Annotated in this window: 68 protein-coding genes and 1 tRNA gene (1 of these 69 running past the window's edge); 9 read left to right on the forward strand and 60 right to left on the reverse strand. The window is 42.9% G+C overall.

All coding sequences use genetic code 11. The features are described from left to right. Positions 1-66: 66 nt before the first annotated feature. Complete coding sequence (gene rmuC, locus J3U75_RS04995; RefSeq protein WP_267390843.1) at positions 67-1536, forward strand: DNA recombination protein RmuC; 1470 nt, start codon at positions 67-69, stop codon at positions 1534-1536. Positions 1537-1753: 217 nt separating this feature from the next. Continuing rightward, the gene (locus J3U75_RS05000; RefSeq protein WP_267390844.1) at positions 1754-3040 is read left to right on the forward strand and encodes an AmpG family muropeptide MFS transporter; all 1287 of its coding nucleotides are present in this window, start codon (positions 1754-1756) and stop codon (positions 3038-3040) included. 151 nt (positions 3041-3191) lie between these two features. Here the strand turns inward: J3U75_RS05000 and J3U75_RS05005 are convergent, their stop codons facing one another. From J3U75_RS05005 to J3U75_RS05215, 43 genes are all read right to left on the reverse strand, one after another. Continuing rightward, complete coding sequence (locus tag J3U75_RS05005; protein ID WP_100141145.1) at positions 3192-3827, reverse strand: MBL fold metallo-hydrolase; 636 nt, start codon at positions 3825-3827, stop codon at positions 3192-3194. A gap of 19 nt (positions 3828-3846) precedes the next feature. Further along, positions 3847-4653, reverse strand: coding sequence for a sulfite exporter TauE/SafE family protein (locus J3U75_RS05010; RefSeq protein WP_267390845.1), 807 nt, complete (start codon positions 4651-4653; stop codon positions 3847-3849). Positions 4654-4728: 75 nt separating this feature from the next. Further along, positions 4729-6303: a bifunctional phosphoribosylaminoimidazolecarboxamide formyltransferase/IMP cyclohydrolase gene (gene purH, locus J3U75_RS05015; protein ID WP_267390846.1), complete on the reverse strand. Its 1575-nt coding sequence runs from the start codon at positions 6301-6303 to the stop codon at positions 4729-4731. Positions 6304-6335: 32 nt separating this feature from the next. Then, a complete protein-coding gene (locus J3U75_RS05020) occupies positions 6336-6581 on the reverse strand; it encodes a helix-turn-helix domain-containing protein (RefSeq protein WP_100141142.1) in 246 nt (81 codons plus the stop codon). Positions 6582-6612: 31 nt separating this feature from the next. Then, positions 6613-7617 carry a tRNA dihydrouridine synthase DusB gene (dusB, locus tag J3U75_RS05025; RefSeq protein ID WP_267390847.1) on the reverse strand — a complete coding sequence of 335 codons (1005 nt, stop codon included), beginning with the start codon at positions 7615-7617 and terminating at the stop codon, positions 6613-6615. A 490-nt stretch (positions 7618-8107) separates the two neighbouring features. Beyond that, positions 8108-9988, reverse strand: coding sequence for a 1-deoxy-D-xylulose-5-phosphate synthase (gene dxs / locus J3U75_RS05030; protein WP_267390848.1), 1881 nt, complete (start codon positions 9986-9988; stop codon positions 8108-8110). 210 nt (positions 9989-10198) lie between these two features. After that, a complete protein-coding gene (rlmH, locus tag J3U75_RS05035) occupies positions 10199-10669 on the reverse strand; it encodes a 23S rRNA (pseudouridine(1915)-N(3))-methyltransferase RlmH (RefSeq protein WP_100141139.1) in 471 nt (156 codons plus the stop codon). Positions 10670-10695: 26 nt separating this feature from the next. After that, positions 10696-11085 carry a ribosome silencing factor gene (gene rsfS, locus J3U75_RS05040; protein ID WP_100141138.1) on the reverse strand — a complete coding sequence of 130 codons (390 nt, stop codon included), beginning with the start codon at positions 11083-11085 and terminating at the stop codon, positions 10696-10698. Positions 11086-11147: 62 nt separating this feature from the next. Further along, entirely contained in the window at positions 11148-11783 is a 636-nt protein-coding gene (gene nadD, locus J3U75_RS05045) for a nicotinate-nucleotide adenylyltransferase (RefSeq protein WP_267390849.1), read from the reverse strand. Then, positions 11780-12343 carry a beta-class carbonic anhydrase gene (locus J3U75_RS05050; protein WP_100141136.1) on the reverse strand — a complete coding sequence of 188 codons (564 nt, stop codon included), beginning with the start codon at positions 12341-12343 and terminating at the stop codon, positions 11780-11782. The genes nadD and J3U75_RS05050 overlap by 4 nt, the downstream gene beginning before the upstream one ends. Positions 12344-12468: 125 nt before the next feature. After that, positions 12469-13782, reverse strand: coding sequence for an NCS2 family permease (locus tag J3U75_RS05055; protein ID WP_100141135.1), 1314 nt, complete (start codon positions 13780-13782; stop codon positions 12469-12471). A gap of 202 nt (positions 13783-13984) precedes the next feature. Then, positions 13985-15313, reverse strand: a complete 1329-nt coding sequence (gene miaB, locus J3U75_RS05060) for a tRNA (N6-isopentenyl adenosine(37)-C2)-methylthiotransferase MiaB (RefSeq protein WP_267390851.1) — start codon at positions 15311-15313, stop codon at positions 13985-13987. A gap of 14 nt (positions 15314-15327) precedes the next feature. Continuing rightward, on the reverse strand, positions 15328-15714 hold the full coding sequence (locus J3U75_RS05065; RefSeq protein WP_143558400.1) for a hypothetical protein: 387 nt from the start codon (positions 15712-15714) through the stop codon (positions 15328-15330). Positions 15715-16239: 525 nt separating this feature from the next. Further along, positions 16240-16623 (reverse strand): 50S ribosomal protein L17, encoded by a 384-nt coding sequence (gene rplQ / locus J3U75_RS05070; RefSeq protein WP_100141132.1) that lies wholly within the window; start codon positions 16621-16623, stop codon positions 16240-16242. Between the two features lie 18 nt (positions 16624-16641). Then, a complete protein-coding gene (locus J3U75_RS05075; RefSeq protein WP_100141131.1) occupies positions 16642-17628 on the reverse strand; it encodes a DNA-directed RNA polymerase subunit alpha in 987 nt (328 codons plus the stop codon). Between the two features lie 24 nt (positions 17629-17652). Beyond that, entirely contained in the window at positions 17653-18273 is a 621-nt protein-coding gene (rpsD, locus tag J3U75_RS05080; RefSeq protein WP_025331687.1) for a 30S ribosomal protein S4, read from the reverse strand. Positions 18274-18288: 15 nt separating this feature from the next. Beyond that, positions 18289-18681, reverse strand: coding sequence for a 30S ribosomal protein S11 (rpsK, locus tag J3U75_RS05085; protein WP_025331688.1), 393 nt, complete (start codon positions 18679-18681; stop codon positions 18289-18291). A gap of 16 nt (positions 18682-18697) precedes the next feature. After that, a complete protein-coding gene (gene rpsM / locus J3U75_RS05090) occupies positions 18698-19060 on the reverse strand; it encodes a 30S ribosomal protein S13 (RefSeq protein WP_037406984.1) in 363 nt (120 codons plus the stop codon). Positions 19061-19118: 58 nt separating this feature from the next. After that, a complete protein-coding gene (rpmJ, locus tag J3U75_RS05095; protein WP_003697674.1) occupies positions 19119-19232 on the reverse strand; it encodes a 50S ribosomal protein L36 in 114 nt (37 codons plus the stop codon). An 18-nt stretch (positions 19233-19250) separates the two neighbouring features. Next, positions 19251-19469 (reverse strand): translation initiation factor IF-1, encoded by a 219-nt coding sequence (gene infA, locus J3U75_RS05100; RefSeq protein WP_003684714.1) that lies wholly within the window; start codon positions 19467-19469, stop codon positions 19251-19253. A 5-nt stretch (positions 19470-19474) separates the two neighbouring features. Continuing rightward, positions 19475-20791 (reverse strand): preprotein translocase subunit SecY, encoded by a 1317-nt coding sequence (secY, locus tag J3U75_RS05105; protein WP_100151547.1) that lies wholly within the window; start codon positions 20789-20791, stop codon positions 19475-19477. Positions 20792-20804: 13 nt separating this feature from the next. Then, the gene (rplO, locus tag J3U75_RS05110; protein ID WP_267390862.1) at positions 20805-21239 is read right to left on the reverse strand and encodes a 50S ribosomal protein L15; all 435 of its coding nucleotides are present in this window, start codon (positions 21237-21239) and stop codon (positions 20805-20807) included. Between the two features lies 1 nt (position 21240). Then, positions 21241-21426: a 50S ribosomal protein L30 gene (gene rpmD / locus J3U75_RS05115; protein WP_100100557.1), complete on the reverse strand. Its 186-nt coding sequence runs from the start codon at positions 21424-21426 to the stop codon at positions 21241-21243. Continuing rightward, positions 21419-21937 carry a 30S ribosomal protein S5 gene (gene rpsE / locus J3U75_RS05120; protein ID WP_100100558.1) on the reverse strand — a complete coding sequence of 173 codons (519 nt, stop codon included), beginning with the start codon at positions 21935-21937 and terminating at the stop codon, positions 21419-21421. The genes rpmD and rpsE overlap by 8 nt, the downstream gene beginning before the upstream one ends. Before the next feature lie 19 nt (positions 21938-21956). Continuing rightward, positions 21957-22310, reverse strand: a complete 354-nt coding sequence (rplR, locus tag J3U75_RS05125) for a 50S ribosomal protein L18 (protein ID WP_100141128.1) — start codon at positions 22308-22310, stop codon at positions 21957-21959. A 13-nt stretch (positions 22311-22323) separates the two neighbouring features. Then, positions 22324-22857: a 50S ribosomal protein L6 gene (rplF, locus tag J3U75_RS05130; protein WP_100151546.1), complete on the reverse strand. Its 534-nt coding sequence runs from the start codon at positions 22855-22857 to the stop codon at positions 22324-22326. Positions 22858-22866: 9 nt separating this feature from the next. Then, positions 22867-23259: a 30S ribosomal protein S8 gene (gene rpsH, locus J3U75_RS05135; RefSeq protein WP_267390867.1), complete on the reverse strand. Its 393-nt coding sequence runs from the start codon at positions 23257-23259 to the stop codon at positions 22867-22869. A gap of 14 nt (positions 23260-23273) precedes the next feature. Continuing rightward, on the reverse strand, positions 23274-23579 hold the full coding sequence (gene rpsN / locus J3U75_RS05140; protein WP_025331697.1) for a 30S ribosomal protein S14: 306 nt from the start codon (positions 23577-23579) through the stop codon (positions 23274-23276). Between the two features lie 2 nt (positions 23580-23581). After that, positions 23582-24121 (reverse strand): 50S ribosomal protein L5, encoded by a 540-nt coding sequence (gene rplE / locus J3U75_RS05145; RefSeq protein ID WP_025331698.1) that lies wholly within the window; start codon positions 24119-24121, stop codon positions 23582-23584. A gap of 10 nt (positions 24122-24131) precedes the next feature. Beyond that, positions 24132-24455: a 50S ribosomal protein L24 gene (gene rplX, locus J3U75_RS05150; protein WP_100141125.1), complete on the reverse strand. Its 324-nt coding sequence runs from the start codon at positions 24453-24455 to the stop codon at positions 24132-24134. Positions 24456-24466: 11 nt separating this feature from the next. Continuing rightward, the gene (gene rplN / locus J3U75_RS05155; RefSeq protein ID WP_025331700.1) at positions 24467-24835 is read right to left on the reverse strand and encodes a 50S ribosomal protein L14; all 369 of its coding nucleotides are present in this window, start codon (positions 24833-24835) and stop codon (positions 24467-24469) included. A gap of 232 nt (positions 24836-25067) precedes the next feature. Continuing rightward, positions 25068-25331, reverse strand: a complete 264-nt coding sequence (gene rpsQ / locus J3U75_RS05160) for a 30S ribosomal protein S17 (RefSeq protein ID WP_100141124.1) — start codon at positions 25329-25331, stop codon at positions 25068-25070. Continuing rightward, positions 25331-25522 carry a 50S ribosomal protein L29 gene (gene rpmC, locus J3U75_RS05165; RefSeq protein ID WP_025331702.1) on the reverse strand — a complete coding sequence of 64 codons (192 nt, stop codon included), beginning with the start codon at positions 25520-25522 and terminating at the stop codon, positions 25331-25333. Before rpmC ends, rpsQ begins: the two co-directional genes overlap by 1 nt. Further along, positions 25522-25938, reverse strand: a complete 417-nt coding sequence (rplP, locus tag J3U75_RS05170) for a 50S ribosomal protein L16 (RefSeq protein ID WP_037394618.1) — start codon at positions 25936-25938, stop codon at positions 25522-25524. Before rplP ends, rpmC begins: the two co-directional genes overlap by 1 nt. Then, positions 25922-26626: a 30S ribosomal protein S3 gene (rpsC, locus tag J3U75_RS05175; protein WP_100141123.1), complete on the reverse strand. Its 705-nt coding sequence runs from the start codon at positions 26624-26626 to the stop codon at positions 25922-25924. The genes rplP and rpsC overlap by 17 nt, the downstream gene beginning before the upstream one ends. Before the next feature lie 9 nt (positions 26627-26635). Beyond that, a complete protein-coding gene (rplV, locus tag J3U75_RS05180) occupies positions 26636-26965 on the reverse strand; it encodes a 50S ribosomal protein L22 (protein WP_037406961.1) in 330 nt (109 codons plus the stop codon). A gap of 10 nt (positions 26966-26975) precedes the next feature. Further along, entirely contained in the window at positions 26976-27251 is a 276-nt protein-coding gene (rpsS, locus tag J3U75_RS05185) for a 30S ribosomal protein S19 (protein WP_025331704.1), read from the reverse strand. A 5-nt stretch (positions 27252-27256) separates the two neighbouring features. Then, positions 27257-28093: a 50S ribosomal protein L2 gene (rplB, locus tag J3U75_RS05190; protein ID WP_100141122.1), complete on the reverse strand. Its 837-nt coding sequence runs from the start codon at positions 28091-28093 to the stop codon at positions 27257-27259. A 5-nt stretch (positions 28094-28098) separates the two neighbouring features. After that, positions 28099-28413, reverse strand: a complete 315-nt coding sequence (gene rplW / locus J3U75_RS05195; protein WP_180295814.1) for a 50S ribosomal protein L23 — start codon at positions 28411-28413, stop codon at positions 28099-28101. Further along, the gene (gene rplD, locus J3U75_RS05200) at positions 28410-29030 is read right to left on the reverse strand and encodes a 50S ribosomal protein L4 (RefSeq protein ID WP_267390873.1); all 621 of its coding nucleotides are present in this window, start codon (positions 29028-29030) and stop codon (positions 28410-28412) included. Before rplD ends, rplW begins: the two co-directional genes overlap by 4 nt. Beyond that, the gene (gene rplC, locus J3U75_RS05205) at positions 29030-29674 is read right to left on the reverse strand and encodes a 50S ribosomal protein L3 (protein WP_100141120.1); all 645 of its coding nucleotides are present in this window, start codon (positions 29672-29674) and stop codon (positions 29030-29032) included. The genes rplD and rplC overlap by 1 nt, the downstream gene beginning before the upstream one ends. A gap of 257 nt (positions 29675-29931) precedes the next feature. Next, positions 29932-30816: a ribosome small subunit-dependent GTPase A gene (rsgA, locus tag J3U75_RS05210; RefSeq protein ID WP_267390875.1), complete on the reverse strand. Its 885-nt coding sequence runs from the start codon at positions 30814-30816 to the stop codon at positions 29932-29934. 10 nt (positions 30817-30826) lie between these two features. Beyond that, positions 30827-32113, reverse strand: coding sequence for a M48 family metallopeptidase (locus J3U75_RS05215; RefSeq protein WP_267390876.1), 1287 nt, complete (start codon positions 32111-32113; stop codon positions 30827-30829). 265 nt (positions 32114-32378) lie between these two features. Here J3U75_RS05215 and orn point away from each other — a divergent pair, with 265 nt between their 5' ends. From orn to J3U75_RS05230, 3 genes are read left to right on the forward strand one after another with little or no spacing between them, the layout of a single operon-like run. Next, positions 32379-32927, forward strand: coding sequence for an oligoribonuclease (gene orn / locus J3U75_RS05220; protein WP_100141117.1), 549 nt, complete (start codon positions 32379-32381; stop codon positions 32925-32927). Between the two features lie 48 nt (positions 32928-32975). After that, the gene (gene pgi, locus J3U75_RS05225; RefSeq protein ID WP_267391032.1) at positions 32976-34634 is read left to right on the forward strand and encodes a glucose-6-phosphate isomerase; all 1659 of its coding nucleotides are present in this window, start codon (positions 32976-32978) and stop codon (positions 34632-34634) included. Continuing rightward, positions 34615-35088, forward strand: a complete 474-nt coding sequence (locus tag J3U75_RS05230; RefSeq protein WP_267390880.1) for a CinA family protein — start codon at positions 34615-34617, stop codon at positions 35086-35088. Before pgi ends, J3U75_RS05230 begins: the two co-directional genes overlap by 20 nt. Before the next feature lie 83 nt (positions 35089-35171). Here J3U75_RS05230 and J3U75_RS05235 read toward each other — a convergent pair whose 3' ends face one another. After that, positions 35172-36488, reverse strand: a complete 1317-nt coding sequence (locus J3U75_RS05235) for an ammonium transporter (protein ID WP_267391033.1) — start codon at positions 36486-36488, stop codon at positions 35172-35174. A gap of 40 nt (positions 36489-36528) precedes the next feature. Next, a complete protein-coding gene (locus tag J3U75_RS05240) occupies positions 36529-36867 on the reverse strand; it encodes a P-II family nitrogen regulator (protein WP_267390881.1) in 339 nt (112 codons plus the stop codon). Between the two features lie 539 nt (positions 36868-37406). Here J3U75_RS05240 and J3U75_RS05245 point away from each other — a divergent pair. Next, a complete protein-coding gene (locus tag J3U75_RS05245; RefSeq protein WP_267390882.1) occupies positions 37407-38249 on the forward strand; it encodes a GNAT family N-acetyltransferase in 843 nt (280 codons plus the stop codon). 92 nt (positions 38250-38341) lie between these two features. Here the strand turns inward: J3U75_RS05245 and rpoH are convergent, their stop codons facing one another. The 10 genes from rpoH to J3U75_RS05295 all read right to left on the reverse strand — a co-directional run bounded on the left by rpoH (position 38342) and on the right by J3U75_RS05295 (position 48791). Then, a complete protein-coding gene (gene rpoH / locus J3U75_RS05250) occupies positions 38342-39190 on the reverse strand; it encodes an RNA polymerase sigma factor RpoH (protein WP_100141113.1) in 849 nt (282 codons plus the stop codon). A gap of 223 nt (positions 39191-39413) precedes the next feature. Continuing rightward, on the reverse strand, positions 39414-40943 hold the full coding sequence (gene lnt / locus J3U75_RS05255) for an apolipoprotein N-acyltransferase (protein ID WP_267391034.1): 1530 nt from the start codon (positions 40941-40943) through the stop codon (positions 39414-39416). Positions 40944-41206: 263 nt separating this feature from the next. Beyond that, positions 41207-42046 (reverse strand): HlyC/CorC family transporter, encoded by an 840-nt coding sequence (locus tag J3U75_RS05260; protein WP_267390884.1) that lies wholly within the window; start codon positions 42044-42046, stop codon positions 41207-41209. A 2-nt stretch (positions 42047-42048) separates the two neighbouring features. Beyond that, positions 42049-42564 carry an rRNA maturation RNase YbeY gene (gene ybeY, locus J3U75_RS05265; RefSeq protein ID WP_100141111.1) on the reverse strand — a complete coding sequence of 172 codons (516 nt, stop codon included), beginning with the start codon at positions 42562-42564 and terminating at the stop codon, positions 42049-42051. A 558-nt stretch (positions 42565-43122) separates the two neighbouring features. Further along, positions 43123-43488, reverse strand: coding sequence for a roadblock/LC7 domain-containing protein (locus tag J3U75_RS05270; protein WP_100091176.1), 366 nt, complete (start codon positions 43486-43488; stop codon positions 43123-43125). A 21-nt stretch (positions 43489-43509) separates the two neighbouring features. Further along, positions 43510-44169: a peptidase M23 gene (locus J3U75_RS05275; RefSeq protein ID WP_100141110.1), complete on the reverse strand. Its 660-nt coding sequence runs from the start codon at positions 44167-44169 to the stop codon at positions 43510-43512. Between the two features lie 5 nt (positions 44170-44174). After that, positions 44175-44711: a GTP-binding protein gene (locus J3U75_RS05280; protein ID WP_100141109.1), complete on the reverse strand. Its 537-nt coding sequence runs from the start codon at positions 44709-44711 to the stop codon at positions 44175-44177. 20 nt (positions 44712-44731) lie between these two features. Continuing rightward, positions 44732-45880: a hypothetical protein gene (locus tag J3U75_RS05285; RefSeq protein ID WP_267390888.1), complete on the reverse strand. Its 1149-nt coding sequence runs from the start codon at positions 45878-45880 to the stop codon at positions 44732-44734. Beyond that, positions 45877-47328, reverse strand: a complete 1452-nt coding sequence (locus J3U75_RS05290) for a hypothetical protein (RefSeq protein ID WP_100141107.1) — start codon at positions 47326-47328, stop codon at positions 45877-45879. The genes J3U75_RS05285 and J3U75_RS05290 overlap by 4 nt, the downstream gene beginning before the upstream one ends. Before the next feature lie 140 nt (positions 47329-47468). Continuing rightward, the gene (locus J3U75_RS05295; RefSeq protein ID WP_267390889.1) at positions 47469-48791 is read right to left on the reverse strand and encodes a murein transglycosylase A; all 1323 of its coding nucleotides are present in this window, start codon (positions 48789-48791) and stop codon (positions 47469-47471) included. A gap of 191 nt (positions 48792-48982) precedes the next feature. On the opposite strand from J3U75_RS05295, the gene mutS reads away from it, so the two are divergent. Then, the gene (gene mutS / locus J3U75_RS05300; RefSeq protein WP_267390890.1) at positions 48983-51607 is read left to right on the forward strand and encodes a DNA mismatch repair protein MutS; all 2625 of its coding nucleotides are present in this window, start codon (positions 48983-48985) and stop codon (positions 51605-51607) included. A gap of 70 nt (positions 51608-51677) precedes the next feature. After that, positions 51678-51754, forward strand: a tRNA-Met gene (locus tag J3U75_RS05305). A gap of 382 nt (positions 51755-52136) precedes the next feature. Here the strand turns inward: J3U75_RS05305 and J3U75_RS05310 are convergent. After that, complete coding sequence (locus J3U75_RS05310; protein ID WP_267390891.1) at positions 52137-52484, reverse strand: winged helix-turn-helix transcriptional regulator; 348 nt, start codon at positions 52482-52484, stop codon at positions 52137-52139. 108 nt (positions 52485-52592) lie between these two features. Here J3U75_RS05310 and J3U75_RS05315 point away from each other — a divergent pair, with 108 nt between their 5' ends. Further along, complete coding sequence (locus J3U75_RS05315) at positions 52593-53153, forward strand: NAD(P)H-dependent oxidoreductase (protein WP_267390893.1); 561 nt, start codon at positions 52593-52595, stop codon at positions 53151-53153. Between the two features lie 65 nt (positions 53154-53218). Here J3U75_RS05315 and J3U75_RS05320 read toward each other — a convergent pair whose 3' ends face one another. The 4 genes from J3U75_RS05320 to J3U75_RS05335 all read right to left on the reverse strand — a co-directional run. Then, positions 53219-53854: a DUF421 domain-containing protein gene (locus tag J3U75_RS05320; protein ID WP_100141102.1), complete on the reverse strand. Its 636-nt coding sequence runs from the start codon at positions 53852-53854 to the stop codon at positions 53219-53221. Between the two features lie 280 nt (positions 53855-54134). After that, positions 54135-54536: a GFA family protein gene (locus J3U75_RS05325; protein WP_267390894.1), complete on the reverse strand. Its 402-nt coding sequence runs from the start codon at positions 54534-54536 to the stop codon at positions 54135-54137. Between the two features lie 530 nt (positions 54537-55066). After that, positions 55067-55675 carry a peptide chain release factor H gene (gene prfH / locus J3U75_RS05330; protein ID WP_267390895.1) on the reverse strand — a complete coding sequence of 203 codons (609 nt, stop codon included), beginning with the start codon at positions 55673-55675 and terminating at the stop codon, positions 55067-55069. Next, positions 55675-56263, reverse strand: partial view of an RNA ligase RtcB family protein gene (locus J3U75_RS05335; RefSeq protein WP_267390896.1) — the 3' portion only. Its footprint extends 548 nt past the window's final position; only the last 589 of its 1137 coding nucleotides appear in the window; its start codon lies beyond the right edge, outside the window; the stop codon is at positions 55675-55677. The genes prfH and J3U75_RS05335 overlap by 1 nt, the downstream gene beginning before the upstream one ends.

Here is a 56263-nt window from a genome sequence, read left to right on the forward strand (position 1 = left end):
TATTTAACATATCGACACAAATCATTACAAGAACATCAGTCCGTAAAGAAGCAGTTATCAGAAGCCTTGAATGAGTTGATTCGTGTACAAACAGAAGTTAATTATCTTAAGCAAAATAAACAGATCAATGATGAAGAATTGATTCGGTGTCGTCAAGAATTACAAGTTGTATACAAACGCTTGAGTGCTGCAGAAGCAGTAAATGTCCAGTTAACTACTGCTCAGGAAGCATTTCAATCAGAATGTGAACAACTGCGGTCTGCCACCATCGATCTGGCTGCAGCAGAACAGCAGTTACAGGACTGGCAACTGCGTTCTGAGGACTGGCATATTCGTGAACAAAAGTATATAAATGCTGCGGAAAAATTAAATCATATACAAATTGAAAACAGTCGTCTTAACACGCAACTTAAGCTTGAACGCGAAGCCTTTGAGGAGAAGCTGGCTTTATTAAACGAAGCGCGTAATAGCCTCAGCAATCAATTTAAGTCATTAGCTAATGATATTCTGGAAGAAAAAAGTAAACGTTTTAGTGAGCAGAATCAGGCTAGTCTTAGTCAGTTGCTGAATCCTTTACATGAGCGTATGCAGGGATTTAGTCAACTGGTTCAGCATACTTATGAAAAAGAGGCAAAAGAACGTACAACGCTAGAAAATGAACTAAAACACCTGCAGCAGCTTAATGCTCAACTGCATTGTGATGCTAAAGCGCTTACCGATGCTTTAGCCGGTACTCAGAATAAAAATCAGGGTAACTGGGGCGAGATGATTCTGGAAAAGGTATTGGAAAATTCTGGTCTTCAAAAAGGACGTGAGTACGTTCTACAGGCGTCTAATACGATTATTGATGAGTTTGGTCGTCAGCGTCGTTTGCAGCCGGATGTGTTGGTAAATTTACCTGAGAATAAACAGATTGTTATTGATGCTAAAACTTCACTGACAGCTTATGTCCGTTATACTCAGGCAACAGATGCAGCCAGTGCGGAGAAAGCGCTAGCTGCACATATTCAGTCTGTGCGCCATCATATTAAGGAACTCTCGTCTAAATGTTATGATGAAATTGATGGGCTAAATACACTCGATTTTGTGTTTATGTTTATTCCGGTTGAGCCGGCATATCTACTCGCGCTACAACAGGATAATCAATTGTTCGATGATTGTTTCCAAAAGCGGATTATGCTGGTTGGGCCCAGCACTTTACTGGCAACACTACGTACTATTGCTCATATCTGGCGTAGTGAACAGCAAAATCAGAACGCGCTGACTATTGCAAAAGAAGGCGGTAAGTTGTATGACAAATTTGTTGGCTTTGTGAACACTCTCGAAGGTGTCGGAAAAAATCTGGATCAGGCTCAAGGACAATTTCAGAAAGCCATGGGGCAATTGGTTAACGGGCGTGGTAACCTAGTGAACAGAGCGCAAAAGCTGCGTCAGCTGGGGATACAAAGCAGTAAAAATTTGCCTGAATATTATCAAAAAGGAGAGGAAGATGAAGATGAGCTACTTCTTGCTACTTCAGACTCTCCCTCTGAATGATCTTGTGTTGCCTAATTTCATGAATTTTTCTATACATGAATAATGTTGGCTTACAGCTAAATTAAGCTTTTACTGCAACCTTTGTCTTGTTTAAATCTGGCGTACAATAGCGTTTAATTGTCAGCTTGCTGGCTAGGTAAACTTATACTTCTGCATAAATAATTCGGATTTATCCATTCTCTTAGACATATGTAATTTGCTGTTGGATTATTGCTGTATGACTCAGAACGCTCATCAATCGCCTCCATCTATCTGGCAGCGAATTTTTAGTCAGCATATGCTGATTTGTGTGTTTACAGGTTTCAGTTCAGGTTTGCCACTGTACTTTCTGATAAATCTTGTTCCTGCCTGGCTGCGTAATGAAGGTGTGGATTTAAAGACTATAGGATTGTTTTCTATTATTGGTCTGCCATTCACATGGAAATTTTTATGGTCCCCTCTAATGGATGCTGTGCAATTTCCATGGTTAGGAAGGCGGCGTGGATGGATGTTTGTCACACAGTCAGCTTTATTGTTGTCTATTCTCGGTTATATGCTGCTCAGTCCCCAGCAAAATATGAATCTCATTAAAATTTTATCTCTGTTTGTGGCTTTTTTTGCGGCCAGTCAGGATATTGTATTGGATGCATTCCGGCGAGAAATATTACCTGATAGTGAACTAGGACTGGGCAATGCAATTCATGTAAATGCTTATCGTATTGCGGCTCTTGTACCCGGCTCTGTATCTCTTATTCTGGCCGATATCTATCCTTGGCCGACAGTATTTGCTATTACTGCGTTATTTATGTTGCCGGGTATATTTATGACTTTATTTTTAGCTCACGAACCCACTTTACCGATTACTGTACCCAAAACTTTTAAAGAAACTGTGGTTGAGCCTTTTAAAGAATTTTTTGCACGAAAAGGTGTTAAAAGTGCATTACTGGTACTGTTTTTTATCTTTTTATACAAGCTTGGTGACAGTATGGCTACCGCTCTGGCCACACCATTTTATATGGATATGGGCTTTAGTAAGATGGATATTGGTCTGATAGCCAAAAATGCTGGCTTATGGCCAACAATTATCGCCGGAATTCTTGGCGGTATATGGATGATTAAGCTGGGTATAAATCGGGCGCTATGGTTATTCGGTCTAGTTCAGGTTTTTTCTATCCTAGGATTTGCCTGGCTGGCCAGTCAGGGGCCTTTTATCCATATTGGTTCTAAAGAGCTTTTTACTTTGGCTTTGGTTATAGGATTTGAAGCTATTGGTGTTGGTTTGGGTACGGCAGCATTTGTGGCCTACATGGCCAAAGAAACTAATCCTGCTTATACTGCTACTCAACTAGCACTGTTTACTAGTCTGGCAGCTGTGCCTAGAACATTGATTAATGCTGCTACTGGATATTTGATAAACTGGCTAGGTTATGTGAGCTTTTTCTGGTTATGCTTTTTTCTGGCCATTCCAGGAATGTTGCTATTGTTGAAGGTCGCACCATGGAATAAAAAAGTAACAGGCGTTTGAGCATAACTAAGATTCATTTTGATAAAAAGTTCATTCGGCGGCAATTTAATATCATATAGATAGTATTTTTTCACCTGAACTTCTATATATTATTCGCGAAAAAACTTTGTCTATATTATAAATTCATTAGAAAATACGGCAGCTGGTTAGATTAATGCAAAAATGGATTATGCTGCTTTTCGTGACCTATGGTAGTCATGGGGCCATGGCCTGGTAATACGCGGGTATCATCAGGCAAAGATAATAGCTTTTCCTGAATACCGCGGATTAGATCAGAATGATTACCACCAGGGAAATCTGTACGGCCGATAGATTCTCGAAATAACACATCACCTGCTATCAGCAATTTATTAGCCTGACTGTAAAATACAACATGGCCTGGAGTGTGGCCTGGTATGTGAAAAACGATAAATGTATGCTCACCTACTTTTAATGCTTCTCCTTCCTTCAACCAGCGTGTTGGTATAAATGGCTGACTAATGGGAAAACCATAACTGGCAGTCACATCTGGCAACGCCTGCAACCAGTAGTTGTCAGCTTGATGCGGCCCCAAAACGGGTACCGGCTGCAAGGTAGTTAATTCTTCTACGCCGCTTGCATGGTCAAGGTGCCCATGTGTTAACCAAATAGCTTTTAAGTTCAGCTGATGTGTTTCTACTGCCTCCAGTAAGCGTTCAGCTTCACCACCTACATCTGTTAATACGGCTTCTTTGCTGACATCATCCCATAATAATGCAGCATTCTGTTGAAATGGTGTTACGGGTAAGATCTGCACGTTTAAAGCCATTTTTTACCTCGTTTATCAGTTATAACAATACAGCTTTGCTTAAAAAATACATGCTCATGAAGAGCAGCAGACAAGCAAAACATTTTTTCAGCTTTCTAGGTGAAAGATAATGCGCCACTTTAGCACCCTGTCTGGCTGTGATAAAACTCATGAAACTGATGCCAATAAACGCATAAATATGAACATATCCTATGGTATGTTCAATATGAATTTGTTCATGGGCACCAAAAAACATAAAGCCTATGGCACCAGCAAGCGCAATTGGCAGACCACATGCGGCAGAAGTACCTACAGCTTGCTGCATAGCTAATCCGCTTCGATTTAGATAAGGTACAGTTAGACTGCCTCCGCCAATACCAAACAAAGCTGACGCAATACCGATGATTACACCTGCCAACCAGTGCCAGCGAGAATTAACTAACTGAGTTTGCTGTAAATTTTGTTGACTGCAGGCGGTGCGAAACATATTGATACCAACCATAAGGGTAAAAATACCAATAACCAGTTGAAGTTTTTCTCCTGATAATGCATCTGCGATGGCTGCACCGCCAAACGACCCCAATACAAGACCAGGTGTTAAACGCCCAACAACTGGCCAGATTACTGCATGATTTTTGTTATGCGCCAGCATGGAACTAATAGAAGTAACCATAATGGTTGCTAGAGAAGTACCCAGCGCCAGATGCATCGTGACCGCTTCACCATAACCTGCATGCATAAAGACGATATACAGAATAGGTACAACAATCAAACCACCACCAACGCCAAACAGTCCAGCAGCGAAGCCTGCTACAGCACCTATTAATAAATAAGTAAGCAGTTCCATAAATTAGCTTAATTACAATTTTTGGTCAGAAGATAAACAAAAATAGTAGCTTTTGTATCAAAGCCATGGAAAAAATTAATGACGGAAGTGGCGCACACCTGTGACCACCATAGCAATTCCATGTTCATTGGCAGCAGCTATTACTTCTTCATCCCGAACAGAACCGCCGGGCTGGATAATGGCTTTGATACCTTGTGCAGCAATCACATCCACACCGTCTCTAAATGGAAAAAAAGCATCTGAAGCGGCACAGGCACCGTTTAATTCGAAGCCAGCATCCTGTGCTTTTCGCGCAGCAATTCGCGTGGAATCGACACGGCTCATTTGTCCTGCTCCGATACCATACGTCTGCCCGTTTTTACCAAATACAATAGCATTAGATTTCACATACTTAGCTACATTCCATACAAATAGTAAGTCTTTAATTTCCTGTTCGCTGGGTACTCTTGCTGTTACGACCTTTAAATCACTTGCATCGATATAATGCCTGTCTGGTGTCTGCACCAGCAAACCACCACCCACACGTTTTAATTCAAACTGATTTGCTCCGGCAGACAAAGGAATTTCCAGTACTCGGACATTCTTTTTGGCCGCTATGATGACCTTGGCCTCGTCCGTGAAAGCAGGAGCCAATAAAACTTCGAGGAACTGACCAGTTACGGCTTCTACAGTGGCCGCATCTACTTCACGATTGAAGGCAATAATTCCTCCAAATGCACTGGTTGTATCGGTCGCCAGCGCTAATTGGTAAGCGGTTAAAGTGTCATTGGCTATGGCAACACCACAAGGATTAGCATGTTTGACAATAACACAGGCCGGCTGAGTAAAAGACTTGACTGTTTCCCATGCTGCATCGGCGTCCGCAATATTGTTGTAAGATAATTCTTTTCCCTGCAGTTGCTGATATTTAGCGAGACTGCCTTCAGCAGGCTGCAACTCTCGGTAAAATGCAGCCTGCTGATGTGGATTTTCGCCATAGCGTAAATCCTGAATTTTCAGCCAGCTTTGGTTATATTGCTGGGAAAAGGTTTGTAAATCTGGTATTCCAGATAAATTCTTATCGTCAATGCGTGTCAGATAATTGGCAATCATGCCATCATATTGAGCTGTATGCGCAAAAGCTTTGCGTGCTAGATTAAATCGGGTTTGCTCAGACAGGTCACTTTGCTTTCTGATTTCATCGATTATAGCAGCATAATCATTACTATCAGTTACAATAGCCACATCACGCCAGTTTTTGGCGGCAGAGCGAACCATTGCAGGACCGCCGATATCGATATTTTCGATGGCGTCTTCCAATGTACAATCCTGTTTCGCAACAGTTGCAGCAAAAGGGTACAGGTTTACACATACAAGATCTATGGTTCCGATAGCTTGTGCTGCAAGCTGATTCATGTGTTTAGCATTATCACGTCGTGCCAGAATACCACCATGGATTTTAGGGTGTAGTGTCTTTACTCGCCCATCCAGCATTTCCGGAAATCCAGTATGGTCTGCTACTTCAGTCACCGCTATATTTTCTTTGGCCAATAGACTGGCAGTTCCTCCGGTTGACAGTAATTCAACGCCCAGTTGTACTAACTGACGCGCAAAATCAACCACACCAGTTTTATCAGACACACTTATCAGTGCCCGTTTGATTCCCACCATGACATCTCCCTTAGTATTCAATTAAAACTGCCTCAGTCCAGCAAATGATACTGCATTAATTTTTTTCGCAAAGTATTGCGATTGAGACCTAGAATTTGTGCAGCGCGAGTCTGGTTGTGTTCACAAACATCCATCACACAACGCAACAATGGTAATTCCATCTGCTGCAACACCATATCATAAACAGCACAAGGTGTTTCTCCATCCAGATCTGCAAAATATTGCCTTACATTGACCTCTATACATTGAGCGATACTTACTTTGGGTGCTTCACTCATTTATATTATCCTCGTATGACAAGGCAAACAGTTACTGCTGCCGATAGGAGCAAGGCCATACCGATAGTTGTGCTACCTGCCTGTCTAAAAAATCATTAATCAGCTGTAACTGAATCTTCGCATCGTTCACGCTATTGACCTGCTTGCGAAAATGCTCGCCCTGCGGTAAGGCAGCGACGTACCAGCCAATATGCTTACGGGCAATACGGACACCCGTTATATCACCATAGAATTGATGCATAGCCACAATATGTTCTACTATAACCTGTGCATGCTCCGCTACCGTTAAAGAGGGTGGCAAACATCCATGCTGATGATAATGCACAAGATCTCGAAACAGCCACGGTTGCCCCTGAGCTGCGCGCCCCACCATCACGCCATCAGCCTCAGTCTGCTGCCATACTTTTAAGGCTTTTTGTGGACTGGTTATATCTCCATTAACCCACAATGGCAGGTTTATTTGCTGACGTATCTGAGCAATCAGATCATAACTCGCTTCACCACGATACATTTGTGTACGTGTACGGCCATGTACCGCCAGAGCGGCAATTCCTGCCTCCTGCGCCAGATGGGCAATGGTTAGTATATTGCGATGCTCATCATCCCACCCAAGCCTTGTTTTCAAAGTTACAGGCACATCTACTGCATTAACTACAGCCTGTAAAATTGCTTCAACCAATGATTCATTCTGTAATAAAGCACTGCCTGACAGTACATTACATACCTTTTTGGCTGGACAACCCATATTGATATCAATGACGTCTGCACCACGGGCAACATTATAGCGTGCAGCTTCTGCCAGTTGCTGCGGTTCACTTCCAGCTATCTGAACTACCTTGATACCGCTTTCACCCTTATAATCCGCACGCTGCAAAGTTTTACGAGTATATTGCAAGCTTGGATCACTGGTAATCATTTCACTGACTGCCCAGCCGGCTCCGAACTCACGGCACAGCTGGCGAAAGGGTTTATCAGTTATACCAGCCATGGGAGCCAACGCAACAGGGGCTGTCAGCTGATAACAACCTATTTGCATATTCAGTAAACTAATTATGGGAAATCAATATTCAGAGGTGAATTATTGTACATTTTTTAGGCAATCACTCCAAATATAAATACCAATATTTAACCAAAGAGAGGTTATGCTGCATCCTTTCTACTACTCGTAAAATGGAAATTTCGTTCTAAGCAGAAGCCATTACAGCAAAGTTTTTATGTAGGATATTAAATTAAATTTTCAACCAACTAAAGACACCAGCAATAACCAAAAAGCTGCTAATGAAGAAATATTAAAACAGACGAACAACAGATTTAATTATTGAATTGATTCGCATATAACTAAAATTAGCTACTGAAAACTGACTAAAATCAATATAATGTTGAAAAAAAGCATAACACCTAATTTTTTCTGGCTATTAGATTAGTTGCTATTTAATATGTAACTGCAACCATAAGAATTTATGTCAAATATGCTTAGAAGATTTAGAACATTGAAACCAAGCCTAAACCAGGATTTTAGCTAAAAACTAAACGACCCAATCAAGAATGTGTTGCTGAATTTTGGCAGCACTCAGTCCCATCTGGTCTAATAGCTGTGCTGAATCACCATGCTCAGTTACAATATCAGGTATGCCCAGTGTGAGAACCGGTTTGACTAAATTATGCTGTGTCAGCACTTCAAGCACTGCACTGCCAGCTCCACCAATCCTACTATTTTCTTCAACGGTCACCAAATAATCATGTTCAGCAGCCAGATGAAGTAAAAGTTCGGTATCCAGTGGTTTAACAAACCGCATATCAGCCACTGTAGCATCGATAGCATCCGCTACACACATAGCAGCTGATACCATACTTCCAAATGCAATTAAAGCAATCCTTTGCCCCTGACGACGTACTACCCCCTTACCAATTGCTACAGTTGCCAAATTCGTACCAGCTGGTACACCTGTACCTGCCCCTCTAGGATAGCGTACAGCAGCTGGCTGATTGAGCTGGTAACAGCTAGATAGCAGTAAACGACATTCATGTTCATCGCTTGGTACGGCAATAACCAAATTAGGCACACAACGAAGGTAGCTTAAATCATAAACACCTGCATGTGTCGGACCATCAGCACCTACAATTCCGCCACGGTCAATGGCAAACAAAACTGGTAAATTTTGCAAAGCAACATCGTGAATGAGCTGATCATACGCTCGTTGCAGAAAAGTGGAATAAATAGCTACTACCGGCTTCATTTGCTCACAAGCCAGACCTGCCGCAAACGTGACTGCATGCTGCTCCGCAATTCCGACATCAAAATAACGTTCCGGATAACGACGAGCAAACTCCACCAGTCCACTGCCTTCTCGCATAGCAGGGGTAATAGCCAGCAGTTTTTTATCTGCCGCTGCCTGATCAATTATCCATTGGCTAAATATCTGGGTATAAGTCGGATTAGAAGCATTTGCACCAGATGAATACAGGCCCTGAGCCGGATCAAAAGCACTGACTGCGTGAAAAGTTACAGGATCATTTTCTGCCAGTTTGTAACCTTGGCCTTTTTTGGTAATGATATGCAATAATTGCGGCCCTTTCCGGTTGCGCATATCCTGAAGCACATCTACAAGCTGAATAACATCATGTCCATCAACTGGTCCGGAATAAGTAAAGCCAAAATTATCGAATAAGGACAGCGTTTCCGAAGTGGTACTTTCTTCAATTAGGCCTTTGATTTTGTTTTCTACCCGCTGCGCTACATCCAGAGCCCCGGGTACCATACCCAAAACCTTTTCTGATTTTTGCTTGATTGATTTCACCAGTCCTTTAACATCATGCAAAGGATTTCTGGCCAGATATTTCGGAAGAGCACCAACATTAGGAGAAATAGACATCTCATTGTCATTTAAAATAACAAGTAAATCCACGTCCATATCACCAGCATTATTCAACGCTTCAAACGCCTGCCCTGCTGTCATAGCACCATCACCAATAATCGCCACACTTCGATTGTTTCTGTGCTGCAATTTATCGGCCACCGCCATACCCAATGCCGCACCGATAGAGGTAGAAGAATGGCCTACACCAAATACGTCGTATTCAGATTCACTGCGTTTCGGAAATCCAGCCAGACCGCCAAACTGGCGCATCGTAGCCATTTTTCCTTTACGTCCGGTCAAAATTTTATGCGGATAACTCTGATGACCCACATCCCATACCAAATGATCCTGTGGCGTCTGGTACACATAGTGTAGGGCTACAGTTAACTCAACTGCACCCAAATTACTCGCAAAGTGCCCCCCTGTCTTGCTTACTGATTCCAGCAAATACGCACGCAATTCATCTGCCAGTTGGGGTAACTGGCTTTTTTGCAAACGACGCAAATCCTGTGGTAGATCAATTGTATCAAGGAGAGGGGTAGGATTCATGATCAGACTTTACTTATTATGAATAAATTCAGACAATATAGGCTATTAGCACTACCAATCTGATTGCAGCGCAATTATATACTAGCCTACCCCCTGTTCGGGGCTATTCATTCTATGTCAGGACATTATTTCTATCTAGATTAATTATAAATAATTAGCACCTCCAGTCACACAAGTTCTGCGACCAGAGGCAGTAACTACCTTAAGAAATTATTCACGATGGTAGGGATGATTATGCAGAATAGACTGAGCACGATATAGCTGCTCAGTCAGCAACACCCTTACCATTCCGTGTGGTAAAGTCAGGCTCGACAATCGCATCAACATATTTGCCCGCTGCTTCAAATTGGTCGTCATGCCATCAGCTCCACCAATAATAAAACACAGATTGTCGCCCTGCTGTTGCCATTTCTTTAAACTATCGGCCAGTTCCATTGAAGTGGGTGCCTTACCACGCTCATCCAATACAATCAGATAACTATGTGCGGGTATGGCTGCAACAATGCGCTGTTCTTCAGCTGCCATAGCCTGCGCGGCATTAACACCGGCACCTCGTTTTTCAGGTTTGATTTCTTTAAGCTGAAACTGAATTTCTCGGCCAAATCTTTTGCTGTAATCACGCACCGCATGATCCACCCATTGCGGCATCTTCGTTCCTACAGCCAATACGGTAATATTCATTCAATCACAAAAAACATCAGAATCCGTCAATCAGCAGCCTGCCATGGTTTAGCTGCGCCAGCATGAAAAGAAGGCTTTTCACCACCCCATAATGCTTCTATATCATAATAATCACGCACCGCTGGCTGCATTACATGTACGACAAGATCACCTGCATCAACCAGAGCCCATTCACCACTATCCAGCCCCTCAGTACTGATTATTTCATAACCAGCTTCTTTTAATTCTACAGCCACATTGTTAGCCAGCGCTTTTACCTGACGCGTACTGTCACCACTGGCAATAATCATTCGCGAAAACAGCGAAGTTTGTGCTGAAGTATCCAACACAGTAATATCTTTACCTTTAATATCTTCAAGTGCATCCACGCAAATGGCAACCATATTGTCCCATTGAGCGATAAGATTTTCATCCATACTGTTTATTTCCTAATGTGTAAAAAGCATTTCCTGCTCGAAAATGCATTAAAACAGGCAAATTATGCCCGATAAAGGTTTTCTTGGTCGATATATTGGGCTACCGCAGCCGGTACATCATCATGCTTCCCTTTTGACCATTCTGCACGAATTTCATGGGAACTTACCGGTAAAAATGATGCCTGTAATAATTTAGCCCGACCGCCATCCGCACCGTCTGGTGCAATCAAATTTTTAGCCAAAGCTTCTGGTAGCCAACCCTGTAAATCATTCGGCAACTCAGTTAAACCTTGTTCGCCACGCTGAGCAATAGCTAGATTCACACTTTGCAATAAAGCCTGATAACGATACCATTTAGGCAATTGTAATAATGAATCCATACCCAGCAACCACCATAACTGTGTCTGTGTAAACACCTGTCGAAATAAAGAAACCGTATCAATCGTATAGGTAGGCCCTTTACGCCGCACATCACAATCAGAAACACTGAAACGTTTATCCATAGCAATTACCTGCTCTACCATGCACAACCGTTGTTCTGCGGTTGAATTAGACTGTCTCAGTTTATGATATGGATCACCAGCCGGAATAAATATCACATTATCCAGCTTTAATTCATCTGCAAAAGCCTGCGCAATATGAATATGGCCATTGTGTGGTGGATCGAACGTACCACCAAACAAACCAACTCGTTTCATACTTTATTTCCATTCACCACAATATTCAGTTTTCCCGTAATGGGATGGATCACCAGACCATGTACCTTTATTTCACTCGGCATCAACGGATGCTTACGTATCATATTAACAGAATGCATAATCGCGTCTTCCACACTATCAAAATCTGTCAACCACTTATGAAAATCCACACCAGCATTCTCCAGTATCTCCAAACGTTCATCACTGATACCACGTGCCCGCATACGATCCAACATATCTGGTACATGTAATTCCTGCATACCACAGTCATAATGCCCAATTACCATGATTTCGTGTACGTTCATTTCAAAGACTGCCACCAGCAACGAGCGCATCACTGAACCCCACGGATGAGTAACCAAAGCACCGGCATTGCGAATCACTTTGGCATCCCCATTTTTCAATCCTAGCGCCCGAGGCAGCAAATCCAGAATTCTTGCGTCCATACAAGACACAATGGCCAGATTTTTTTCAGGATATTTGTCAGTAAAAAACTGCTCGTATTCTTCAGCATCCACAAACTTCTGATTAAAGTCCATAATCTCATCAATTAAAGACATCATTTCTCCATTATCATTTATATAAATCAGTGATTACGAATCATATCGGGTACAATCAGCATTCAAGCCTGCGGCTAAAAATATTCAGGCAGCCATAGCGGCTGCCTGTTATCAACCAAACTACATTATGCTCCAAGCCATAGCAGTTTAAATGCCCATAAAACCGCAATTATCCATACCATGTAAGATACATCTTTAACCCTACCACAGAACAATTTAATCAGTGCATAACTGATAAAGCCCATGGCAATACCATCCGCAATAGAATAAGCGAAAGGCATAAAAATCAGAGTAAAAAATGCTGGCGCTGCTTCAGAAACATCTTTCCAGTCAATCTCAGTCATACTGCGCATCATCAGCACGCCAACATACATCAATGCAGGTGCAGTCGCATAGGGAGGAACACTCGCAGCCAGTTTAGAAAACCATAAACTTGCCAGCATCAAAATACCTACAACAACCGCCGTTAAACCTGTGCGCCCGCCAGCAGCCGCACCCGCTGCTGATTCCACATAAGCCGTAGTAGAAGAAGTACCTAGTCCAGCTCCCACCACAATGGCCGTAGAATCAGCCAACAATGCCTTTTTTACCCGTGGCAACTTGCCGTCTACTAGCAACCCTGCGCGACCAGCCACACCAATCAGTACCCCTGTACTGTCGAATAAATCAACAAAGAAAAAAACAAAAATAACACTTACCAGACTCATGGTAAATAAATCATGAAAATCCAGCTGTAAGAAAGTAGGAGCTAATGAAGGCACTGGTGCAAACACGCCCTGAAACTGATTGATACCCATCAACGAAGCTACAGCCGTAATGGTTAAAATACCAATAATTATCCCGCCGCGTACCCGAAAATGCTCCAATGTGACGATAAAGCAGAACCCAACAATTGTCATCAATACCTGAGGTGAATGAATATCGCCCAAACTAACCAAAGTCGCCGGATTAGAAACCACAACACCGGCACTTTTTAATGCTACTAGAGCAAGAAACAGCCCTATACCCCCACCAATGGAAAACTTAAGCGAATTCGGTAAAGAATTCACTATTGCCTCGCGTACCTTAAATAAGCTCAGGATAATAAAAATAATACCTGAAACAAAAACCGCGCCCAACGCCACTTGCCATGAAATACCCATACCTTTCACTACTGCATAGGTAAAATAGGCATTCAGTCCCATACCCGGTGCCAGAGCAATCGGATAATTTGCTATTAGTCCCATCATCATGCAAGCAAATGCCGAAGAAATACAGGTAGCCACAAAAACGGCACCAAAATCCATTCCTGCATCCTTCAGAATGGATGGGTTGACTACCAAAATATAACTCATTGCCAAAAAAGTAGTCAGGCCTGCTAGCACCTCAGTGCGCACACTACTGCCACTTTCTTTAATTTTAAAAAAACGATCCAAAAAAGAAATACCCACTGGGCTCATGCCAATTCCTTTTAATACCGAAAAAAGGCCACACAAAACCGGCTAACACAATTAAACAGATAGGTAACCGGACAAAAACACTACCATATTGCAGCTAATCGAATAACCAATACAGCCTTCTTGTTTGTATTTATATGCATATTGATCTGCATTTACAAGCCTCATTAGCGCTTTGCTTTCCTCTGCTTTCCTAATGAATTATTCATTCGGCCAAAACAATTTTTCCGCGTAACGAGAATGTATGTGCCTCAGTAATTTCCAACTCAACCATTTGATTTATCAGACGTGGATGGCCGGTAAAATTTACCACTCTGTTATTAGCTGTTCGAGCCTGCAACTGATCTGGATCCTTTTTGGAGACACCTTCCACCAGACAGCGCTGAACACTTCCAAGCATTGATTGATTAATACGAGCTGTTTCAGTCTCTATCACTTCATTTAAAGCCTCCAGCCGACGTACCTTTTCAGTATGTGGCGTATCATCTGGCAAATTAGCCGCTGGCGTACCTGGCCGCGGACTATAAATAAAGACGAAACTTAAATCAAAAGCCAGATCCTGTACCAGCTTCAACGTCTGCTCAAATTCTCGTTCCGTTTCACCTGGAAATCCTACAATAAAATCTGAGCTCAAACATAAATCCGGACGTATAGCACGTAATTTACGAATAATATGTTTATATTCCAATGCAGTATAGCCACGTTTCATTGCTGCTAGCACACGATCAGAACCAGACTGTACTGGCAAATGCAGATGCGATACCAATTTTGGCAAGTCCCGATAGCACTCAATAATAGCGTCAGAAAATTCACGAGGATGGCTCGTTGTGAAACGCATGCGCTCAATACCAGGTATTTCATGGACAATACGCAGCAAAGTAGCAAAATCACATATTTCACCATTGCCCATATCGCCCCGATAAGCATTCACATTCTGCCCTAGCAGGTTAATTTCCTTAACACCTTGTTGAGCCAGTCCGGCAATTTCAGTTAACACATCCTCCAATGGACGAGAAAACTCTTCACCACGCGTGTAAGGGACAACACAGAAACTACAATATTTGGAACAGCCTTCCATAATGGAAACAAAAGCCGCTCCTCCCTCTACACGAGCCGGTGGCAAATGGTCAAATTTTTCTATTTCAGGAAAAGAAATATCTACCTGAGAAAGACCACTCGTCTCCTTATCCAAAATCATTTGCGGCAAACGGTGCAAAGTCTGCGGTCCAAAAACAACATCTACATAAGGCGCCCGCTGAATGATTGCCTCACCTTCCTGAGAGGCCACACAGCCGCCCACGCCGATGATTAAATTCGGATTTTTAGTCTTTAACGGCCGAATACGTCCCAAATCTGAAAATACTTTTTCCTGAGCTTTTTCCCGTACTGAGCAAGTATTAAACAGAATAATGTCCGCATCTTCAGCTCTGTCAGTACGCTCTAAAGATTGTCCTTCCGCAAGTACAGACAGCATTTTTTCGCTATCATACTCATTCATTTGACAACCAAAGGTTCGTATAAATACTTTTTTCATAACACCTAACAATATTATTCAACCTGAGGATTATTCGGGCGGATCAACTCATTCTGTTCCTCATCCGTCAACACCCAGATTTCTAGAATCTGATTCATCCTGTCAAAGCGTACCGCTATCGGAGAGTTCTTGAATCTAGACAAATTATTATAAGTAATAAAACGGTTATTGGCATCATGCACTCTTACGGCACGACTCAATTGAAATGTTTTATTACCATTGATTAAGCCCAGACTCAGGGTACGTAACCAGGCCTTTTTCGCAGTTCCCAATACAACCTGTTGCCCCTCAGCATTTTTCAGCACTACAATCTGAACATCGCGAGGTAAAATACGGCCTGCCCATGCAAATGAAGCAGTCAACAAAATCAAACCACATAACGCCAATCGCAAGTACTTCATAGTTTCTCCTTGAATAACAATGGTTAATTTACGGGAAACAATTATACGCAGAAGACGATTTATCAGCAGCCATTCCAGCAAAGCAATCAAATGAGAACTGATAAATAAAATAATGAAATTATTAATCTGCGTTTAAACATTTAATTACATCATATCGTGCTTTAACTAAAGATAAATAAATGGATGAAATATCATCATATACAAAGATTTAGCTAAGAATTAAGAATTTAATTGCTCTACTAAATAATCAGTGTTAACAAATTCACCTAGCAAACAATTCAAGTCATACCATATATCTTATACTTATAATTATTGCTAGCTATACCCATTAATTATTGCGTGAATCCTCATTTTTTACTTAGTGACAAAGCGACCAAATCTTCTTTTAATAAAACTTGTCGATACCCATCAAGCATTTAAAATAATTTCACAAGTAAAATTTCTACACAATCATAATTGTATTAACGAGCAAATAAACAAAATGAAACAAGCCAGCCTAACGGCTGGCTTGTATTTGAAGTCTGATTACTCAGCAACAGCTTCTGTTTCAGGTGCTTTCTCTACTAACTCAACCAGAGCCAATGGAGCATTATCACCTTTACGGAAACCATATTTCAAAATGCGCAGATAGCCACCATTTCGATTAGCGAAGCGCGGGCCCAATTCATTAAATAACTTTACAACAACTTCACGATCACGTGTACGATTAAACGCTAAACGATGATTGGCCAGTGAAGGCTTTTTACCTAAAGTAATCAACGGTTCAGCTACACGGCGTAACTCTTTAGCTTTCGGCAAAGTAGTTACAATCGCTTCGTGAGTCAACAATGAATTAGCCATATTACGCAACATAGCAGCACGATGACTGCTGGTGCGGTTTAATTTGCGGTTACCATTACGATGACGCATGTCATTATCCTTTAATCATCAAACTTGTGGCTTTTCCAGACTGGCCGGCGGCCAGGCTTCCAGTTTTGAACCCAACGTCAAACCTTTGGAAGCCAGGACTTCCTTGATTTCATTCAGAGATTTTCTACCCAGATTCGGAGTTTTCAACAGTTCAGTCTCTGTACGTTGAATCAAATCGCCAATATAGTAAATATCTTCAGCTTTCAAACAGTTTGCTGAACGAACGGTCAACTCCAGATCATCCACAGGACGAAGTAGAATAGGATCAATAGGTGGTTCTTTTTCTTCCACTACTGCTACCGGCGTACCCTGTAAATCAGCAAAGATTGACATCTGATCAATCAAAATACAGGCCGCACTGCGTACCGCTTCTTCCGGATCAATTGCACCATTGGTTTCAATATCCAAAACTAAGCGGTCTAAATCAGTACGTTGCTCCACACGAGCCGGTTCCACTTCAAAGCTGACACGACTGATAGGCGAAAAGCTTGCATCCAGTTGAATAGCGCCGATACGTTTGTGATCGTCTTTATTTCGACGACCAGACACAGCTTCATAACCACGTCCTTGCTCAACCTTGATTTCCATATTAATACTTCCACCTTCTGACAGATGGCAGATAACATGATCAGGATTAACAATTTCGACGTCATGTGGTAACTCGATATCAGCAGCAGTAACAACTCCTGCTCCAGACTTTTTCAGACTTAGAGTTACCTCTGTGCGGCCATGCACTTTAAATACTACGCCCTTCAGATTCAGAAGAATATCAACAACATCTTCCTGAACACTGTCAAGCGTAGAGTATTCATGCAATACGCCTTCAATCGTTACTTCTGTCGACGCATAACCATTCATTGATGACAGTAAGATACGACGCAAAGCATTACCCAACGTATGGCCGAAACCACGTTCAAACGGCTCCATAGACACTTTGGCTCGAGTAGCAGACAAGGTGTCAACGTCAATTTGACGCGGTTTCAAGAATTCGGATGTGTTTTGCATTTAACTGTCCTCACTTAACCAGCTTTATTTAGAGTAAAACTCTACCACCAGCTGTTCATTAATATCGCCACTCAATTCAGTGCGATCTGGCATGTTTTTGAAAACACCTTCCAGTTTGCCTTCTTCAACAGAAACCCAGCTTGGTAAGCCGATCTGACTGGCCAGACTGAAAGCTTCTTGAATACGCACCTGTTTTTTGGCTTTTTCGCGAACAGCAACTACATCACCAGCTTTTACTTGAAAAGAAGGGATATTGACAACTTGGCCGTTCACGGTAATGGCTTTGTGAGATACCAACTGACGGGCTTCAGCACGTGTAGAACCAAAACCCATGCGGTATACCACGTTGTCTAAACGAGATTCCAACAACTGAAGCAGCAATTCACCAGTCGAACCTTTACGACGGGCTGCTTCAGCAAAATAACGGCGGAACTGACGTTCCAAAACGCCGTAAATACGACGAATTTTTTGTTTTTCACGCAATTGCAATCCATAGCCAGACAGGCGAGGTTTTTTCGCACCGTGCTGACCTGGAGCAGAATCCAGCTTACATTTAGAATCCAGAGAGCGACGAGCACTCTTCAGAAAAAGATCAGTACCCTCACGACGGGCTAATTTACATTTCGGGCCGGTATAACGTGCCATACTCGAATACTCCTGTTAGATACGACGTTTTTTAGGTGGCCGACAACCATTGTGTGGCAATGGAGTAACGTCTGTAATACTGGTAATCTTGAAACCAAGAGCGTTGAGCGCACGTACAGAAGATTCGCGACCAGGACCCGGCCCTTTAATACGAACTTCCAGATTTTTTACGCCATACTCTTGGGCAACTTTGCCAGCTGCTTCAGCCGCAACCTGAGCGGCAAATGGTGTGCTTTTACGTGAACCTTTAAAACCAGCACCGCCAGAGGTAGCCCAAGATAATGCATTGCCCTGACGGTCAGTGATAGTAATGATGGTATTATTGAAAGATGCATGTACATGCACAATACCTTCACTTACGGATTTACGTACTTTCTTGCGCACACGAGCTGTGTTTGCTTTAGCCATTATTGTTCCTTATCAATTATTTCTTGCCTGCAATCGCTTTACGCGGACCTTTACGAGTACGCGCATTGGTACGGGTACGCTGACCACGGCAAGGCAAACCACGACGATGACGCAGACCACGATAGCAGCCCATATCCATCAATCGTTTGATGTTCATGGTTACTTCACGACGCAAATCACCTTCTACATGGTATTTGGCAATTTGTTCACGTAAAGCATCAAGTTGAGCCTCGTCCAAATCTTTAACTTTAGTGCTCGGCACAACGCCGGCAGCTTCGCAAACCAGTTTAGCGCGAGACGAACCAATACCATAAATAGCCTGAAGGCCAATTACGATATGGGCATTGTTAGGGATATTCACCCCTGCAATACGAGCCATATTTTTTCCTTAGGGCAAAAAGTCTGTCACTATAACATAAAGACTTAGGGTTATCCAATTAGCCTTGACGTTGTTTGTGACGAGGGTCGGTACAAATCACACGTACAACGCGGTTGCGACGGATGATTTTACAATTGCGGCAAATTTTCTTTACCGACGGCTGAACGCGCATATTATTTCCTTTCTACTCTTAGCGGGCGCGGAAAACGATGCGAGCACGAGTCAAATCGTACGGAGTCAATTCCACAGTCACCTTATCTCCAGGAGAAATACGTATGTAATGCATACGCATTTTTCCAGAAATATGACCTAAAACGACATGATCGTTTTCTAGTTTAACTTTAAAAGTTGCGTTGGGCAGGGTTTCAAGGATTTCACCCTGCATTTGTATGGTATCTTCTTTAGCCATAATACTTAACGACGTGATGATAATGATTTCATCGCAGAACGCTTCATTAGATGTTCATACTGACTACTCATCACATAAGAAGCAATTTGCGTTTTAAAATCCATGGTCACCACCACCAGAATAAGTAGTGAGGTGCCACCTAGGTAGAAAGGTACATTCATCGCAGAAGTTAGTACTTCCGGAATCAGGCACACGATAGCTATATAAATTGCGCCCCAGAAGGTTAAACGCAATACAACTTTCTCCAGATAACGACTGGTTTGTTCACCAGGGCGAATACCCGGCACGAAAGCACCACTTTTCTTCAGATTTTCTGCCATTTCTCTTGGACTGAATACCAACGCCGTATAGAAATAACAAAAGAAGATAATAGTAGCTGCAAATAGCAAAATATAAACAGGCTGACCATGCTGCAAGAGTGTGGCCAGTTTCTGCAACCATCCATCTTGATTAGCTGAACCAAACCAGCTTAATAGAGTAGAGGGAAACAGAATAATACTAGACGCAAAAATTGGCGGTATCACGCCGGCCATATTCAATTTAAATGGCAAATGTGAATTCTGAGCCTGCATAATGCGATTACCTACTTGCCGCTTAGCATATTGCACCGGTACTTTACGTTGTGCACTTTCGATGTATACAACAGCATAAATCAAAGCTAATGCCCCAACAATCAGTGCAACAGCCATCAAATAACTGATTGAACCCTGACTAGTCAGTGTTAGTAAGCGACCAATACCGGCAGGCAGACTGGCTGCGATACCGGCAGTAATAATCAGCGAAATACCATTACCAATACCACGTTCTGTAATCTGCTCACCAAGCCACATAAGAAACATGGTTCCGGTAACCAGACACACCATGGTAGTCAAATAAAATTCAAACTGGCCAGATACCACTACATTTTGTTGATAAACAAATGCTGCGGCACCGAAACTTTGTAGAGTAGCCAACAATACAGTGCCATAACGCGTATATTTCGTCAAAGTCCGACGTCCAGCTTCACCTTCCTTTTTGAGTGCTTTCAGGGAAGGGATAATTTCAGAAGCCAGCTGTACAATAATTGAAGCTGAAATATATGGCATAACACCAATTGCAAAGATACTGAACCGTTGCAGTGAACCGCCGGAAAACATATTGAGCATGCTCAATATGCCTCCGCCGGCACTTTCATACAGTTTGGTCAAAGCAGCACCATCCACACCGGGCACTGGAATATGCGATCCGATGCGGAATACAACCAACGCACCAAGCAAAAATAACAGACGATTTTTTAAATCACCAAACTTTGAAAGTCCTGTTGCGGATTGCGGATTAGCCACTTGTTTCCTTGCCTTATTCTGCTACTTTACCACCGGCAGCTTCAATGGCCTGTTGCGCACCTTTGGTGGCTTTAATACCATTTAAAGTTACCGCCTTATCAATGTTGCCAGATGCAATAATTTTGACATTCAAAGCAGTTGCAGGTACCAATCCGGCCTGTTTCAATACCAGAACATCAATTTCGTTTACTGCAACTCTTGCCAGTTCATCCAGACGCACTTCAGCATTTAGATGAGCTGTCATAGATTTAAAGCCACGTTTCGGCAAGCGACGCTGCAAAGGCATTTGTCCGCCTTCGAAACCAACTTTATGATAACCACCTTTACGGCTTTTCTGACCTTTGTGCCCACGGCCACAGGTTTTGCCTAAACCACTGCCGATGCCACGACCCACGCGGCGAGCCGCATGTTTAGCACCTTCAGCAGGCTGAATGGTATTCAAAAGCATGTTACTTCTCCACTTTCAAAAGGTAGCTGATTTTGTTGATCATGCCACGATTTTCGGGGGTATCAAGCACTTCAACAGTATGCTCACGATGACGCAAACCTAAGCCACGTGCGCAGGCACGATGAGCGGCAATAGTGCCAATCAAGCTTTTAACCAGTGTAATGCGTACGGTTTTCTGCTCACTCATGATCTGCTCCTAAAATTTCTTCTACGGTCAGGCCACGTTTGGCAGCAATTTCAGCTGGCGTGTACAGTTTAGACAAACCATCCAATGTTGCACGAACAATATTGTAAGGATTAGTTGAACCATGCACTTTAGCAGAGATATTATGAATGCCCATTGCATCAAAAACCAAACGCATCGGACCACCTGCTTTCACACCATTACCTTCTTTGGCAGGCTGCATGAATACGCGAGTAGCGCCATGACGACCGATTACTTCATGATGAATTGTACGGCCATTTAATGGCACTTTAATCATGTTACGACGTGCATGATCCATGGCTTTCTGTACAGCAACAGGAACCTCTTTAGATTTACCTTTGCCCATACCGATGCGACCATCGCCATCACCTACTACGGTTAAAGCTGAAAAAGCCATAATGCGGCCACCTTTAACCACTTTGGTCACACGGTTTACGGCAACCATCTTTTCGATCAGGCCGTCACCGCGTTCTTCAGTTTCGTGTTTTGCCATATTTCTGGTCTCCAGTTTATTAGAAGCTTAAGCCGTTTTCACGGGCTGCCTCAGCCAAGGCTTTAACGCGACCATGGTATTGAAAACCTGAACGGTCAAATGCCACTGCTTCAATGCCGGCTGCTTTAGCTTTTTCAGCAATGCGTTTGCCAACCACTACCGCAGCGTCTACATTGCTGCCGTATTTGATGCTGGCACGCACATCAGCCTCAAGAGTAGAAGCCTGAGCCAATACTCGATCACCTTCAGCGCTAATAACCTGGGCATAAATGTGATTATTGGTACGAAAAACGCACAATCTCACTTTGTTCAGGGCTGCAATTTTGGCACGGGTTTTACGTGCACGACGCAGTCTTGCTACATTTTTATCCATCAGTGAGCCTCAATTATTTTTTCTTGGTTTCTTTAATAACGACACGCTCATCAGCATATCGTACACCTTTACCTTTATAAGGTTCAGGCGGACGGAATCCACGAATTTCAGCAGCAACTTGCCCTACTACCTGTTTGTCAGCACCAGCAATGATAATTTCGGTAGCTGAAGGTGTAGTAGCTGTAATGCCTTCTGGCAATTCGTAATTAATCGGATGAGAGTAGCCCAAAGAAAGATTCAATACCTTTCCTTGAGCTTGAGCGCGATAGCCTACACCAATCAATTGCAGTTTTTTCTCAAAACCATTGCTTACACCAACAACCATGTTGTGCAGTAACGCACGCACGGTACCAGATAAAGCATTCGCTTTTGTACTGCTGTCGTTGGCAGTAATAACTAATTGTCCATCATTTAATGCTACATTTACTTCAGCATGCTGATGCAGGGACAGTTCGCCGTTTTTACCTTTAACAATGATAGCTTCTGGAGAGAACTTAACGTCAACGCCAGCCGGAACGACTACCGGATGTTTAGCAATTCGAGACATGTTTTCCCCTTAGGCAACCACGCATAACAACTCACCGCCGATACCATTGGCACGGGCTTTGCGGTCAGTCATTACACCTTTAGAAGTGCTCACAATCACAACGCCCAAACCATTCATTACTGAAGGAATGTCGTTGGAACCTTTATACACACGCAGACCAGGACGTGAAACGCGTTGAATGCGTTCAATCACAGGCTGACCAGCGTAGTATTTTAATTGTATTTCCAATGTCGCCTTGGTTTCGGTAGATACGGCAAAGTCTTCTACGTAACCTTCTTCTTTCAAAACTTTGGCAATAGCCACTTTCAGTTTGGAAGACGGCATGCTTACAGATGCTTTGTTAGCACGCTGAGCATTACGAATACGGGTCAACATATCGGAAATAGGATCATGCATATTCATATTTTATACTCCTATTACCAGCTGGCTTTGATTACGCCCGGAATTTCACCACGCATGGCGATTTCACGGATTTTAGTACGGGCCAAGCCGAATTTACGGAAATTACCACGCGGACGACCTGTCAAAGCGCAGCGACGACGTTGACGAATCGGAGCAGCATTACGCGGAATAGCCTGCAGTTTCAATCGAGCCTGAAAATGCTCTTCATCAGTCGCATTGGCATCATTGATGATAGCGAAAATGGCTTCGCGTTTGGCAGCATATTTTTTTGCCAAAGCTTCGCGCTTCAGCTCACGATTAATAAGTGCTTTCTTAGCCATAATTAACCCTTAAACGGAAATTTGAACAGAGACAACAGTGCTTTGGCTTCTGCATCAGTTTTGGCAGTCGTGGTGATGGTAATATTCAGACCACGCAAAGCATCAATTTTGTCGTATTCAATTTCCGGGAAAATAATTTGTTCACGCACGCCCATGTTGTAGTTACCACGACCGTCAAATGATTTACCGTTTACGCCACGGAAGTCACGCACACGTGGTAGGGCAATGGCAATTAATCGATCCAGAAACTCATACATACGGTCACGGCGTAAAGTTACTTTACAACCGATTGGATAGTTATCACGGATTTTGAAACCCGCAATTGATTTACGTGCTACGGTTACTACCGGTTTCTGACCAGCAATTTTCTCTAAGTCACCAACTGCATGTTCCATTACTTTCTTATCGGCAACCGCTTCGCCCACACCCATATTCAGAGTGATTTTTTCAATACGCGGTACTTCCATAATAGATTTGTAACCGAACTGTTTGGTCAACTCAGGAACAACAGTGGTGTTATAAAAGTCTTTTAAACGAGCCATTGATTACTCCTTAAGCTCCCACGACAGCACCGGTAGATTTGTATACACGTGTACGTACTACTTTACCGTCTACAGTTTCTACTTTAATGCCTACGCGGTCAGCTTTTTGGGTTTCCGGATTGAAAATCGCTACATTGGAGATAGCCAATGGCGCATCTTTGGTAATTACACCACCTTCAATTCCACGCATGGGATTTGGTTTTTGGTGACGTTTTACGCGGTTCACACCATCAACAATCACCTTCTCACCGAGAACACGTACGACTTTACCCTGTTTGCCCTTATCTTTACCGGCAATGATGATCACCTGATCACCAGTTTTAATCTTTTTCATTGCAACCTCACTTACAGTACTTCAGGAGCCAATGAAACGATTTTCATGAATCGCTCAGTACGTAGCTCACGGGTTACCGGGCCAAAAATACGGGTACCAATTGGTTCCAATTTAGTATTCAACAGCACGGCTGCATTGTTATCAAACTTAATCAGTGCACCGTCGTTACGACGTACACCTTTTGCTGTGCGAACAACTACAGCATTATATACATCGCCCTTTTTTACGCGACCACGAGGAGCTGCGTCTTTAACGGCCACTTTGATGATGTCGCCTACAGATGCGTAGCGACGCTTAGATCCACCTAATACTTTGATGCACATTACACGGCGTGCACCAGAGTTGTCAGCCACATCTAAGATGGTCTGCATTTGAATCATGTTATTACCTTTTAAAATCCAACTTAATTTACCGCTTTCAAACAGCCTGTTACCTCTTTATGGCTGTTTGAAACCTTTAACGGTTCTAGTAAACCAGTCTTGGGTCCCGAAGGGAGAGTTCCGGCGAGCGCCGGAAACTTTCAGGAAACTGAAAGTTAAGGAACGAAGTTTACAGACAATATTGGATTGTCGCAATACTTCGTTCCCTAATTGCAGCACTTTGTTGTGTTAATTACACATTGCGTGCTTTTTCAATCAGCTCAGTTACAACCCAGCTTTTGGTTTTTGACATTGGGCGACCTTCGGAAATGACAACAACGTCACCAATACCGTATTGGTTTTGCTCATCGTGGGCATGGATTTTAGTCGAACGACGAATCACCTTACCATACAACGGGTGCTTTACTTTGCGTTCAACCAGTACGGTTACGGTTTTATCCATTTTGTCGCTCACGACTTTGCCCTGCAAAGTACGTACGTTTTTAGCTTCAGTCATTATTCACCATCCTTCTGATGCAAAATGGTTTTTACACGAGCAATATTACGACGCACTTTTTTCAGCTCACTGTTTTTACCCAGCTGGCCGGTGGCATGCTGCATACGCAATCCGAATTGCGCTTTCAGCAGGCCAACCAGTTCTTCGTTTAACTGCTCAACAGATTTGTCTTTCAATTCACTGGTTTTCATTATTGACCTACCTGGCGTTTAACAAATACGGTCTGAATCGGCAATTTGGCAGCAGCCAGCTCGAAAGCCTGACGAGCCAAAGTTTCATCTACACCGTCCATTTCGTAGAGCATTTTGCCCGGCTGAATTTCGGCGATGTAATATTCAACATTACCTTTACCGCCACCCATACGAACCTGAATCGGTTTCTCGGTAATGGGTTTATCCGGGAATACACGAATCCAGATGCGACCGCCACGTTTGATATGACGTGTCATTGCTCGACGTGCTGCTTCAATTTGGCGTGCAGTCAGACGACCACGACCCACAGCTTTCAGACCAAAATCACCAAAGCTAACTTTATTGCCACGAGTAGCAATACCGGTATTGCGGCCTTTCTGCTGTTTGCGGTATTTCATTCTAGTTGGCTGCAGCATTTCGACCACCTGCCTTTCTGCTGTGTTTCTTTTCCTGTTCCGGCTTGGCCTGAATTTCACCTGGTGTCAGTTCACCTTTGTAAACCCAAACTTTTATACCGATGATGCCGTATGTGGTTTTGGCTTCGCTGGTTGCGTAGTCCACATTAGCACGCAGGGTATGCAGAGGCACACGACCTTCGCGATACCATTCGGTACGAGCAATTTCAATACCGTTTAATCGTCCGGAAGACATGATTTTGATACCTTTGGCACCAACACGCATGGCATTTTGCATAGCGCGTTTCATGGCACGGCGAAACATTACACGTTTTTCCAACTGGGCTGCAATATTATCAGCAATAATTTGTGCATCAATTTCCGGTTTACGGATTTCTTCGATGTTGACATGTACCGGCACACCCATGATTTTCTGCAAATCACGTTTTAATACTTCGATGTCTTCACCTTTTTTACCAATCACAATTCCCGGACGGGCACTATAAATGGTAATACGTGCAGATTTAGCCGGACGCTCAATAACTACGCGACCAACAGAAGCATTAGCCAGTCGTTTGCGCAGAAAATTACGTACGTCAATATCTTCTTTCAGCACTTTGGAAAAGTCGCCGCTTTTGGCAAACCATTTGGAAGACCAATCTTTATTCACTGCCAGGCGAAAGCCTGTAGGGTTAATTTTTTGTCCCATCGCTTTTCCTTAGTTGCCCACAATCACGTTGATGTGACAAGTTTGTTTTTCGATGCGATTACCACGACCTTTGGCACGTGCCTGAAAACGTTTCAGGCTCGGACCTTTGTCGACATAAATGGTAACCACTTTCAATTCGTCAATATCAGCACCTTCGTTATGCTCGGCATTGGCCACAGCAGACTCCAGTACTTTTTTGATCAGCTCAGCACCTTTTTTGGGGCTGAATGTCAAAATATTCAACGCTTGGGCAATATCTTTGCCACGCACCAAGTCAGCAACAAGACGGGCTTTTTGCGCAGAAATGCGGGCATTTTTGTGTTGTGCACTAACTCTCATGTTTTATCCCTTATTTTTTAGCCTTCTTATCAGCCAGATGGCCTTTGAAGGTACGGGTCAATGAGAACTCACCCAATTTATGGCCTACCATGTTGTCGCTAATAAACACGGGCACGTGGGTACGGCCGTTGTGTACAGCGATGGTCAAACCGATAAAATCAGGCAGAATAGTGGAACGACGTGACCAGGTTTTAATCGGGCGCTTGTCGTTATTAGCACGAGCCGCATCGACTTTTTTCAGTAAATGCAGGTCGACATATGGGCCTTTTTTCAATGAACGAGCCATATCAGTTAACCTTTATTTGAGTAACGGCGGCGAACAATCATGTTGTTCGTGCGTTTATTACGACGAGTACGATAGCCTTTGGTCGGTGTACCCCATGGGCTAACCGGTTCGCGGGCTTCACCTGTACGACCTTCACCACCACCATGCGGGTGATCTACTGGGTTCATTACTACACCGCGAACGGTCGGACGAACACCGCGCCAGCGTTTGGCACCAGCTTTACCCAGTTTTTGCAGGCTTTGCTCTTCGTTGCCTACTTCACCAATAGTGGCACGGCAGTCAACGTGAATTTTTCGCACTTCACCAGAACGCAGACGCAACTGAGCATATACACCTTCTTTTGCAAGAAGTACGGCAGATGCGCCAGCGGAACGAGCAATCTGTGCGCCTTTACCCGGCTTCATTTCGATACAGTGCAGTGTAGTACCAACCGGAATATTGCGAATAGGCAGGTTGTTACCTGCTTTGATTGCAGCTTCGGAACCGGAAACCAGCACAGCACCAACCTGTACATTGCGTGGAGCAATGATATAACGGCGCTCACCATCGGCGAAGCACAACAAGGCAATATGGGCGGTACGGTTTGGGTCATACTCAATGCGTTCAACTTTAGCAGCGATACCGTCTTTGTCGTTACGTTTGAAGTCTACAACACGGTAGTGATGCTTGTGACCACCACCTTTATGGCGAGTGGTAATGCGACCACCGTGGTTACGGCCAGCAGTTGAAGACTGTTTTTCCAATAATGGTGCATATGGAGCACCTTTGTGCAAGCCTTCTGTTACCACGCGTACCATGCCGCGACGGCCAGCAGAAGTCGGCTTCATTTTAACAATAGCCATAGTGCTTATTCCTTATCTGCAGAAGCGGCAGCAGATTCAATGTCCAGCTCCTGACCAGCCGCAAGACTGACATAAGCTTTTTTGACATCACTGCGCTTACCGATGGTACGGCCAAAACGTTTATTTTTGCCTTTAATGATGGTGGTGGCTACTGAGTCCACTTTCACATTAAATAATAGTTCCACGGCTGCCTTGATTTCAGGCTTGGTGGCATTTGGCAATACTTTAAACGTCATCTGGTTGCGTTTTTCAGCCAGCATGTTGCTTTTTTCAGAAACAACAGGAGCCAAGAGCACTTGCATTAAACGTTGTTGATTCATACCCATTGCTCCTCAAGTTGTGCAACTGCTGCTTTGGTAAGCACTACTTTCTTAAAGCGTAACAGATTGTACGGATCAGTTTGCTGTGCTTCCAAAACCAGTACATTTGGCAGGTTACGGCTGGACAGATAAACGTTTTCATCCAACTGTTTGGTGATGAACAGTACTTGTTCCATACCCAGATTTTTCACCTGTTCGGCAAAGGCTTTGGTTTTAGGTGTAGCAGCAGATAATTCGTCAATTACAAACAGGCGTTCATCACGTACCAGCTGAGACAGAATAGCTGCCATACCCGCACGGTACATCTTGCGATTTACTTTCTGGGTAAAGTTTTCATCTGGTTTATTTGGGAACGCACGACCACCACTGCGCCACAGCGGAGAAGAAGTCATACCAGAACGGGCACGGCCAGTTCCTTTCTGACGCCATGGTTTTTTAGTGGAATGTTTTACTTCAGCACGAGTCAGCTGTGAACGGTTACCAGAGCGAGCATTAGCCAAAAAGGCCGTTACAAGCTGGTGAACCAGATCTTTATTGTATTCACGTGCAAACAACGCGTCAGAAGCAGCAACCGCACCTGCAACCTGACCTTGAGCATCAATTAATTTCAGTTCCATTACGCACCTACCTTCACGCTCGGACGCACGACAACGTTGCTGTTAACCGCACCGGGCACCGCACCTTTCACCAGCAGCAGCTGACGTTCGGTATCTACGCGTACGATTTCGAGATTCTGAATGGTGGATTTAACGTTACCGTACTGACCAGCCATACGTTTACCCGGGAATACGCGACCCGGATCCTGCGCCATACCAGTTGAACCAGGTACGCGATGAGAACGGGAGTTACCGTGAGAAGCACGCTGAGAACCAAAATTGTGACGTTTGATGGTGCCAGAAAAGCCTTTACCTTTGCTGGTACCAGTGACATCAATCAACTGACCTGCTGCAAACATGCCGACATTGATTTCAGCACCTGCAGACAATTCAGCCAGTTTTTCAGCAGAAACAGCAAATTCAACCAAACCGCGTCCGGCTTCAACACCAGCTTTGGCAAAGTGACCTGCCTGTGCCTTGCTTACGCGATTGGCTTTTTTCTGACCAAAAGTCACCTGTACGGCAGTATAGCCGTCGGTAGCTTCGGATTTGAGTTGAGTGACGCGGTTAGCAGACATATCCAGTACGGTTACTGGAACGGATGCGCCGTTCTCATCGAACACGCGCGTCATGCCTACTTTGCGCCCAACCAGACCTAAAGTCATAGTTATTTCCTTTTATAAAGGGACCAATTACGATTGATTGGCCTCGCACAAATAAAGAATCTTGCCGACGTAAAATCGGCAAGATTGTGATAATATCATGTTTATTCTGCTTGAATCAATTTTTTATGTAACTAAAGCACGGATTTTTAGGTAAAAACAACGATTACGCCTTACTGATAAAGTCTAGATTAGGTTTAGACGTTTTATCGTCATGAAATATCAATCGTTTAGCTGCATTTTTTGTTTGTTAGTAGATGTCATTTGCTTAATTCATCTGTGATATTTTGCAGAAAACGCAACCTCTCTGGTTTTAGTTTACCTTCAGCTAATGCTTGCTTGAGAGCGCAGCCCGGCTCCTGACGGTGGGTGCAATTATGAAATCGGCATTGACCGATATAAGAACGCATATCAGGAAAGTAATGCAGCAAATCGCCTGTATGTAAATAATGCAGCCCAAATGCCTGCAACCCGGGTGAATCGATTAACTGACTCTCAGTATTGAGATCATATAACTGCGCATGAGTTGTGGTATGACGTCCGGAATCCAGCGCAGATGAAATCGTACCCACCCGAGCCTGCTCTTTACCCAGAAGGGCATTGGTTAAAGTAGATTTACCCATGCCGGACTGTCCTAGCAGGATAGCACATTCACCCTGTAAATGTTCACGCAACAGAGTTATATCATTCAGAGCGCTGATGTTGATTACCTTATAGCCGAGGCTCTGATAATAAGTTAGTTTTACCAACCATTCAGCATTCTGAGGTAAGTCAGCCTTATTTAAAATAATCAGTGGCGTTATGTCTGCCGCTTCAGCTGCCAGCAATGCCCGCTGCAACAACAATTCACTTGGTGTAGGTACCGCCGCCAGCACTATTAGCATCAGAGTAACATTGGCTGCTATAAGCTTAGTGCGTGTTGCATCCTGACGGTATAGCAGGCTGCGACGGGGTAAATAATCTTCAATCACGGCTTGTTGTTGGTTGATATGCCCGATATACACAATATCACCGCAAGCAAAATCTATTCTTTTTTTTCGGGTAGTAGCCTCGTACATTTTTCCGGCGGCAGTACGCACCTGAAAACGCCGACCGAAACTGGTAACAATTTGCGCCGTTAATAACTTATCCGTCTGCTGCACCATTCCTAATGTCCTAATGTGCCTTTATTGCTGTCTGAAGTGCCGCAATACGTTCTCGTGCACCAGGATGAGAATCATAAAAGCGAGAATACCAGATATCTGAGACGAGACTGGCAGCATTGCTACGGTAGAGTTTGGTCAGCGCCTGAATTAAATCCTCAGCATGGGCATATTTAGCTGCAAACCGGTCGGCTTCAAATTCATTTTTACGAGACAAAACACTTGCCAGTGGTGAAAATGGGAAAGTAAACAGTGGTAGCACCAGCATAAACAATAATAAGGCCATGGCATGACTGGGTTCATGCACACCCAGCCCCAGATAAAAACCCGCCTGGGGCAATAGCCAACCTAAAACCGCAAATACAATTAAGGCAAGTATAAAAGTAACAATCATTTGCTTGAATACATGCTTGTGAGCAAAATGTCCTAATTCGTGCGCCAGCACGGCTTCAACTTCGTTTACTTGCATATCTTTTAGAAGGGTATCAAAAAATACAATGCGCTTGTGCTTCCCAAGACCTGTAAAGTATGCATTACCATGTCCGCTACGTTTGGATCCATCCATGACAAAAATTCCATCACTGTGAAAGCCTGTACGTTGTAGCAGATTTTCGATACGAGCACGCATGACATCATCTTGTAATGGTTCAAATTTATTAAATAATGGAGCAATCCATTTAGGAAATGCCCACATCAATAACAAAGAAAAACTTACCCAAACCAGCCAAACCACAAGCCACCATGCACCTCCGAACCAGTTTGCTGCAATCAGAATCTGCATGATTAATAGTATGATGTATAGCAAAGGTAAGCCAACAATAATAGCCAGCAAACATCCTTTGAATTGATCAGCAATAAACGTAGCTGGTGTCATTTTGTTAAAACCGAATTTAGCTTCAAGGCAAAAGCTGCGATACCATGCTAATGGCCAGCCCAATACCATATTCACCAGTGCAAACAAACCAATTAACAAAATTCCTTGTACTATATCGTGGTGTGTCCACTTTTGACTTAGACGTGCCAACAAATCTAACCCGCCGCCAAGTGTAAACACCAATAGCAACAATGCCTGAAACAGTATTTCGTAACGAGCCAGACGTTGTTTGGCTAAAGTGTAATCTGCTGCTTTCTGATGCTCATCCAGTGATACGTTGGCTAAGAATGCAGCAGGTACGCGGCTTCGATGCGCTAATACAGCTTTACTCTGACGTACAGACAGATACAACTGACCACAGGTTGTAGATACGAAAAATAAAAGAAATAGTAGATAGACTGTTTGGGCAGAAAGATAAAACGCCATAAAAACACACTATAGCTTAAAAATAATGATTGTAGCGGAGTTTGTACGTTATGGGTGGATAAAAGCGGCAATTCGAAAATCCCTTTTTTTAAATAGAAATTTACCACGCTTTTAGCCTGTTTAATAAATTTTCATGCCTGTATTTATTAGTTTCTAAACCAGAATAAATTTTCAAATTATCTTTTAATTTACCGTAAAAAAATAAGCTATCAGCCATTAGAGAAAGCAGCTAAAATGATGTTTTGTTATCAATCAAGATTAAGATATGCAAAACGATAAAAATCTTGTCTGGCTGGATATGGAAATGACTGGCTTAAATCCAGATACTGACCGGATTATTGAAGTCGCCATGATCATAACCGATAGTGATCTTAATATTTTAGCTCAGTCTGAAGTACTAGTTATTCATCAGCCAGATAGTATTATTAATCATATGGACAAATGGAATACGTCTACCCACACACGTACAGGCTTGATAGATAAAGTAAGGGCTTCTACCTTGACTGAAGCGGAAGCGGAAGAAAAATTGTTAGCCTTTATCAGTGAGTGGGTACCCGAAAAAGCTTCACCAATGTGCGGCAATTCGATTCATCAGGACCGTCGCTTTATGGTGCGATATATGCCGAAACTGGAAGCTTACTTTCACTATCGCAATTTGGATGTATCTACATTAAAAGAATTGGCTAAACGTTGGAACCCGCCTGTTGCAAAGGGTATAAGCAAAAAAGGCGCTCATCAGGCTCTGGATGATATTAAGGAAAGTATTGAAGAAATGGCTTATTATCGCAAACATTTCTTAACAGTATCTGCCTGATTTTGTATACTCCGCCTTTATTCTTTGCTGAAAAATTTTCCGGTTATGATGAATCCATCTTGTCCTATTAATCAGACAGCCATCTGGGCACAGCTACATCAACATCAGCGCAGTACCCGTTTTTTGCACATGCGTGATCTATTTCGGCAACAGCCGGATCGTTTTGAACAAATGCATGAGCAATTAAATGGCCTATTACTGGATTACAGCAAAAACCGCATTACTGAAGATACTCTGACATTATTAATAGAGCTGGCCAATATTGCCGATGTACGAGGCTGGACAGATAAAATGCGGCGCGGCGAAAAAATCAATGTCAGTGAAAACCGCGCAGTGTTGCACACAGCGCTCCGGCTTCCCCCTCAGGCTGAAGTCTATGTCGATGATCACAATATCGTTCCCGATATTCATCATGAACTTGAACGTGCCTATAGCTTTGCCGAAGCGGTTCGTTGTGGAGAATACACAGGAGCTCAGGGAAACCGTATTACGGATATTATCAACATCGGTATTGGTGGTTCTCATTTAGGGCCGGAAATGGTTACATTGGCATTACGACCGTTTCAGCAATCTGGATTGAATATTCATTATGTAGCCAATGTTGATGGCGCCAATTTGACGCAGGTATTAGAAAAAGTAAACCCTGCTACAACAATTTTTATTATTGCCAGCAAATCCTTTACTACACCAGAAACCTTACTGAACGCACAGACTGCACGAAGCTGGTTTATACAGCATGGCTTGCGTGAAACTGATATCGGCCGCCATTTCATTGCTATTACCAGTGCAATTGATAAAGCACAGGCTTTTGGCATAAAACCTGAGCACATATACGCTATGTTTGAGTGGGTGGGCGGTCGCTACTCTGTCTGGTCAACAATTGGTCTGTCAGTTATCTTTGCCATTGGTAAAGATAACTTTCAAAATTTCCTCGCCGGCGGTCGGGCAATGGATGAACATTTCTTTCATGCGCCATTAAGACACAACATTCCCGTTTTACTTGGTTTGATTGGCCTGTGGTATCACACATTTTATACCACCACCAGCCATGCAATTATCCCGTATGACCACGGATTGCGCCGTCTCGCAGCACATTTACAACAACTGGATATGGAAAGTAATGGCAAACAGGTAAGCCGTTATGGAGAGCGACTGGATTTTGATACGGGGCCAATCATCTGGGGTGAAGAGGGCGTAAACTGCCAGCATGCTTTTTTTCAGCTCCTTCATCAAGGGCCACGTCTGATATCCTCTGACTTTATCATTCCGATTAACAGTTTCTACCGTGTCAGTACGCAACACAAGGTACTTGTAGCCAATGCATTTGCTCAGACTGAGGCCTTAATGCATGGCAAAACACTGGCTGAAGCCTATGCAGAACTCATGACTTTAGACAATAAACGTCGTGATATCATGGCTCCACAGAAAGTATTTCCTGGTAATCAACCATCTAATACCTTGCTGCTAGATGAAATCAATCCTTTTAATCTGGGGATGTTGCTAGCCATGTATGAACATAAAGTCTTCGTTCAGGGCGTGGTATGGGGGATAAACTCTTTCGACCAATGGGGCGTAGAGTACGGAAAAGTTCTGGCGAAACACATAGAACCCGAATTGAGCAACACAGATACGCTTAGCCATGATGCATCTACCAATGGCCTCATAGACTACTTTAGAAAACATCACCATGAGACAAACCCTGCATGATATCACCACAAAACTAGAAGAACTCGGACACACTGTAACCTGTGCAGAATCTTGTACCGGTGGCCTACTGGCAGCTGAGTTAACTCAACTTCCAGGAAGTTCCGGCTGGTTTAATATGGGCTATGTAACTTACAGCAATCAAGCAAAGCAACACTTGCTCAATGTTAATGAAGTTACTTTACGACATTATGGTGCTGTAAGTGAAGAATGTGTACGTGAAATGGCTCTAGGAGCACTGATTGACGCCAAAGCTGATTATGCCCTTTCTATTTCCGGTATTGCCGGACCAACTGGCGGCAGTACTGAAAAACCTGTTGGCACGGTCTGGTTCGGATTGGCTACCAAACAACGCATTTGGGCCAAACAACACCTTTTCAAGGGAGATCGTGACGTCATTCGAGCACAGGCTGTGGAATATGCACTGCGGTTTTTGCGTCATTATTTATACCGCTAAGAAAATAAATCTGTCTAAAAAATAAGAAGCTGGCCGTAAACAATACCGGCCAGCTTGTTTTATTTTTTGCACAAACAAATTAATTATTCAATACGTTCACCATGAATGCTGACATCCATGCCTTCACGCTCAGCATCATGATCGATACGCAAACCACGGCATGCTAGTGCTGCTATTTTAAGAATCAGATATGTCATTACTACACTATAAACAACGGTAATTGCAACGTCTTTAACTTGTGCCAGCAGTTGACTGCCAACAGTGGATTCACCTCCGAAAATAGCATTACTGAATAGCATACCGGTTAAGATCGAACCCACTATTCCGCCAAAACCATGAATACCGAAAGCATCAAGCGAATCATCATAGCCAAATCTGCGTTTTAAAAACACAGCAGCAAAATATGCTGCTACCGCCGTTAGAATGCCAATTACCAGTGCAGCCTGAGGACCAACAAAGCCAGCAGCCGGTGTAATCCCAACCAGTCCGGATACGGCTCCGGAAGCCATCCCTAAAGCAGAGGGTTTATGTCCGGCCAATTTTTCACAAAGCATCCATGTCAATGCAGCTGAAGCCGCCGCTACCTGAGTGACCGCCATAGCCATGCCCGCTGAAGCATCCGCCGCACCTGCAGAACCAGCATTAAAACCAAACCAGCCCACCCATAACATCGCAGCACCAGTTAATGTTAATACCATATTATGAGGAGCCATAACATCTTTGCCATAACCGAGACGTTTACCAATTACCAATGCCGCTACCAGACCAGCAATACCGGCATTAATATGAACGACAGTACCCCCCGCAAAATCAAGAACTGGCGTATGTGAGTCAGCCATAAAGCCACCACCCCATACCCAGTGACAAACCGGAGCGTAAACTAAAGTTACCCACAATCCAGAAAAAACCAATAATGCAGAGAATTTAAGACGCTCAGCAAAAGCACCGGTAACAATCGCAGTAGAAATAATCGCAAACGTCATTTGGAAAAACATAAATACGGACTCGGGAACAGTACCACTACCATTTACGATGGTAGCCATTTCTCTGGTTTTATCCAATCCCATGCCAACAAGCATAAATCTGTCTATCCCGCCAATGAAAGCATTTCCTGGAGTAAAAGCCAGTGAGTATCCTACTATCATCCACAAAACACTGACCAATGCTGCCACAACAAAACTGTGCATCATGGTACCTAACACATTTTTTTTGCGCACCATACCGCCATAAAACAATGCAAGTCCTGGTACGGTCATCAGCAAAACAAGTACGGCGGATGTCATCACCCATGCAGTATTACCAGCATTTATTTCCGACAGTGGCCGCCACCAGTCGGACAAATCGCCTGCTAGCAGCGGCAATGGCATCAGCAAGGGAGCAGCTAACAAACATTTATTTATTTGATTCATTTTATTTCCTTATTAAATAATACGTCTGTATTTACACCGCCGCATCACCTGATTCTCCGGTACGGATACGCACTACCTCATCGACATGCGAAACAAATACTTTACCGTCACCCACCTTACCTGTTCTGGCACAAGTAACAATCACTTCAATAGCACGCTCAACCAGTTCTTCCGTCAGAACAATTTCCATTTTGATTTTGGGTAAAAAATCCACTTCATATTCCGCTCCACGATAAATTTCAGTATGCCCTTTTTGCCGGCCAAAACCTTTTACCTCACTTACCGTCATTCCTTGTACACCTATCTCAGCCAATGCTTCACGAACATCATCCAATTTGAATGGTTTAATCATTGCAGTGATTTTTTTCATATAACACCCCATCATCGAATTTCACTATCTATCATCAATCAGGCAGAACCATAATTTATTCAAACCAGTATACTTAACTAAGTAGCGTAGTTTACAGTTATCTAAAGTGACTAATCACACCATACATCTTTCTTTTAAATTTGCAAAGATGTATCAAAATTACTGAGGTATCAAATGCCGTGTTCTGTTGATTTGATCTCTATCTTTTGATGAAGCAATCCCCATATAAGGCATGAAACTAAACAATTACAATCAAAAATATAATTATTTAAGCACAATCATCATAAATATTAATTCAAAACAACAAATGATTGGTGGCTCCCTTTTGGAAAATTTCTTTACCTCAATCAGTCTTTTTTCCTAAAGCCAAACTTCAATGTTATAAAACTACATATACCCTTTGAAATTTATAACTATTCTTAGAACAGCCCCACTCAAGTGACATGCATCTGACAGATACAATCAGGTATAATTGCACCCTAATAGCAAAATAAATACATATACGTCATTGAAACATTTGTTTCTGTTAAGAGGCCAGCATGCTAATTTGCAATCCATACGAAATCGTTATTCAAGGCATGACAAGTAATGGTAAACGCTTTCGCCCAAGTGACTGGGCTGAACGTTTATGCGGGGTATTGTCTTCTTTCGATCAAGGACACAGACTGTCTTATCACCAATGGGTTCGTCCTATTCTGGTTGATAATATCCGCTGCGTAGCAGTCGATCGCAAGCTAGAACAGATTAGCGCCACAGCCTTTAATTTCATGATGGATTTTGCGCACGATAACGATCTGCGCATTCTGGATTGCAAAGCTTTATTAGAAGAACAGGAACACAGACAAATCAGCCTGACAGATGCTGTTGCACAGGAAAATATCGTAGCGAAACACACCAAACAAATCGACTCTTCAACCTCTGTCGAAACAATTTCTCAGATTCCAGTCAGTCAATTACGAGAACTGAAACCAGCCGAAATAAGCTCTGCCTTTGCTGCATTACATATGTTACATCCTGATATTCGGGATATCACACAGTTTCAGGAATTGGTAACTATTCAGCAAGCAGAAGGTTATAGATTGCTGGGAATATTTGAAGAAGGTAAACAAAATGCAGTAACTGTTTGCGGATTTCGTATCGTCACCAACTTCACAGCCGGACGACATTTACATATAGATGATTTGGCCAGCCATCACTTACCGGTTCAGGATCATCAGATCAGCCAAATATTAGATGCATTGAAAGCCATCGGACTTAAAGAACAATGTAAGTGTATTCATGCAGATTCAAGTGTTTCATCTGATAACACTAATATGCATCACTTATACCTGAAACATGGTTTTATATTAACATGCCATAAATTCAGTTTTACGATTGAATGATAATAATTAGTAAAATAGCTCAATCAACCATTGTTTCATTAAAAAAACCGGATTGAATAAATTCTTCAATCCGGTTTTTTTATTCAACTTCATCATTCTGCTTCGGCCAAATAACCACGTAATTTCTGCATTGCTTTAGCTTCAATCTGACGAATACGTTCGGCAGAAACACCATATTCACCAGCCAGATCATGTAAGGTTAATCCGCCATCATCCGCAAGCCAGCGACTTTCCACAATATGACGGCTGCGTTCATCTAATTTGGCCAGAGCTGTTTGCAGACCATCAGTCTGTAAAGCGTAATGAGCTTGCTGAGCCAGTACCTGTGTTGGTTCGTTAGAACTGTCTGTTAACCAGTCTATCGGTGCAAAATTGTCTTCATCATCATTTTCAGCCAGTAAAGACATATCCTTACCAGTCATGCGCTGTTCCATTTCCAGCACTTCTGACAATTTTACGCCAAGATCATCTGCAATGGACTGGGCTTCTTTATTACTTAAAGCGGCCATTGATTTACGCATGCTACGTAAATTAAAAAACAGTTTACGCTGCGGTTTGGTGGTAGCTACACGTACTAAGCGCCAGTTACGTAAAATAAATTCATGAATTTCTGCTTTGATCCAATGTACCGCAAACGAAAATAATCGTACGCCCCGGCTAGGCTGAAAACGTTTTACGGCTTTCATCAAACCAATATTGCCTTCCTGAATCAAATCAGCCTGATTCAGGCCATAACCATCATATCCACGTGCAATAGAAACCACTACACGCAAGTGTGACAGAATCAATTTTTTTGCAGCCTCTAAATCTCCTTCGGTCTGGCGTACCGCTAAATCCTGTTCTTCCTCGGGAGAAAGCATAGGAATATTATTTACGGTATGAATGTATTGCTCCAAACTACCATGCCCAGTCGGCACGGGTAATGCAAAAGCTGTATTCATGCCTATCCTTTCTGTTCGTGTTAGGTTATTGCTATTAATGTAACTGCAACACATTGTTTGTTACCTAAAAATCAATCAATAACCCAACTAATAATTTATCATTGTAATTAAAATAAGAATGTACTTCAATCACTATTTATGAATTGTTCATCATTGGTAAAATAATGTATTTTATCAATTTCGATTGTATATTTTAATGATTATACACATCAGGATAATTTATTCAACAACGATAACGACTAAAAACATAGATTATTAATAATAAAATCAAGCTAATAATAGCTAAGGGCCAGCTGCTACCCAGCCACATATAGGGTGTAATGCCCTTGTAGCCGTAAATTTTACCTTCCAGCACACCTGCTGTATCCGGTTTCAGATGTGCGACAATCTGACCTTTGGGATTGATAATGGCTGTCATACCGGTATTAGTGGCTCGAACCATATAACGCCCTGTTTCCAATGCCCTAGCCTGAGATTGCTGCATATGCTGTTCCATAGCATGGGAGTGTCCATACCAAGCCATATTACTTACATTGGCCAGCATACTGGCCTGACTGGCCGAATTAATGATTTCATCACCAAAACCATCTTCATAACATATATTAAAGGCTACACGCTGATTAGCCAGCTTTAAAGGTGCTTGAACAGCACCACCGCGAGAAAATCCGGCTAGCGGCATATCCATCCAGCGATACAACCCGCCCAGTAGAAAAGGTAATGGAATATATTCTCCAAATGGCACTAGGTGATTTTTCGCATAGTAAGGTAATCCACTGACGGATAGTGGGGCTGTAAAATTTACTACCGAATTCAGATAACCTGATCCATCGGCGGTATACTGAGGAATACCAACTGCTAAAGCAGAGCCATTGTTTCGCGCTAGCTGGGTAAATACAGCTAGCTGCTTTGGTGACATATCCTGCCGCATTACTGGAATGGCTGTTTCGGGCAGAATAACAATATTGGCGTGCGTACTGTTTATGAGGTCAAGATAACGCCTAAGTGTTGGCTGTAAAGATCGTTCATCCCATTTAAAAGATTGGGGAATATTACCCTGTGCTAAAGCCACTGATGCATGCGTACCGTCAGGCTGAGTGAACTGACAATGCAATAAAATTGCACCGAGTAGCCACACGCTCAATAAGCTGATACCACACCCTGTTTTAGTCTTAATTGATTTAGCCAGTAACAACTCTGCTAACCATGAACCAGTGGCAACAGTAAACACGGTAACCAGAAAAATTCCGCCTAAAGGTGCAAGACCAGCTAAAGGTGAATCAGCTATCTGGCTATAACCCCATATACCCCAGCCGAAACCGGTCAGTGCCCGTTCCCGTACGAATTCTGCCAACGCCCATAGCAACGGTAAAACTAGTGCATGACGAACGCTACGAGAAATTCTGAATTTTCCGAGTAGCCAGAATACTAGAGCAGGATAAACAGCTAGATAGGCAGGCAGCAGCAAAGTTAATGGCCAGGCCATTATCTGCGGTAAACCAGCTACATCATGCAATGCAATATCTATCCAGTAGAGTAAAACAGTATAGGCTGTGAATGCCCAAAGATACGCTGAACGAACACGCCATTGTGGCCGTACTGATTGTAAAATCAGCAATATGGCCAATAAAACAGGTAAGAGCCAGAAATGATAATAGGGGGCATAAGCAAAAGGCACCAGAGCAGCAGATAAGAATAGAAGTGGCCAGTACAGCCAAGGTTTGGCTAAAACAGCACCATATTTGAATTCATAAATAGGCTGTGCCGACTTATCCTTTTGTTTGGTCACTTCTATCTTCTCCAGCGTTTTAACCGGTTTAGTAGATACAGATTTTTATAATCAGTAATGACTTTAAACTCGTATTGTAGCTATAAGCAATAAAGAATAAATATCTGTTTACTATAATCTGTTATGGTGGGTATCTACGCAATCAGACTGGATTTATTATTCCTTCCAATCTTGAAATATATGCAACACAGATAAAATTTAATATAGTTTAAGCTTTAACCTTATCTGGTTTATGAATGAGTACTATTTTTTACCGTTACCATTAAAGTCTGTAGACGCCTTGCATCGGCACGGGCGACAGTAAAATTTAATTTTCCAATAGTAATTTTTTCGCCACGTACCGGCATATGGCCCAACTCTTGAATCACCAGACCTCCTATGGTATCAACTTCGTCATCTGAATAATCGGTACCAAAAAATTCGTTGATGTCTTCTATTTCGGTTACTGCATTGACGCGAAAACGTTCAGCTGAAACTGCGAAGATATTGTCGGCACTATCATCTTCATCAAATTCATCCTCAATATCACCTATGATTGGTTCAATCACATCTTCAAACGTCACCAATCCAGAAGTGCCACCATATTCATCGACGACAATGGCCATATGATTCCGTTGTTCACGAAATTCCTTGAGTAATGTATTCAGGGATTTTCCCTCTGGCACAAAGACAGCCGGTCGTATTACCTGTTCTAACTGAAAATGTTCGCTTCTGCCCCAGTACTTAAGCAAGTCCTTAGCATGTAGGATACCCAAAATCTGATCTTTATCTTCTCCGATTACGGGGAAACGTGAATGAGTGGTGTCAATAATATAGGCAATTATTTTATCCAGCGGATCTTCAATTTTGATTACATCCATCTGGCTACGCGTTATCATTGCATCACGCACTTCCAGATCAGCAAAATCCAGCACATTTTCCAGACATTGCAATGTATCAGCATCAAAAACCTGCCGTTCATGTGCTTCCCGTAACGTTTGTAAAACTTCAGCTTCAGTCTCTGGAGCCTCTCCAGAGATACGATTTACCAGTCGCTCAAAAAAACCGGGTTTCGACGAACTTTCGTCCATAATCAATATTCATCCTGTGCATATGGATTTGCATATCCTAACTGATGCAGGATACGGATTTCAAGCGCTTCCATAATTTCTGCTTCTTCATCTTCAATATGATCATAACCCATCAGATGCAAGACTCCGTGGACTGTCAGATGGGCATAATGTGCTATCAGTGGCTTTTGTTGTTCAGCAGCTTCTTTCTCAATCACCTGCGGGCAAAAAATAAGATCCCCATTCAGCTCTCCTTTGTCCGGCATAAATATATTTTCGCCCTCATTTAGTGCAAAGCTTAATATATTAGTCGCATAATCTTTATGCCGATAATCATGATTAAACTGGCGTGCTTCTGTTTCATTGCATAAAAGAATAGCAATATTGGCACGTTTAAAACTATTTTTGCAGGTTTGCCATATCCACTGACGCCATTGGCTGAGTGTAGGAATATTTTGTGCATCACTGTGATTATCAAAATGTAAACTGAATACAGCATTTAAATGCTGTAAAAAAAGGCTTTTTTTGGCAACTTTCATTTAATCATTTTTGTATCCTAATACAGATATTTTAGCAATTTCGGCTGGGAAATGCATTACTCTGCAATTTTGATTAGACTGTGAACTGAATCTTTATCAATGAATTCAAGATAGGCTTGCATGTTTTTAAGATAAGAAGATTTCAAACAAGTTGCCAGTGATATCAAAAAAATTGTTGTCAACTTAGGCTTAGTCTATAAACAATTACAGAAGTAATATCACGTGGTATGTTTTTAATATTGCTGAAAAGAAATCATTTTTTAGTCTAAATGCAATCTGAGACAATTTGAATCACTATTATGAATTCATAAACAATATATCCATCTGAATTCAGTGATAAACGCTAAAGTGAAATAATAAATCCATAAGTAGATTCTGCTTTGAGATAGGAAACATGAATCTACTTATGGTTAAAGATATCTAGCAAATTGATTATGCCAGAAGATGATATGAAGTTATAAATGGGTTACTTCAGACATGAACTTATTTAAAGTATGGCTATAATAGGCTACCGCCCTGTTTAAGCTTTATAAACAGGGCTGTATGCTGAATTTTCTGTTATCGTAAAATATCCACAATGCTGCGGGCAGCACGACGAGCATCCAACAAAATCAAACCTAATTTGGCACCTTCATTGGCTGTCACAGCCAGTACATTGGTATCACCTGCTTGAATCAGCAGAATATAACCATGTTTACCCTTTACCATAACTTGCTCCAGTTCATCACACTGTAATTCACGTGATGTGCGGTTACCCAGAGCAAGCAAAGCTGCCGCCATTGCACCAACGCGATCCGGATCAACACCATTTGGTAACAAGGTTGCTACCGGCAGACCATCGGAGGAAATTACAGCAGATGCGGTAATGTCAGCCGAGGAGCTGTTTAAATCGCTTAATACCGAAACCAGTAATTGTTCTTGCATCTTGATGTCTTTCTATTGATGTTATTCATTTACCACATGAATGTCTTCACCAGCCAATACATACAGGCCACGTACCATAGTGACGAAAGCCTCACTGTTGAGTAATGGCAATCCGGCAGTGACCAAAATATTTTTGGTATTCCCTATATATAAAGGGAAGAATGTTAATTCACTCTGACCGGCAGGATCACATATCCCGATAGCGTTGTTGTATATATTGAGGTTATTTTTAATCAGCAGGCTGTGTTTTTCAGTCAGCCGTGTTGCCTCGCTGGCCAGATTGGCCACTTCTTCGGCAGTCTCATGATTAAAACCGACATTAGCAAAATAAAAACCATCCTGATCAACCAGCAATGCCTTATGGCTGTCTGACAATTGACCCAGAATATCTTCGAATCCATCTGATGTTACCTTCACCAGCTGTGAGCTTGGTTTGGCTTCACCATATAAAAATTCCAGACGTTGCAAGCGATATAATAAATTCAATGCAGTATGAACATCATCTGTCTCAGCCCATTGCTTTAAACGCTCTTCAGTTAATTTGGCGTTTATGTCTGCCTGCAGAATGTTAGCCAGTAACATACGGCTTGCACTGTGACTAGGGCTAGACACTGCATAAAATGCACCAGCCGGCATTACTTTTGGATATAAATCATGATGTAACTGTAATGTAGAATCCATACTGACTATCCTTCCAATCCCGGATCAATGGAATACAGCATAGCAGTAACCAGTTGTTTCACGTCATCTTCATTGCGTGCATCAACTTCAAACACAGGTACATTTAGATTGTGTTGTGCCAGATACTGCTGATAAACATCCACACCTGGCTGTGGATTTAAATCCATTTTGGTCACACCCACAACAACTGGTGCATCTTCCAGCAAATCGTGAAAAGAAGTCAGGAAGAATTTCAAATCTTTCAATGGATTCTGGCGAGTATTATCCAGTAACAGAATTAAACCCATACTGCCCTTACTCAGAATACTCCACATGAAATCGAAGCGTTCCTGACCTGGGGTACCATATAGATGAACTTTGGTATTATCGTCCAATCGAATAACACCATAGTCCATGGCGACAGTAGTATAGCCTTTTCTGTCCTGAGTCATGTCCGACGCACTGGCATCTGTCTGTACCGGAGGATCATCCGATAATGCAGCGATAGCAGTTGTTTTTCCCACCCCAACCGGGCCGGTAAAGATAATTTTGTTTTCAACCATGATTACTCCCTGCTTAGGTATTAATTGCCACGCAAGCGACCCATCAAACGTGCCAGTAAACCTTTCGGCTTGTCGTCATCGCTTTCATTATACTCTGACGTTGGTGCACCACCATCTGGTTTGGAAACCTTCTGTGGTGCTTTCCGGGTCAGAACCATTTCTTTTTCCTGTTGCGCAGCAGAATGAGTCAGCGGCTGCTCAATAATCAGGGAACCAATTGAATAAGTAGCAGCTATGTAGTTCAGGACATCTTCCAGAGATACGGGCAACAACTTGTATAAAGTGTTGAGTGCTACGGGCGTACGTACCAGAAAAGCGGATAGACGCATAGCTTCAGGTAAAAACGCCAGACGAGTCATATTCGGCCAGGCTTTCAACTTGATGATTGTATCTGGTGTAATCGGATCGATTAGGCGGCCGCGAGCTGTCCAAATTGATAGCTGCCATATACAGGACTGTAAGGTAAGTTTAGCTTTGTCATGCAACTGTGCGGTAGGTGCGGAAGCTGGAACAGTTTTAGTCTGCCATTCTGCATCAGTCTGCATACACAATTGTTGTAAAGCATCATTATCAACAGCCAGTAATACTTTTTCAACACTTGGAAACACAATTAACACAGGTTTGTTTTCAAACAGAATTGCAGTATCTTCTGATTGCTGTGCCAGCTTTTGCACCATGCCCAGCAATGTTCCTTTTGTGTGAAAACGTACTACTGATACGGCTTGCTGAGTATGTTCAGACGCGTTGTGCTGCTCTAGTCTCTCGGCAGTTACGGTTTCCTCGCTGGCCGTTTCCTTGTGTGCAGCAGCTTTATCAGCCAGCCAAACACCATTGCCCTGCTGTAAATTACGCAGATGTTGAAACAGGGTATCGAATCTGATGGGTTTCATCAGATAAGGAGCAGTAAATGACGGCGCATTACGTCCGAAAAATACGACTACAGCTTCAGGATATTTCTTTTTGGTCTGTTGCCATACTTCTTCACCATCGGCTGCGTCACCATCTACCAGAACCAACTCGGGTTTGAGGTTATCTTCAGGCTGTATCAGCTGATAGTTAACGCTATTGTACATTTTGAATGCCATGCGCAACATGGCTGTCTGGCGATCATCCACATTGACGAGCAAAACATAGGCAGTTTTTACTTTAGGTATTGAATTGTTCATCATTGATTTTGCACACCACCGTGGTTAATACGTTTCAATAATTGACTCATAGCCAGTACAACTTCCTCAGGCGGGGTCTGAATTTCAGCACGGATAACCTGTAACATTTTTTCCAGACGTGTCCATTCTTCTGCACGTTCGTATAAGTCAAATAAAGTAATGTAGAGCTGGGACTCCTGTGGATAAAGCAGAACTGATTTTTCCAGTAAATCCATGGCTTCATCAAATTGACCGAATGTAAGCAATGATTCCACATCACGCAATACGCGTTCGGCCGGTGTTTCAGCCACATCATTATCTGAAGAAGCCTTATCAACCAGTGATAAACGCTTGGCCTTCAGTGCACTGCTATTCATGGGTAGATAACCCTGCGTTACCCCAATATCACGCAGTACGGTTTCACTAGGTCTGGTTTCTAACTGCTCAAACATCGGATGTTGTCCAAGGCTATAGCCCCATCCAAGCATACGCTCTTTTACGACATTACCATATTGACCAAGCGTATAATATAAACGCCATAAATGCTGAGCGAATACATTAATATTATTGTGTCGGTAATCCAGCACCAGAGCATCAATAATCAAACCCGCCGGTTTTTTGGATGTTTTGATGGCTTTATTCAGACAGCGGATAGCAGCATCGTAGGGCAACTGCTCTTTCAACAGTCCGTAGCTGTTTTCCGGTTTAGAGAAGCTTAGCAGTACGTCACGCTCATCCCCTCTAATTTTAAAATTACCAACATTGCCTTCGACTAACAATTCATGCGGCTGTTCGTCGGTGTTTGACCCATTATTGGCTGATTCAACCGCCGGCTGTATATCTTCAGGTTTTTTATCCTGATTGATTCCGACTTCTTTTTCAGTTTCCTTGACATCCCACTGCAGCAAGTCTTCGGCCAGAACACGCAAACCCAGATGGTTTTCATCCAGGGCAAGCCCCTGACGAATCAGATTTTCTAGCTCAGTCCGATTTAAACACTTGCGATACAGATCAATGACTTCGGCAAGTTTGTCGGTATTTTTGGCTTCCAGACACAGTCCAGCCAGCTCGTTGACCAATGTATTGGCCATTGCCGGGCTTAACTGGTCGGCATTTTGTTCCAGATAGGCAGAGAGTGAGTCTGCTGCTTTCTGGAAATAGCCAAACTGTTTGTAAACTTTATATTCAGTCAGGTGATCCACAGTGGCAACAGATACTGTGGCTTTATCAGGCCTAGTTGGCTGCCAGTCCCAATCGTCGCCATCAAGTGCTTCTGCTGTTTCTTGTGCTGCGGGTGCCGTCTGAGCATCTACAGTTTTACTTCCAGTTTTTTTCTTACTTTTGGAAGCAGACTGCTTTTTACGAGCAGTATCTTTACTTTTAGCATGGTCGCCCGCTTTCTGACGCTTTTTCAGAATAAGCAATGCAACCAGCAATATGACTAAAAGGGTAATTGGTAAATATAATTCCATAATTTACATCCCTTTTACGATTATCTGCCAGAAGCATGAGCGCATGGTTAAATGCATGTTTTTCATTTACGGTAACGCTTCACATACAATTGTCAATACTGTAACTATTTTACCTTAGCTTGCATTTGTTCGCCAGATTTTTATTTGACCTGGGGCAGCATTCCGTTAGGTAACAGTTGCCATACATAACCAGGGTATTTCATTTTACCAGCTAATGCGCCGGCTTCATCGCCATAACCCCAGAAATAATCCACTCTCACAGCACCGTTGATGGCACTACCGGTATCCTGTGCCATCAAGAGCCGGTTTAAGCCGAAACCATTGGCTGGATGAGTGGTAGCGACAAACAATGGAGCGCCTAGGTTGACAAAATGACTGTCTATGGCAGCGGAATAGCCCTTCGTCAGTGGAACACCTAATGCACCGGTAGGTCCGCTAGCCGGCTCTGCTGTGGCCCGGAAAAAAACGTAGCTCGGATTCTGACCCAGCACTTCGGCTAGTTGCTGTGGATGCCGCTGTAACCATGCTTTGATACCTTGCATTGAAGTTTGCGCAAGTGGCAAATATCCCTTCCCAGCCATATATTTACCAATGGAAACATATGGGTAGTCATTTTTGTCGGCATAGCTGAGACGCAGCATTTGTCCATCTGGTGTTTTTAATTGTCCGGAACCCTGTACATGTAGAAAGAATAATTCTACTGGATCATTAGCGTAACCCAGAATGGGGGCTTTGCCATTGAGGGCTCCGGCATTAATCTGTGCCCGAGTGTAATAAGGTACCAGCTGGCTGCCGCTGATTCGACCTTTTAATGCCCGTGTTTTCTCATTGAGGGGAAAAGCAACCAGATTGGCAGTGTAATTACCGGTCGGTGTGATGACTCCGCTGTTGGGTCCGGTGAGGCGAATGCGCACTATCCCCTGACGCTGGCCGCTTGTAAGCGGTACGACAATAAAGTCGTTGGGGATGCCGTAAATTGGAAACCGTGCCTGAGCTGTTTGTTTAGTATCGCCCTGTAGCATGGGTTCGTAATAACCAGTAACTGTGCCGGCGAGTTGTCCATTCTGACTGACCTGCCATGGCGTGAAGTAGCTTTCAAAAAAAGCTTTAGCTTGATGATTGTGTCTGCCTGTTCGGGCAGCTTGCTGACATACCGGCTGCCATGCAGGCTGCATTTGCAGTTTGCCGCAGCTGGTTTTGAATGCTTCTAGGCTGTCTACAAATGATTGGTCTGACCATTGGGGCAAATCGTGATAATTAACGACGCGATAGCTGACACCAGCTTTCCCCGGTGTGAAGACGTAACTGGGTGGCAATGGCTTGCCGGGTGCAATAGCTGAACCACTGATACCGGACAAAATTTTATCTGTCGGTTTGTGTGTGATGCCACAGGCAGCAAGACATAAAACGCTAAACCACAATAGCCAATGACGTATTGAGCTAAATTTTATTGATGGTTTCATTTGGACATGTTCTTGTGTAATGAATGGTACAGATTCTTACCGTATTTTTATTATTATGACAGTCCTTAGCCCTTTTGAACAAGGGTAGGCAAAAGGTGGTAGCTGTTGTGAATATGTGCTAGAGCATCAATTCAGGCTGAACACTCTGTTACAATAGCTTTTTTAGCCAAATCAAATATCTTGCCTACGCCATGAGTAAACCTTCCCTGACACCGATGATGACGCAATATTTGGCCATTAAGGCCGACCATCAGGACAAGCTGTTGTTTTACCGGATGGGCGATTTCTATGAGCTGTTTCTTGATGATGCAGTGCAAGCAGCTCGTTTACTGGATATTACGCTAACTACCCGCGGGCAGATCAACGGCGAACCGGTGAAGATGGCTGGGGTGCCTTATCATGCGGTGGAACAATATTTGGCCAGACTGGTAAAGCTGGGTAAAAGTGTGGCGATTTGTGAGCAGACGGGTGAGGTGGGCTCGGGTAAAGGACCGGTGGAACGGAAAGTTGTGCGCATTGTAACGCCAGGGACGCTGACTGATTCAGCTTTGCTGGAGGATAAGGAAACCAATCGTATGGTGGCGGTTTCTTTATTAAAAAAACAGCTTGGTGTGGCCTGGCTGTCCCTGCAAAGCGGGGAATTCCGCTGCAAAATAATTGCACCAGAAGCTTTGCCAAATGAGCTGGCACGTCTGCAGGCAGCGGAAATCTTGATATCTGACCAGACACTGGAAAAGCTCAATCTGGATGAACAAAACCGAAAACTGACTCGTTTACACGCGTGGCAATTTGCTGCTGATACTGGAGCACGCCTGATTCAACGTTATTTCGGCAGTCAGGATTTACGCGCTTTTGGTCTACAGATCGGTGACCATGATGCCGCTATTGGTGCGGCAGGAGCGTTATTAAATTATGTTCAGCAGACCCAGATGCAGCTGCCAAAGCATCTGGACAGTCTGACGCTGGAGCAGGAAACCACTTATATTGGTATGGATGCGGCTACGCGGCGCAATCTGGAAATAACTCAGACGTTGAATGGACATAAAGCGCCTACTTTGTTTTCGGTATTGGATACATGCGCGACACATATGGGCAGCAGACTGCTCGCACAATGGTTGCATCAGCCATTGCGCAGACGCGGACAGATTGTGGCTCGTCAACAGGCCGTGGCAGCACTCTCTTCTCAGCGTGAGCAAATAGTGACCATGCTGAATCAGGTGGCGGACATTGAGCGAATTGCAGCTCGTATTGCTATTGGCAGTGCACGGCCACGTGATTTATCAGCTTTGCGTGATAGTCTGGCAATATTGTCGGCATTTAGTTTGCAGGAGTCTGACCAGAGCTCGCTGGTACAGACGCTGCTGGAACAGTTTCCGCCTGCTGCACCGATTGCGCGCCAGCTAAGCAAAGCCATTATGGCCGAACCAGCTGTATGGTTACGTGATGGTGGTGTGATCAATGATGGTTTTGATGCTGAGCTAGATGAGTTGCGCCGTTTACAGAATCATGGCGATGAATTTTTGCAGCAATTGGAAAGCCGTGAACGTGAACGTACGGGATTATCCAGTTTGAAAGTGGAATTTAACCGTGTGCATGGTTTTTATATTGAGCTGAGCAAGCTACAGTCAGAACAGGCACCTGCGGATTATCAGCGTCGCCAGACTTTAAAAAATGCAGAACGTTATGTGACGCCGGAGTTGAAGGCTTTTGAAGAAAAGGTATTGAGTGCGCAACAGAATGCACTGGCACGGGAAAAACAGCTATATGATGCTTTGTTGCTGCAATTGCAGGCAGAACTACCCGTATTGCAACGCTGTGCCCGTGCTGCAGCCAGTCTGGATGTGCTGGCTACGTTGGCAAAATATGCGGATGAAGAACATTACTGCTTCCCTGAATTCGTAAATTATCCTTGTTTACAGATTAGTCAGGGACGTCATCCGGTAGTGGCTGCTCAGGTCAGTCAGTTTACCGCTAATGATACCCAGCTGGATGATAAGCGGCGTCTGATGTTGCTTACTGGACCAAATATGGGTGGTAAATCTACGTATATGCGGCAAGTGGCTTTGATTGTCCTGCTGGCGCATATTGGAGCCCCAGTACCGGCAGATAGCTGCACTCTGGGTGAATTTGACCAGATTTTTACCCGTATTGGTGCTTCGGATGATCTGGCCGGTAATCGTTCTACTTTTATGGTAGAAATGTCGGAAACGGCTTATATTTTGCATCATGCAACTGAGCGTTCTTTGGTGCTGATGGATGAAGTAGGACGTGGTACATCTACTTTTGATGGTTTGGCGCTGGCACAGGCAATTGCTGAACATCTACTGCAAAAAAATCGTAGCTATACACTTTTTGCCACGCATTATTTTGAATTGACCCGTCTACCGGAACAGTATGCGCATGCTTTTAACATGCATCTGTCAGCACTGGAACAGGGACAAGATATTGTGTTTTTACACCATATTGAACCAGGGCCGGCCAGTAAAAGCTATGGTATTGCGGTAGCCAAATTGGCGGGACTACCGGCACGTGCGCTGAATGCGGCTTACCGGCACTTGCAGACACTGGAACAGCATGCGTCTCGTGACCAGGCGCAATTAGATATGTTTCAGACGCAGACAACTGAACAAGAGTCAGATGAAGTAACCCAGAGATACACCGGTAAGGATAATACGGCTGTTGTGATGCCAGCCGATTTATCAGTGCTGCTTAATGCGCTTAATCCGGATGAGTTGACCCCAAAAGCGGCTCTTACCGCTATTTATGACCTTGTACATTGCTGGAAAAATCATCTATCAAATCAGACGACATCATAAAATATGTATGAAAAATAGGTTTAGTTGTTGACTTTGTTTTGTTAATGCGTATAATGACTTTCTTACCAGACGCGGGGTGGAGCAGCATGGTAGCTCGTCGGGCTCATAACCCGAAGGTCGTAGGTTCGAATCCTGCCCCCGCAACCAGATTTTAAATGCCCTGTTTTTAACAGGGCATTTTATTTTGGTGTTTAATCGATACGAGCTATGCGTAAGATCTTTTATTCGGTTATGCCAGCACTTTTCATTCTCACCTAGACAGCTCTTTGCTCTTATTCAGGATTTTTCTGTTGGTGAACATTATCTAAGCGCTAAACTAGTAAGTTTGAGTTTATGTTTGCTCCATTCTGGATTAACTTTCTTGATTTCTAGTTATTTGTATTTGTTTATCAAGAAGTATCTGCAATTTATTTAATTCTAAATTTCTTAAAATATATATTCTTAATGGTTATTACCTCTGGCTGTAAATCTTGTAATTTATTAATTTATACATATATTTAATTGCTAAGCAGATTATTTATAAAAATAATTATATTAAAATATCATTTTTATGCTGGTTACCCCACTGACACATTAAATCTAAAACGGGAACCAGAGATTTTCCCCGTTCTAATAATCCATATTCTACTTTAGGCGGTATTTGTGGATATTCTTTTCGGAATATCAGTTTGTCTTGCTCCATTTCTTTTAATGTGTTGCTTAAGGTTTTATAAGATATGCTGTTGATGCGGCGTTTAAGTTCGTTAAAACGCATCACTGGCTGGTTTTCATTAAGCCAGTAAAGAATGAGTATTTTGTATTTTCCCCTGATAATAGAAAGAGTGTAGTTAAAACCACTATTTTCGAGCTCTTCTTCACTGCAATGGTGTTCTGACATCTTTTCACTTCCCTTTTGGTTAGTATCTATCTTTATTTACCGTACTTTGAATCAGTTTTTGGGTGAATTATTATATTTCGTTAATTATTAAGCTTTGGATTGTCTGTTATGAAAGAAACGCTGGTGGTTGTCGCTCATCCTGATTTAGCTTCTTCTAAAGTAAATCAATGCTGGATTAATGAACTATCTGTTTATGCTGATCAGGTAACGATACATGATTTATATGCATCTTACTTGAGTAATGTGATAAATGCTGTTTCAGAACAAATTTTGATTGAAAATCACCGAAATCTGATTTTACAGTTTCCTCTTTACTGGTTTAATTGCCCACCGTTGTTAAAATTATGGTTAGATGAGGTTTTAACATATGGTTGGGCTTTTGGGCGCAACGGGCTTAAGTTGAAGAATAAAAAAGTTGGCTTGGCGGTTTCTGCCGGTATCAGAAAAAGTGATTATGCTCCTGAAGGTCGCTTTCATGTTTCATTGGAAGATATTTTAAAGCCATTCGAATTAACTATGAATTATGTGCAGGCTAATTATCAATCTGTATTTGCTGTATATGGCGCTAATAATGAACCTGAAGCTGGTTATGGCATAACTCAGGAAGAAATTGATAATAGTGCCAGAGACTATATACACTGGATGAAAACATGTGAAATGCTGAAGTAGCTCTGATGAAGAACTAATCTTCTAGGAATGTGTGTGTATGAATTTTAAATAAGATTTTAATTTGTTTATTTGATATCTGGATAAACCCACAGTTTATGTTCATGTACTTCGGCTAGGAAAACTTCATCTAGTTTCTGTCCTAGACGGTCTAGTTCTTTTTCTAGCCATTCTTCATTATGACCCAAAGATTCAAGACTGGGATAATTGATAACGCCGTTTTCAATCACAACAACTGCCATTGCTGGGTCACCTTTTTTTACTACAGTCATTTGGCCATTGTATTCAAACCAGACATCACTGAGCATTTCCAGACTGGTATAACCACGCTGATGAAGCAGCATAATGAAATCTCGGATGGATAGTTTGGCCTGACGGAAATTCTGTGATAGTAAGATGCCGTTTTTCATCAGTCGGATTGATGTGCCGTCGACAAAATCCTTGGCGATACTGCGTTTAAATGTGGCATAACGAACCAGTAATAACAGGCCAGCCCAGAAAATGGAGGCGCTCATGAGTAAGGTGATGCTGATGGAGGGATTGTATAGGGGGCCGCCGATTATTGCACCCAATACGACGTTACCTACTTGATCAATAGCTGAAATCGGGGCAAGTGCACCTTTGCCGGATAAATTGATGTACACCAGCAGGATGCAGAAAGCGACCAGCATTTTGAAGATGATGTTGATGTAGATGGGATTCAAGGTGGCTTCCTTTGTCTGTGCGGTGGCTTTAGTCCAACATGATTTGCATTTTTGGTTTTTGCAATCATGGTTTTATCGATACCATGATGTGTTTACTGTAGCTGTTATATTTGCGGCAGACTATGGTTAACACCTGTTTTTTATGGCTTATTTACATTAATTTCCTTAAATGTTCTTTTTTTGAATACAGAATTTTTCTGTGTTGGTTTAAACACAAGTATTTTTATGTCTTTTTTGTGCTGAGCTGTCTCTGTGATTTGAATATATTTTTATTTCTTCGTTATATTATATTTTCGTCAAATTGTAAGCCACCATCACAGATAGAATCCCAGTTTGCTTTGGATTGAGTGTAAATATGTATTTTTTGCTGGGGGTAAATTGCTGTATTTAGTGTGCCAGCACGCAAACGATAAATATTTGGCATACTGTCTCGTGAAGTATAGAGGTTTGATCCACATTCAGAACAGAAAAAACGGTTTACGCCATTAACTGAAAATTTTTTTAGCTTATCCCGACCTGATAGGATTGTGAAAGCATCGCTGTTTATTTGAACCGCTGAATTAAATGCGGAACCACTCCATTTGCGGCAGCGTTGACAGTGGCAGAAGACCATTTTTTCAATTTGGTCACTCATGGCAATCTGGTATTGGATTGCAGTACATAAACAGCTTCCTGTCAGCATATATTTCTCCAGTACTTTTCCTGTAAATTGCTATCTTTTGGCGCATTGACACTGGCACAATATTATCAGATTGACGCTAAACATTTCTTTATTGACTAGATTTTTGTGTGAGAGGGTTTATCTGAATCTGTAGTCGGTGATTTCTGTGCTCAATATTATTATCACTGCTAAGCTGACTGGTTTTTGTACTGATGCGTATTTATCACCGTAACATTGTGGATTAAATCGAATGAATTGAGGCAAGAATCTTTGATTGTGCTAAACATTTTATTCGATAGAGTGAATAAATCAGAATGTGAAATGAATCATGCTATTCGTTTTGCTTTAATTACTTTTTTCAGGTATATGGAGAAATGTTACACAACTATTTTTTGTTGTCTGACTCTCCTACCCCACAGAAAAACACTTTTTTGATTATCTCTTTCTTTGGTTTAATTAATTCAACTGAGCTTATGTGCTGTAAGCTCAGTTGTGTACTATGAAAATAAAGTAATCAGCTTTATAGACGATGGATGCACTGGTCTAAAACATTATAAAGGTTTGAAATCCTGTCCGATAAATATTCGTGTGGGATTTCCGCGCGCTATTTGATGATGGTGGTGATGACGCTCTGCTTTGTGTTTGGCGTATAACTGTTGTTTCTGTTGCGCCAGTTTGTGTTGTAGCAGTAGAACAGCCAGTTTTTTATTGGTATGTTGGCTACGTGCAGTCTGGATTTTTACGCTGATACCGCTGGCTAGGTGGGTGGCTCGGACAGCCGATTCTGTTTTGTTAATATGCTGACCTCCCGCACCGGAGGCACGCATGGTGTCAAAGATAATTTCATCAGATTGATGCTGAGTAATTGTCTCGTAACACGCGGCTCCGATAAACCAGTTTTTACGTTTGTGTTTTGGGCGGTAGGGGCTGGGACAAATCCATTGAATGGTTCCCACCCACTGTTTAGCTAAGGATCTTTCTAGCTCACCATTAAGAGCAAGCAGTACTGAGTGAAGTCCATGCTTTGACTGTTCTTGCTCCAATATGTCTATTTCAACCTGAATCTCTATGGCTTCGTGTTGCAGGCGTGCCAGTGCTTTTGCTACGGCCAGACAGCATTCAGCCGGTCCGTAAGCCGCTGATAATTGTAAAAGCAGCATTATTTTTTCTCCGTTTTTACTTTATAGGTGATAACTGGCTTGAAACGAGCTATTGGCCGGATTAATTCAGCCTGCACCATGGCAGTAATGACGCTGTCGATTGATTTATAGGCCTGCGGTGCTTCTTCATAGATAAGTTCACGGTCAGCACAAATCACACGGCTGCCATGGACAGTACGGCTTAGCTGTTCGGCGGTATAACGTCGGGATAGTCTGCCTTTGCAGGCTGAACGCTGCCATTTGCGTCCTGCACCATGTGCGAGGGAGTAAAGGGCGATTGGGGTATCCAATGGTTGAACCAGATAGCTGTAATCGCCGCGCGAACCCGGTATCACGACTAGCCCTTGGGTAGCAGGTGCTGCACCTTTACGGTGCAGCCAGCCGCTTTCGCCATGGATGCAGGCCGCTTCGATAAAGTTGTGGCTGATGTCTGCTAGTTTTTGCCCTCGTGCACGCAGATTTGTCAGTATACGGCGGGCAATCAGTTCCCGATTTTGCCGTGCATAGGCCAGTGCCTGATTGTGCTGTGTCAGATAGGATTTACCGGCTTCACTGTCTGCGATTAAGCCCTGATGACCATACTGACGG

This window comes from Snodgrassella sp. B3088 (assembly GCF_026535815.1).
GTDB lineage: Bacteria > Pseudomonadota > Gammaproteobacteria > Burkholderiales > Neisseriaceae > Snodgrassella > Snodgrassella alvi_E.

Bases quoted from the DNA above. Each gene is read 5' to 3' on its own strand.
- J3U75_RS05000 (WP_267390844.1), top strand. From the start codon at position 1,754: ATGACTCAGAACGCTCATCAATCGCCTCCATCTATCTGGCAGCGAATT.
- J3U75_RS05005 (WP_100141145.1), bottom strand. From the start codon at position 3,827: ATGGCTTTAAACGTGCAGATCTTACCCGTAACACCATTTCAACAGAAT.
- J3U75_RS05010 (WP_267390845.1), bottom strand. From the start codon at position 4,653: ATGGAACTGCTTACTTATTTATTAATAGGTGCTGTAGCAGGCTTCGCT.
- purH (WP_267390846.1), bottom strand. From the start codon at position 6,303: ATGGTGGGAATCAAACGGGCACTGATAAGTGTGTCTGATAAAACTGGT.
- J3U75_RS05020 (WP_100141142.1), bottom strand. From the start codon at position 6,581: ATGAGTGAAGCACCCAAAGTAAGTATCGCTCAATGTATAGAGGTCAAT.
- dusB (WP_267390847.1), bottom strand. From the start codon at position 7,617: ATGCAAATAGGTTGTTATCAGCTGACAGCCCCTGTTGCGTTGGCTCCC.
- dxs (WP_267390848.1), bottom strand. From the start codon at position 9,988: ATGAATCCTACCCCTCTCCTTGATACAATTGATCTACCACAGGATTTG.
- rlmH (WP_100141139.1), bottom strand. From the start codon at position 10,669: ATGAATATTACCGTATTGGCTGTAGGAACGAAGATGCCGCAATGGGTG.
- rsfS (WP_100141138.1), bottom strand. From the start codon at position 11,085: ATGGATGAAAATCTTATCGCTCAATGGGACAATATGGTTGCCATTTGC.
- nadD (WP_267390849.1), bottom strand. From the start codon at position 11,783: ATGAAACGAGTTGGTTTGTTTGGTGGTACGTTCGATCCACCACACAAT.
- J3U75_RS05050 (WP_100141136.1), bottom strand. From the start codon at position 12,343: ATGTCTTTAATTGATGAGATTATGGACTTTAATCAGAAGTTTGTGGAT.
- J3U75_RS05055 (WP_100141135.1), bottom strand. From the start codon at position 13,782: ATGAGCCCAGTGGGTATTTCTTTTTTGGATCGTTTTTTTAAAATTAAA.
- miaB (WP_267390851.1), bottom strand. From the start codon at position 15,313: ATGAAAAAAGTATTTATACGAACCTTTGGTTGTCAAATGAATGAGTAT.
- J3U75_RS05065 (WP_143558400.1), bottom strand. From the start codon at position 15,714: ATGAAGTACTTGCGATTGGCGTTATGTGGTTTGATTTTGTTGACTGCT.
- rplQ (WP_100141132.1), bottom strand. From the start codon at position 16,623: ATGCGTCATCGTAATGGTAACCGCAAATTAAACCGCACCAGCAGTCAT.
- J3U75_RS05075 (WP_100141131.1), bottom strand. From the start codon at position 17,628: ATGCAAAACACATCCGAATTCTTGAAACCGCGTCAAATTGACGTTGAC.
- rpsD (WP_025331687.1), bottom strand. From the start codon at position 18,273: ATGGCACGTTATACCGGCCCGAAATGTAAATTAGCCCGTCGTGAGGGT.
- rpsK (WP_025331688.1), bottom strand. From the start codon at position 18,681: ATGGCTAAAGCAAACACAGCTCGTGTGCGCAAGAAAGTACGTAAATCC.
- rpsM (WP_037406984.1), bottom strand. From the start codon at position 19,060: ATGGCTCGTATTGCAGGGGTGAATATCCCTAACAATGCCCATATCGTA.
- rpmJ (WP_003697674.1), bottom strand. From the start codon at position 19,232: ATGCGCGTTCAGCCGTCGGTAAAGAAAATTTGCCGCAATTGTAAAATC.
- infA (WP_003684714.1), bottom strand. From the start codon at position 19,469: ATGGCTAAAGAAGATACCATACAAATGCAGGGTGAAATCCTTGAAACC.
- rplO (WP_267390862.1), bottom strand. From the start codon at position 21,239: ATGCTTTTGAATACCATTCAGCCTGCTGAAGGTGCTAAACATGCGGCT.
- rpmD (WP_100100557.1), bottom strand. From the start codon at position 21,426: ATGAGTGAGCAGAAAACCGTACGCATTACACTGGTTAAAAGCTTGATT.
- rpsE (WP_100100558.1), bottom strand. From the start codon at position 21,937: ATGGCAAAACACGAAACTGAAGAACGCGGTGACGGCCTGATCGAAAAG.
- rplR (WP_100141128.1), bottom strand. From the start codon at position 22,310: ATGGATAAAAATGTAGCAAGACTGCGTCGTGCACGTAAAACCCGTGCC.
- rplF (WP_100151546.1), bottom strand. From the start codon at position 22,857: ATGTCTCGAATTGCTAAACATCCGGTAGTCGTTCCGGCTGGCGTTGAC.
- rpsH (WP_267390867.1), bottom strand. From the start codon at position 23,259: ATGAATATGCATGATCCTATTTCCGATATGTTGACCCGTATTCGTAAT.
- rpsN (WP_025331697.1), bottom strand. From the start codon at position 23,579: ATGGCTAAGAAAGCACTTATTAATCGTGAGCTGAAGCGCGAAGCTTTG.
- rplE (WP_025331698.1), bottom strand. From the start codon at position 24,121: ATGGCTCGTTTAAAAGACTTTTATAACACCACTGTTGTTCCTGAGTTG.
- rplX (WP_100141125.1), bottom strand. From the start codon at position 24,455: ATGAAAAAGATTAAAACTGGTGATCAGGTGATCATCATTGCCGGTAAA.
- rplN (WP_025331700.1), bottom strand. From the start codon at position 24,835: ATGATTCAAATGCAGACCATCTTAGATGTGGCTGACAACTCTGGTGCA.
- rpsQ (WP_100141124.1), bottom strand. From the start codon at position 25,331: ATGACTGAAGCTAAAAACGTACGTACTTTGCAGGGCAAAGTCGTGAGC.
- rpmC (WP_025331702.1), bottom strand. From the start codon at position 25,522: ATGAAAACCAGTGAATTGAAAGACAAATCTGTTGAGCAGTTAAACGAA.
- rplP (WP_037394618.1), bottom strand. From the start codon at position 25,938: ATGCTGCAGCCAACTAGAATGAAATACCGCAAACAGCAGAAAGGCCGC.
- rpsC (WP_100141123.1), bottom strand. From the start codon at position 26,626: ATGGGACAAAAAATTAACCCTACAGGCTTTCGCCTGGCAGTGAATAAA.
- rplV (WP_037406961.1), bottom strand. From the start codon at position 26,965: ATGAGAGTTAGTGCACAACACAAAAATGCCCGCATTTCTGCGCAAAAA.
- rpsS (WP_025331704.1), bottom strand. From the start codon at position 27,251: ATGGCTCGTTCATTGAAAAAAGGCCCATATGTCGACCTGCATTTACTG.
- rplB (WP_100141122.1), bottom strand. From the start codon at position 28,093: ATGGCTATTGTTAAAATGAAGCCGACTTCTGCTGGCCGTCGCGGCATG.
- rplW (WP_180295814.1), bottom strand. From the start codon at position 28,413: ATGAATCAACAACGTTTAATGCAAGTGCTCTTGGCTCCTGTTGTTTCT.
- rplD (WP_267390873.1), bottom strand. From the start codon at position 29,030: ATGGAACTGAAATTAATTGATGCTCAAGGTCAGGTTGCAGGTGCGGTT.
- rplC (WP_100141120.1), bottom strand. From the start codon at position 29,674: ATGACTTTAGGTCTGGTTGGGCGCAAAGTAGGCATGACGCGCGTGTTC.
- rsgA (WP_267390875.1), bottom strand. From the start codon at position 30,816: ATGGTGCAGCAGACGGATAAGTTATTAACGGCGCAAATTGTTACCAGT.
- J3U75_RS05215 (WP_267390876.1), bottom strand. From the start codon at position 32,113: ATGGCGTTTTATCTTTCTGCCCAAACAGTCTATCTACTATTTCTTTTA.
- orn (WP_100141117.1), top strand. From the start codon at position 32,379: ATGCAAAACGATAAAAATCTTGTCTGGCTGGATATGGAAATGACTGGC.
- pgi (WP_267391032.1), top strand. From the start codon at position 32,976: ATGAATCCATCTTGTCCTATTAATCAGACAGCCATCTGGGCACAGCTA.
- J3U75_RS05230 (WP_267390880.1), top strand. From the start codon at position 34,615: ATGAGACAAACCCTGCATGATATCACCACAAAACTAGAAGAACTCGGA.
- J3U75_RS05240 (WP_267390881.1), bottom strand. From the start codon at position 36,867: ATGAAAAAAATCACTGCAATGATTAAACCATTCAAATTGGATGATGTT.
- J3U75_RS05245 (WP_267390882.1), top strand. From the start codon at position 37,407: ATGCTAATTTGCAATCCATACGAAATCGTTATTCAAGGCATGACAAGT.
- rpoH (WP_100141113.1), bottom strand. From the start codon at position 39,190: ATGAATACAGCTTTTGCATTACCCGTGCCGACTGGGCATGGTAGTTTG.
- J3U75_RS05260 (WP_267390884.1), bottom strand. From the start codon at position 42,046: ATGGACGAAAGTTCGTCGAAACCCGGTTTTTTTGAGCGACTGGTAAAT.
- ybeY (WP_100141111.1), bottom strand. From the start codon at position 42,564: ATGAAAGTTGCCAAAAAAAGCCTTTTTTTACAGCATTTAAATGCTGTA.
- J3U75_RS05270 (WP_100091176.1), bottom strand. From the start codon at position 43,488: ATGCAAGAACAATTACTGGTTTCGGTATTAAGCGATTTAAACAGCTCC.
- J3U75_RS05275 (WP_100141110.1), bottom strand. From the start codon at position 44,169: ATGGATTCTACATTACAGTTACATCATGATTTATATCCAAAAGTAATG.
- J3U75_RS05280 (WP_100141109.1), bottom strand. From the start codon at position 44,711: ATGGTTGAAAACAAAATTATCTTTACCGGCCCGGTTGGGGTGGGAAAA.
- J3U75_RS05285 (WP_267390888.1), bottom strand. From the start codon at position 45,880: ATGATGAACAATTCAATACCTAAAGTAAAAACTGCCTATGTTTTGCTC.
- J3U75_RS05290 (WP_100141107.1), bottom strand. From the start codon at position 47,328: ATGGAATTATATTTACCAATTACCCTTTTAGTCATATTGCTGGTTGCA.
- J3U75_RS05295 (WP_267390889.1), bottom strand. From the start codon at position 48,791: ATGAAACCATCAATAAAATTTAGCTCAATACGTCATTGGCTATTGTGG.
- mutS (WP_267390890.1), top strand. From the start codon at position 48,983: ATGAGTAAACCTTCCCTGACACCGATGATGACGCAATATTTGGCCATT.
- J3U75_RS05310 (WP_267390891.1), bottom strand. From the start codon at position 52,484: ATGTCAGAACACCATTGCAGTGAAGAAGAGCTCGAAAATAGTGGTTTT.
- J3U75_RS05315 (WP_267390893.1), top strand. From the start codon at position 52,593: ATGAAAGAAACGCTGGTGGTTGTCGCTCATCCTGATTTAGCTTCTTCT.
- J3U75_RS05325 (WP_267390894.1), bottom strand. From the start codon at position 54,536: ATGCTGACAGGAAGCTGTTTATGTACTGCAATCCAATACCAGATTGCC.
- prfH (WP_267390895.1), bottom strand. From the start codon at position 55,675: ATGCTGCTTTTACAATTATCAGCGGCTTACGGACCGGCTGAATGCTGT.